This is a genomic window from Ensifer sp. B1-9 (genome assembly GCF_050474445.1).
Lineage (GTDB): Bacteria > Pseudomonadota > Alphaproteobacteria > Rhizobiales > Rhizobiaceae > Ensifer.
This window is the reverse complement of the sequence record NZ_JBCHVG010000017.1, coordinates 113,095-169,073: the sequence shown is the minus strand read 5'-3', so window position 1 is coordinate 169,073 and position 55,979 is coordinate 113,095. Positions and strand designations below refer to the sequence as shown.

The 55,979-nt window shown below is 62.7% G+C and carries 53 protein-coding genes (2 of these 53 only partly in view); 29 read left to right on the top strand and 24 right to left on the bottom strand.

What is annotated here, in order from left to right; translation table 11 throughout:
• On the bottom strand, positions 1–1,290 hold the 5' portion of the coding sequence (locus ACQ5BM_RS28825) for a helix-turn-helix domain-containing protein (RefSeq protein WP_429818667.1). The gene continues 129 nt to the left of window position 1, outside the view; the window shows 1,290 of its 1,419 coding nt (coding positions 1–1,290); the start codon lies at positions 1,288–1,290; its stop codon lies beyond the left edge, outside the window.
• Between the two features lie 159 nt (positions 1,291–1,449).
• Between ACQ5BM_RS28825 and ACQ5BM_RS28820 the strand changes: the two genes are divergently transcribed.
• The 6 genes from ACQ5BM_RS28820 (at position 1,450) to ACQ5BM_RS28795 (ending at position 9,204) form a co-directional block, all read left to right on the top strand.
• Entirely contained in the window at positions 1,450–2,982 is a 1,533-nt protein-coding gene (locus ACQ5BM_RS28820) for an acyl-CoA carboxylase subunit beta (RefSeq protein WP_429818665.1), read from the top strand.
• A gap of 11 nt (positions 2,983–2,993) precedes the next feature.
• Entirely contained in the window at positions 2,994–3,284 is a 291-nt protein-coding gene (locus ACQ5BM_RS28815) for a hypothetical protein (protein ID WP_429818663.1), read from the top strand.
• Positions 3,285–3,314: 30 nt separating this feature from the next.
• Positions 3,315–5,318: an acetyl-CoA carboxylase biotin carboxylase subunit gene (locus ACQ5BM_RS28810; protein ID WP_429818661.1), complete on the top strand. Its 2,004-nt coding sequence runs from the start codon at positions 3,315–3,317 to the stop codon at positions 5,316–5,318.
• A 40-nt stretch (positions 5,319–5,358) separates the two neighbouring features.
• Positions 5,359–7,497: a methylmalonyl-CoA mutase gene (scpA, locus tag ACQ5BM_RS28805; protein ID WP_429818659.1), complete on the top strand. Its 2,139-nt coding sequence runs from the start codon at positions 5,359–5,361 to the stop codon at positions 7,495–7,497.
• 337 nt (positions 7,498–7,834) lie between these two features.
• Complete coding sequence (locus tag ACQ5BM_RS28800; protein ID WP_429818657.1) at positions 7,835–8,425, top strand: VOC family protein; 591 nt, start codon at positions 7,835–7,837, stop codon at positions 8,423–8,425.
• Positions 8,426–8,514: 89 nt separating this feature from the next.
• Positions 8,515–9,204 (top strand): glutathione S-transferase family protein, encoded by a 690-nt coding sequence (locus tag ACQ5BM_RS28795; RefSeq protein ID WP_429818655.1) that lies wholly within the window; start codon positions 8,515–8,517, stop codon positions 9,202–9,204.
• Between the two features lie 36 nt (positions 9,205–9,240).
• Here ACQ5BM_RS28795 and ACQ5BM_RS28790 read toward each other — a convergent pair whose 3' ends face one another.
• The 3 genes from ACQ5BM_RS28790 to phnF all read right to left on the bottom strand — a co-directional run bounded on the left by ACQ5BM_RS28790 (position 9,241) and on the right by phnF (position 12,186).
• Positions 9,241–9,864, bottom strand: a complete 624-nt coding sequence (locus ACQ5BM_RS28790) for a hypothetical protein (protein ID WP_429818653.1) — start codon at positions 9,862–9,864, stop codon at positions 9,241–9,243.
• A gap of 33 nt (positions 9,865–9,897) precedes the next feature.
• Positions 9,898–11,292, bottom strand: coding sequence for a selenium-binding family protein (locus tag ACQ5BM_RS28785; protein WP_429818650.1), 1,395 nt, complete (start codon positions 11,290–11,292; stop codon positions 9,898–9,900).
• Positions 11,293–11,454: 162 nt separating this feature from the next.
• Positions 11,455–12,186: a phosphonate metabolism transcriptional regulator PhnF gene (gene phnF / locus ACQ5BM_RS28780; protein WP_429818689.1), complete on the bottom strand. Its 732-nt coding sequence runs from the start codon at positions 12,184–12,186 to the stop codon at positions 11,455–11,457.
• A gap of 90 nt (positions 12,187–12,276) precedes the next feature.
• Here phnF and phnG point away from each other — a divergent pair, with 90 nt between their 5' ends.
• Genes phnG through ACQ5BM_RS28740 form a run of 8 tightly spaced genes read left to right on the top strand, consistent with a single transcriptional unit; the run spans position 12,277 to position 17,724 of the window.
• Complete coding sequence (gene phnG / locus ACQ5BM_RS28775; RefSeq protein ID WP_429818648.1) at positions 12,277–12,744, top strand: phosphonate C-P lyase system protein PhnG; 468 nt, start codon at positions 12,277–12,279, stop codon at positions 12,742–12,744.
• Positions 12,744–13,352, top strand: coding sequence for a phosphonate C-P lyase system protein PhnH (gene phnH, locus ACQ5BM_RS28770; RefSeq protein WP_429818646.1), 609 nt, complete (start codon positions 12,744–12,746; stop codon positions 13,350–13,352). The genes phnG and phnH overlap by 1 nt, the downstream gene beginning before the upstream one ends.
• Positions 13,353–13,355: 3 nt before the next feature.
• Positions 13,356–14,465: a carbon-phosphorus lyase complex subunit PhnI gene (locus ACQ5BM_RS28765; protein ID WP_429818644.1), complete on the top strand. Its 1,110-nt coding sequence runs from the start codon at positions 13,356–13,358 to the stop codon at positions 14,463–14,465.
• Complete coding sequence (locus ACQ5BM_RS28760; protein ID WP_429818642.1) at positions 14,462–14,755, top strand: hypothetical protein; 294 nt, start codon at positions 14,462–14,464, stop codon at positions 14,753–14,755. Before ACQ5BM_RS28765 ends, ACQ5BM_RS28760 begins: the two co-directional genes overlap by 4 nt.
• Positions 14,752–15,630, top strand: coding sequence for an alpha-D-ribose 1-methylphosphonate 5-phosphate C-P-lyase PhnJ (locus ACQ5BM_RS28755; RefSeq protein WP_429818640.1), 879 nt, complete (start codon positions 14,752–14,754; stop codon positions 15,628–15,630). Before ACQ5BM_RS28760 ends, ACQ5BM_RS28755 begins: the two co-directional genes overlap by 4 nt.
• The gene (phnK, locus tag ACQ5BM_RS28750; protein WP_429818638.1) at positions 15,627–16,403 is read left to right on the top strand and encodes a phosphonate C-P lyase system protein PhnK; all 777 of its coding nucleotides are present in this window, start codon (positions 15,627–15,629) and stop codon (positions 16,401–16,403) included. The genes ACQ5BM_RS28755 and phnK overlap by 4 nt, the downstream gene beginning before the upstream one ends.
• A gap of 2 nt (positions 16,404–16,405) precedes the next feature.
• Entirely contained in the window at positions 16,406–17,113 is a 708-nt protein-coding gene (gene phnL / locus ACQ5BM_RS28745; protein ID WP_429818636.1) for a phosphonate C-P lyase system protein PhnL, read from the top strand.
• Positions 17,110–17,724 carry a DapH/DapD/GlmU-related protein gene (locus tag ACQ5BM_RS28740; RefSeq protein ID WP_429818634.1) on the top strand — a complete coding sequence of 205 codons (615 nt, stop codon included), beginning with the start codon at positions 17,110–17,112 and terminating at the stop codon, positions 17,722–17,724. Before phnL ends, ACQ5BM_RS28740 begins: the two co-directional genes overlap by 4 nt.
• Positions 17,725–17,790: 66 nt before the next feature.
• Here ACQ5BM_RS28740 and ACQ5BM_RS28735 read toward each other — a convergent pair whose 3' ends face one another.
• The 8 genes from ACQ5BM_RS28735 to ACQ5BM_RS28700 form a co-directional block, all read right to left on the bottom strand.
• Positions 17,791–18,387, bottom strand: coding sequence for a DUF922 domain-containing Zn-dependent protease (locus ACQ5BM_RS28735; RefSeq protein ID WP_429818632.1), 597 nt, complete (start codon positions 18,385–18,387; stop codon positions 17,791–17,793).
• Between the two features lie 177 nt (positions 18,388–18,564).
• Entirely contained in the window at positions 18,565–19,089 is a 525-nt protein-coding gene (locus tag ACQ5BM_RS28730; protein WP_429818630.1) for a DUF992 domain-containing protein, read from the bottom strand.
• A gap of 344 nt (positions 19,090–19,433) precedes the next feature.
• Positions 19,434–21,152 (bottom strand): dihydroxyacetone kinase family protein, encoded by a 1,719-nt coding sequence (locus ACQ5BM_RS28725; RefSeq protein ID WP_429818628.1) that lies wholly within the window; start codon positions 21,150–21,152, stop codon positions 19,434–19,436.
• 13 nt (positions 21,153–21,165) lie between these two features.
• Positions 21,166–22,101: a sugar phosphate isomerase/epimerase family protein gene (locus tag ACQ5BM_RS28720; protein WP_429818626.1), complete on the bottom strand. Its 936-nt coding sequence runs from the start codon at positions 22,099–22,101 to the stop codon at positions 21,166–21,168.
• A gap of 46 nt (positions 22,102–22,147) precedes the next feature.
• Complete coding sequence (locus tag ACQ5BM_RS28715; protein WP_429818624.1) at positions 22,148–23,686, bottom strand: tripartite tricarboxylate transporter permease; 1,539 nt, start codon at positions 23,684–23,686, stop codon at positions 22,148–22,150.
• 33 nt (positions 23,687–23,719) lie between these two features.
• Positions 23,720–24,220: a tripartite tricarboxylate transporter TctB family protein gene (locus tag ACQ5BM_RS28710; protein WP_429818622.1), complete on the bottom strand. Its 501-nt coding sequence runs from the start codon at positions 24,218–24,220 to the stop codon at positions 23,720–23,722.
• Positions 24,221–24,380: 160 nt separating this feature from the next.
• Positions 24,381–25,367, bottom strand: coding sequence for a tripartite tricarboxylate transporter substrate binding protein (locus ACQ5BM_RS28705; protein ID WP_429818620.1), 987 nt, complete (start codon positions 25,365–25,367; stop codon positions 24,381–24,383).
• A gap of 75 nt (positions 25,368–25,442) precedes the next feature.
• Entirely contained in the window at positions 25,443–26,486 is a 1,044-nt protein-coding gene (locus ACQ5BM_RS28700; RefSeq protein WP_429818618.1) for a 4-hydroxythreonine-4-phosphate dehydrogenase PdxA, read from the bottom strand.
• 203 nt (positions 26,487–26,689) lie between these two features.
• Between ACQ5BM_RS28700 and ACQ5BM_RS28695 the strand changes: the two genes are divergently transcribed.
• The 3 genes from ACQ5BM_RS28695 (at position 26,690) to ACQ5BM_RS28685 (ending at position 33,369) form a co-directional block, all read left to right on the top strand.
• Positions 26,690–27,376 carry a GntR family transcriptional regulator gene (locus ACQ5BM_RS28695; RefSeq protein WP_247960612.1) on the top strand — a complete coding sequence of 229 codons (687 nt, stop codon included), beginning with the start codon at positions 26,690–26,692 and terminating at the stop codon, positions 27,374–27,376.
• Positions 27,377–27,712: 336 nt separating this feature from the next.
• Entirely contained in the window at positions 27,713–31,363 is a 3,651-nt protein-coding gene (locus tag ACQ5BM_RS28690; RefSeq protein ID WP_429818616.1) for a FecR domain-containing protein, read from the top strand.
• Between the two features lie 17 nt (positions 31,364–31,380).
• Positions 31,381–33,369: a CHASE2 domain-containing protein gene (locus ACQ5BM_RS28685; RefSeq protein ID WP_429818614.1), complete on the top strand. Its 1,989-nt coding sequence runs from the start codon at positions 31,381–31,383 to the stop codon at positions 33,367–33,369.
• 8 nt (positions 33,370–33,377) lie between these two features.
• Here the strand turns inward: ACQ5BM_RS28685 and ACQ5BM_RS28680 are convergent, their stop codons facing one another.
• The 6 genes from ACQ5BM_RS28680 to ACQ5BM_RS28655 all read right to left on the bottom strand — a co-directional run bounded on the left by ACQ5BM_RS28680 (position 33,378) and on the right by ACQ5BM_RS28655 (position 39,775).
• On the bottom strand, positions 33,378–34,094 hold the full coding sequence (locus ACQ5BM_RS28680) for an ABC transporter ATP-binding protein (protein WP_429818613.1): 717 nt from the start codon (positions 34,092–34,094) through the stop codon (positions 33,378–33,380).
• Positions 34,075–34,839, bottom strand: coding sequence for an ABC transporter ATP-binding protein (locus ACQ5BM_RS28675; RefSeq protein ID WP_429818610.1), 765 nt, complete (start codon positions 34,837–34,839; stop codon positions 34,075–34,077). Before ACQ5BM_RS28675 ends, ACQ5BM_RS28680 begins: the two co-directional genes overlap by 20 nt.
• Positions 34,839–35,843, bottom strand: coding sequence for a branched-chain amino acid ABC transporter permease (locus ACQ5BM_RS28670; protein WP_429818608.1), 1,005 nt, complete (start codon positions 35,841–35,843; stop codon positions 34,839–34,841). Before ACQ5BM_RS28670 ends, ACQ5BM_RS28675 begins: the two co-directional genes overlap by 1 nt.
• Positions 35,840–36,706, bottom strand: a complete 867-nt coding sequence (locus tag ACQ5BM_RS28665) for a branched-chain amino acid ABC transporter permease (protein ID WP_429818606.1) — start codon at positions 36,704–36,706, stop codon at positions 35,840–35,842. Before ACQ5BM_RS28665 ends, ACQ5BM_RS28670 begins: the two co-directional genes overlap by 4 nt.
• 183 nt (positions 36,707–36,889) lie before the next feature.
• Positions 36,890–38,062 (bottom strand): ABC transporter substrate-binding protein, encoded by a 1,173-nt coding sequence (locus ACQ5BM_RS28660; RefSeq protein WP_429818604.1) that lies wholly within the window; start codon positions 38,060–38,062, stop codon positions 36,890–36,892.
• A 402-nt stretch (positions 38,063–38,464) separates the two neighbouring features.
• Positions 38,465–39,775, bottom strand: coding sequence for an aspartate aminotransferase family protein (locus ACQ5BM_RS28655; RefSeq protein WP_429818602.1), 1,311 nt, complete (start codon positions 39,773–39,775; stop codon positions 38,465–38,467).
• 97 nt (positions 39,776–39,872) lie between these two features.
• Here ACQ5BM_RS28655 and ACQ5BM_RS28650 point away from each other — a divergent pair, with 97 nt between their 5' ends.
• Together ACQ5BM_RS28650 and ACQ5BM_RS28645 are read left to right on the top strand one after the other, a co-directional pair.
• The gene (locus ACQ5BM_RS28650) at positions 39,873–40,721 is read left to right on the top strand and encodes a LysR family transcriptional regulator (RefSeq protein WP_429818687.1); all 849 of its coding nucleotides are present in this window, start codon (positions 39,873–39,875) and stop codon (positions 40,719–40,721) included.
• Positions 40,722–40,880: 159 nt separating this feature from the next.
• Positions 40,881–42,365, top strand: a complete 1,485-nt coding sequence (locus ACQ5BM_RS28645) for an MFS transporter (protein WP_429818600.1) — start codon at positions 40,881–40,883, stop codon at positions 42,363–42,365.
• 197 nt (positions 42,366–42,562) lie between these two features.
• Here ACQ5BM_RS28645 and ACQ5BM_RS28640 read toward each other — a convergent pair whose 3' ends face one another.
• On the bottom strand, positions 42,563–43,549 hold the full coding sequence (locus ACQ5BM_RS28640) for a cyclase family protein (RefSeq protein WP_429818598.1): 987 nt from the start codon (positions 43,547–43,549) through the stop codon (positions 42,563–42,565).
• A 115-nt stretch (positions 43,550–43,664) separates the two neighbouring features.
• On the opposite strand from ACQ5BM_RS28640, the gene ACQ5BM_RS28635 reads away from it, so the two are divergent.
• From ACQ5BM_RS28635 to ACQ5BM_RS28605, 7 genes are all read left to right on the top strand, one after another.
• Positions 43,665–44,561 (top strand): LysR family transcriptional regulator, encoded by an 897-nt coding sequence (locus ACQ5BM_RS28635; protein ID WP_429818596.1) that lies wholly within the window; start codon positions 43,665–43,667, stop codon positions 44,559–44,561.
• Positions 44,562–44,740: 179 nt separating this feature from the next.
• Positions 44,741–45,535: a DUF899 domain-containing protein gene (locus ACQ5BM_RS28630; RefSeq protein WP_429818594.1), complete on the top strand. Its 795-nt coding sequence runs from the start codon at positions 44,741–44,743 to the stop codon at positions 45,533–45,535.
• The gene (locus ACQ5BM_RS28625; RefSeq protein WP_429818592.1) at positions 45,532–45,801 is read left to right on the top strand and encodes a hypothetical protein; all 270 of its coding nucleotides are present in this window, start codon (positions 45,532–45,534) and stop codon (positions 45,799–45,801) included. Before ACQ5BM_RS28630 ends, ACQ5BM_RS28625 begins: the two co-directional genes overlap by 4 nt.
• A 297-nt stretch (positions 45,802–46,098) precedes the next feature.
• Complete coding sequence (locus ACQ5BM_RS28620) at positions 46,099–46,455, top strand: hypothetical protein (RefSeq protein ID WP_429818590.1); 357 nt, start codon at positions 46,099–46,101, stop codon at positions 46,453–46,455.
• A 155-nt stretch (positions 46,456–46,610) separates the two neighbouring features.
• The gene (locus tag ACQ5BM_RS28615; RefSeq protein ID WP_429818588.1) at positions 46,611–46,931 is read left to right on the top strand and encodes a FliM/FliN family flagellar motor switch protein; all 321 of its coding nucleotides are present in this window, start codon (positions 46,611–46,613) and stop codon (positions 46,929–46,931) included.
• Positions 46,932–47,193: 262 nt separating this feature from the next.
• Positions 47,194–48,960: a peptidoglycan D,D-transpeptidase FtsI family protein gene (locus ACQ5BM_RS28610; protein ID WP_429818586.1), complete on the top strand. Its 1,767-nt coding sequence runs from the start codon at positions 47,194–47,196 to the stop codon at positions 48,958–48,960.
• A 131-nt stretch (positions 48,961–49,091) separates the two neighbouring features.
• On the top strand, positions 49,092–49,859 hold the full coding sequence (locus ACQ5BM_RS28605; protein ID WP_429818584.1) for a 3-hydroxyacyl-CoA dehydrogenase: 768 nt from the start codon (positions 49,092–49,094) through the stop codon (positions 49,857–49,859).
• 59 nt (positions 49,860–49,918) lie between these two features.
• On the opposite strand, the gene ACQ5BM_RS28600 is transcribed toward ACQ5BM_RS28605, so the two are convergent.
• Positions 49,919–50,563 carry a helix-turn-helix transcriptional regulator gene (locus ACQ5BM_RS28600; protein WP_429818582.1) on the bottom strand — a complete coding sequence of 215 codons (645 nt, stop codon included), beginning with the start codon at positions 50,561–50,563 and terminating at the stop codon, positions 49,919–49,921.
• 134 nt (positions 50,564–50,697) lie between these two features.
• Here ACQ5BM_RS28600 and ACQ5BM_RS28595 point away from each other — a divergent pair, with 134 nt between their 5' ends.
• The 3 genes from ACQ5BM_RS28595 to ACQ5BM_RS28585 all read left to right on the top strand — a co-directional run bounded on the left by ACQ5BM_RS28595 (position 50,698) and on the right by ACQ5BM_RS28585 (position 52,515).
• Positions 50,698–51,306 carry a superoxide dismutase gene (locus ACQ5BM_RS28595; protein WP_429818580.1) on the top strand — a complete coding sequence of 203 codons (609 nt, stop codon included), beginning with the start codon at positions 50,698–50,700 and terminating at the stop codon, positions 51,304–51,306.
• Positions 51,307–51,555: 249 nt separating this feature from the next.
• Positions 51,556–52,152 carry a flavin reductase family protein gene (locus ACQ5BM_RS28590; protein ID WP_429818578.1) on the top strand — a complete coding sequence of 199 codons (597 nt, stop codon included), beginning with the start codon at positions 51,556–51,558 and terminating at the stop codon, positions 52,150–52,152.
• 30 nt (positions 52,153–52,182) lie between these two features.
• On the top strand, positions 52,183–52,515 hold the full coding sequence (locus ACQ5BM_RS28585) for a hypothetical protein (RefSeq protein WP_429818576.1): 333 nt from the start codon (positions 52,183–52,185) through the stop codon (positions 52,513–52,515).
• A 67-nt stretch (positions 52,516–52,582) separates the two neighbouring features.
• Here ACQ5BM_RS28585 and ACQ5BM_RS28580 read toward each other — a convergent pair whose 3' ends face one another.
• The 4 genes from ACQ5BM_RS28580 to ACQ5BM_RS28565 form a co-directional block, all read right to left on the bottom strand.
• The gene (locus ACQ5BM_RS28580; protein ID WP_429818574.1) at positions 52,583–53,863 is read right to left on the bottom strand and encodes a TRAP transporter large permease; all 1,281 of its coding nucleotides are present in this window, start codon (positions 53,861–53,863) and stop codon (positions 52,583–52,585) included.
• Entirely contained in the window at positions 53,864–54,385 is a 522-nt protein-coding gene (locus tag ACQ5BM_RS28575; RefSeq protein WP_429818572.1) for a TRAP transporter small permease, read from the bottom strand. It lies immediately after the preceding gene.
• Between the two features lie 83 nt (positions 54,386–54,468).
• A complete protein-coding gene (locus ACQ5BM_RS28570; RefSeq protein ID WP_429818570.1) occupies positions 54,469–55,446 on the bottom strand; it encodes a TRAP transporter substrate-binding protein in 978 nt (325 codons plus the stop codon).
• A 129-nt stretch (positions 55,447–55,575) separates the two neighbouring features.
• Positions 55,576–55,979: the final stretch of an amidohydrolase family protein gene (locus ACQ5BM_RS28565; RefSeq protein ID WP_429818568.1), read on the bottom strand. Its footprint extends 469 nt past the window's final position; only the last 404 of its 873 coding nucleotides appear in the window; the start codon falls outside the window, past its right edge; the stop codon is at positions 55,576–55,578.

Sequence of the window (55,979 nt, the reverse complement as noted above, 5' to 3'; positions counted from 1 at the left end):
CGGATCGAAAGCGGCGCGGTTACCGAGATCCATGTCGTCCGCATAGACGAAGGCATCGGCGTAAGAAATCTCGCAGCCGAGCGCCAGTGCATAGCGCGGCTGCGCAGCGCGGAAGCCGCCGCCCCCCTTGGTGATCTGGGTGGCGAGACAGAGGTAGCGAACGCCGTCAGGCGTCTCGGCCAGTTGCCGGATGATCCGGCCGGGCGTCTCGAACGCCTGGTGCACGTTCCAGAGCGGACAGGCAGCGCCGAAACGGGCAAATTGCAGCTTCGCGGCACTGTGGCGCTTGGTGATGTTGCCGGCCCGGTCGATGCGGGCAAAGAAGATCGGAATACCCTTCTGTCCCGGCCGCTGCAGGGTCGAGAGGCGGTGGCAGACCTGTTCCAGCGATGCGCCAAAGCGGGCGGCGAGCAGCTCGATGTCGTGCCTCAAGTCACGGGCAGCCTTTGAGAAGGCCTGATAGGGCAGGATCAGGGCGCCGGCGAAGTAGTTCTGCAGGCCGATGCGACAGATCTCATAGGCCTCTTCGGTGCGAAAGCCGGCACTGCCGGCCACCCGGTCGATCTCCTCGCGGGCATGAAGCTGAGCGATCTGCAACGCGATCTGGAAATCACGGGTCGCCGCCGGCGCATAGGGGTTGAGGGTGAGAAGCCGGGCACGCGGATCGAAGCGACGGATCGCCTCGTCGCCGGCGGCGCCGCGGACGACCCGGACGCCGTGGCGCTGCTCCAGATAGCTTGCAAGTGCGGCGTGATTGTCACCCTCACCGAGTCCGAGTTCCCCGGCAAGCCGCTCTGCAAGCATGTCGATCTCGTGAATGTAATTGTCGACGAAATGGAAGAAGTCGCGCACTTCCTCATAGGGCGTCGTTTCGACGAAGGGCCCGCCGCGGCCGATCGTGTCGTCGATGCTTGCAAGCTGTTCGCTGTTGCGGCGATAGGCCTGGTGACAGGTGATCAGTGCATGCGCTAGCCCCGGCGCGTTCTGCGCGACGAGCTTCAGCTCCTGCAGGCTTGCCGAATAGGTCTCGAACAAGGGATCGCTGAGAGCCTCCGAGAGCGCCGAGAGCAGGCGATCGCCCTCGCCGGTCGAAAGCTCGGCAATATCGATCTGAAACTTTTCGGCCAGCGCCAGAAGCACGGAGGCCGAGACCGGCCGCTGGTTGTTTTCGATCTGGTTGAGATAACTGGTGGAGATGCCGATGCGCTCGGCGAACTGACCTTGCGTCGCCTTGTTCGCTTCCCGCAGTTCCCTGACCTTGCGGCCGATATAGAGCTTGCCGATCGCCATGTTCGCAACTTTGCAATTTACGTTTCACAAATTTCTCTATTTCACATTTGCACATGAAGGGACGTTTTTCCATCCGACCTTCGACGCTATTGCGAAGCTCGAAACGCCTCTGCACAATCGTTGAAAAAAGCCGGGCAGTGAAAAAATCGGGAGGGCACCATGCGCGCCATACTAGAACAGGTCGAAGCCCGCAGGGCCGAAGCGAGAGCCGGGGGCGGCCAGCGGCGGATCGACGCCCAGCATGGCAAAGGCAAGCTGACGGCACGTGAACGCATCGAAGTGCTGCTCGATGAGGGCTCCTTCGAAGAATACGACATGTATGTCACGCACCGCTGCGTCGACTTCGGCATGGAGAGCCAAAAAGTCGCCGGTGATGGCGTCGTCACCGGCTGGGGCACGATCAACGGCCGTCAGGTCTATGTCTTCTCCCAGGATTTCACCGTGCTCGGCGGTTCGCTCTCCGAAACCCATGCGCAGAAGATCTGCAAGATCATGGATATGGCGGTCAGAAACGGCGCACCGGTCATCGGCCTCAATGATTCAGGCGGCGCCCGTATCCAGGAAGGCGTTGCCTCGCTTGCCGGCTATGCCGAGGTCTTTCGCCGCAATGCCGAAGCCTCCGGCGTCATTCCGCAGATTTCGGTGATCATGGGCCCCTGTGCCGGCGGCGCGGTCTATTCGCCCGCCATGACCGACTTTATCTTCATGGTCCGTGACTCGTCCTATATGTTCGTGACCGGCCCCGATGTCGTGAAGACGGTGACGAACGAGATCGTCACGGCGGAAGAACTCGGCGGCGCACGGACGCACACCTCAAAGTCTTCGGTCGCCGATGGTGCCTATGAGAACGACATCGAGGCACTGGAAGCGACCAGGCTGCTCTTCGACTTCCTGCCGCTCAACAATCGCGAGAAACCGCCGGTCCGTCCCTTCCACGACGATCCGTCGCGGCTCGAAATGCGTCTCGACAGCCTGATCCCCGATAGCGCCAGCAAGCCTTACGACATGAAGGAACTGATCCTGGCTCTTGCCGACGAGGGCGATTTCTTCGAACTCCAGCAGAGCTTCGCCAAGAACATCATCACCGGCTTCATCCGCATGGAAGGCCAGACGGTCGGCGTCGTCGCCAACCAGCCGATGGTGCTCGCCGGCTGCCTCGATATCGACAGTTCACGCAAGGCCGCCCGCTTCGTGCGCTTTTGCGATGCCTTCTCGATCCCGATCCTGACGCTCGTCGACGTGCCCGGCTTCCTGCCCGGCACGAGCCAGGAATATGGCGGCGTGATCAAGCACGGCGCCAAGCTGCTCTTCGCCTACAGCCAGGCAACCGTACCGATGGTGACGCTGATCACCCGCAAGGCCTATGGCGGCGCCTACGACGTTATGGCCTCGAAACATATCGGCGCCGATGTCAACTATGCCTGGCCAACCGCCGAGATCGCCGTCATGGGTGCCAAGGGCGCGACCGAGATCCTCTACCGTTCGGAACTCGGCGACGCCGAGAAGATCGCCGCGCGAACGAAGGGATATGAAGAGCGCTTCGCCAACCCGTTCGTGGCGGCCGAGCGCGGTTTCATCGACGAGGTGATCATGCCGCATTCGTCGCGCCGCCGCATCGCCCGCGCCTTCGCATCGCTGCGCAACAAGCAGGTCGATGTTCGTTGGCGTAAGCACGATACGATCCCGCTCTGATGGAGGCAACGATGGAACGGGAGCCGGAGCGCGCCATGACGCCGGAAGAGGCCCGGCGCGACCATTGGCAGATGCTGCGTTACATGAGCGTCAACGCGCTGATCGGCGTGGCGATCGGGGCGCTAACGGCCGGCGTGCTGATCTGGCTCAACATCGGCGCCGTCGGGACCCATATCGCTCGCTCCACTAGCCCAGTTCTCGCGACCCTAATGGTCGTCGTGCCCTTCGCTTTGCTATTCGGAGGTGCTGCCACGGCATCGTCGATCGCGCTTTTGCCCTATCGCCGCAAATTCAAACGCTGACGCGCCATGAAGGCTTTGAAAGAGAAACAAATGTTCAAGAAAATCCTCATCGCCAACCGTGGTGAAATCGCCTGCCGCGTCATCAAGACCGCGAAGAAGCTCGGCATTGCGACGGTCGCGGTCTACTCCGACGCCGACCGCGACGCGATGCATGTGCGCATTGCCGATGAAGCCGTGCATATCGGCCCCTCACCGTCGGCTCAGTCCTATATCGTCATCGACAAGATCATCGACGCAATCCGCAAGACCGGCGCCGATGCCGTCCATCCCGGCTACGGTTTTCTATCCGAAAACGCCAGCTTTGCCGAAGCTCTAGAAAAGGAAGGAGTCGCCTTCATTGGTCCGCCGGTTGGCGCGATCCAGGCCATGGGCGACAAGATCACGTCCAAGAAGCTGGCGGCAGAAGCCGGCGTCTCGACGGTCCCGGGCCATATGGGCCTTATCGAGGATGCCGACGAGGCCGTTAGGATCGCCGCGTCGATCGGCTATCCCGTGATGATCAAGGCGTCCGCCGGCGGCGGCGGCAAGGGCATGCGCATCGCCTGGAACGACCAGGAAGCGCGCGAAGGCTTCCAGTCCTCGAAGAACGAGGCAAAGAACGCCTTCGGCGACGACCGCATCTTCATTGAAAAGTTCGTGACCGAGCCGCGCCATATCGAGATCCAGGTGCTCGGCGACAAGCACGGCAACACGCTCTACCTCGGCGAGCGCGAGTGCTCGATCCAGCGGCGCAACCAGAAAGTCATCGAGGAGGCGCCCTCGCCCTTCCTCGATGCCGAGACCCGCAAGGCCATGGGCGAACAGGCTGTCGCGCTCGCCAGGGCCGTCGGTTACCACTCGGCCGGCACGGTGGAATTCATCGTTGACGGCAAGCGCAACTTCTACTTCCTGGAGATGAACACCCGCCTGCAGGTCGAGCATCCGGTGACCGAACTCATCACCGGGCTCGATCTCGTCGAGCAAATGATCCTTGTCGCCGCCGGCGAAAAGCTCGCTTTCGGCCAGGAAGAGGTGAAGCTCGACGGCTGGGCGATCGAAAGCCGGCTCTATGCCGAAGATCCCTATCGAAACTTCCTGCCGTCGATCGGCCGGCTGACGCGTTACCGTCCCCCGTTCGAGGGCACACGCGACAACGGCACGGTGACCCGCAACGACACCGGCGTCTTCGAGGGCGGTGAGATCTCGATGTTCTACGACCCGATGATCGCCAAGCTCTGCACCTGGGCCCCGGACCGGTCTATGGCGGTCGCGGCAATGGCCGACGCGCTCGACCAGTTCGAGGTGGAAGGCATCGGCCATAACCTGCCGTTCCTTGCGGCTGTCATGCAGCAGCAGCGTTTCCGCGACGGTCGGCTGACGACCGCCTATATCGCCGAGGAATTTGCCGAAGGCTTTCATGGCGTTACGGCCGACGAGCAGTCGCTGCGCAAGCTTGCTGCCGTCGCCGTCTCGATCAACCAGGTGCTGCAGGAACGCGCCAGCCAGATCTCCGGCACGATCGGCAATCATCGCCGCGTCGTCGGCCATGACTGGGTGGTGAGCCTCGCCGATCGCGATCTCGCCGTGACTGCCGGCGCATCCGCCGACGGATCCTATGTAAGCTTCGCCGATGGCACGTCGGTGACCATCGCCGGCGACTGGACGCCAGGTCGTACGCTTGCCACCTTCAACATCGACAATGAGCCCATGAGCGTCAAAGTCGATCTGGTCGGAACCGCCCTCCGGCTGCGCTGGCGCGGCATTGACGCCGTTACGCATGTCAGGAGCCCGCGCGTTGCGGAACTCGCGCGGCTGATGCCAAAGAAATTGCCGCCGGACACCTCGCGCATGTTGCTCTGCCCGATGCCCGGCGTCATCACCTCGGTCTCGGTCAAGGCGGGGGATACCGTCGAGGCCGGGCAGGCTCTCGCGGTCGTCGAGGCAATGAAGATGGAGAACATCCTGCGCGCCGAAAAGCGGGCCGTGGTCAAGCGCGTGGCGGTCGCAGCCGGCGCCAGCCTGGCCGTCGACGAACTGATCATGGAATTCGAATGATGGCGCCCGCCGTCGACGCCATCGTCCAGGAGAACATCCGATGACCGACAAGACCATCAAGGACTGGGAAGCGCTCGCCGAGCGTGAACTCAAGGCAGCGCCGGAAAGCCTCACCTGGCAGACGCCGGAGGGCATTGCGGTAAAGCCGCTCTATACGGCTGACGACCTGCAAGCGATCGACCATCTCGGATCGCTACCGGGCTTCGAGCCTTTCGTGCGCGGACCGCGCGCCACCATGTATGCCGGGCGCCCCTGGACTATCCGCCAATATGCGGGCTTCTCAACGGCGGAAGCCTCGAATGCCTTCTACCGCAAGAACCTCGCGGCCGGCCAGAAGGGTCTTTCGGTCGCCTTCGATCTTGCAACCCACCGCGGCTACGACAGCGATCATCCGCGCGTCGAGGGCGATGTCGGCAAGGCGGGCGTGGCGATCGACTCGGTCGAGGACATGAAGATCCTGTTCGACGGAATCCCGCTCGACGAAATGTCGGTGTCGATGACTATGAACGGCGCCGTCATCCCGATCCTCGCCTCCTTCATCGTCGCCGGCGAAGAACAGGGCGTTTCGCGCGACAAGCTTTCAGGCACGATCCAGAACGACATCCTGAAGGAGTTCATGGTCCGCAACACCTATATCTACCCCCCCGAACCCTCGATGCGCATCGTCGCCGATATCATCGAGTACACGGCCAAGGAGATGCCGAAGTTCAACTCGATCTCGATTTCCGGCTACCACATGCAGGAGGCCGGGGCGACGCTGGTGCAGGAGCTCGCCTTCACGCTCGCGGACGGACGTGAATATGTGCGCGCGGCGCTGGCAAAGGGTCTGAATGTCGACGACTTCGCCGGCCGGCTCTCCTTTTTCTTCGCAATCGGCATGAATTTTTTCATGGAGGCGGCGAAGCTCCGGGCCGCGCGTCTGCTCTGGACCCGGATCATGAAGGAGTTCGAGCCGAAGAAGCCGTCCTCGCTGATGCTGCGCACCCATTGCCAGACCTCCGGGGTCTCGCTGCAGGAGCAGGATCCCTACAATAATATCATCCGCACCGCCTTCGAGGCGATGTCGGCGGCCCTCGGCGGGACGCAATCGCTGCACACCAATTCCTTCGACGAGGCGATCGCGCTGCCGACGGAGTTTTCCGCCCGCATCGCCCGCAACACGCAGCTGATCCTGCAGCACGAGACCGGAGTCACGAAGGTGGTCGATCCGCTCGCCGGCTCCTATTACGTCGAAAGCCTGACCAACGAGCTCGCAGAAAAAGCGTGGTTACTGATCGAAGAGGTCGAGGCGATGGGCGGCATGACCCGCGCCGTCAATGCAGGCCTGCCGAAGCGGCTGATCGAAGAAGCGGCGACCCGTCGCCAGGCCGCCGTCGACAAGGGCGAGGAGATCATCGTCGGCGTCAACAAGTACCGGCTCGACAACGAGGAGCCGATCGACATCCTGGAAATCGACAACAGCGCCGTGCGGGCCGCGCAGATCCGCCGCATCGAGGAGACGAAGCGGCGACGCGACAGCATCAAGGTCGGGGAGACGCTGGACAGCCTTTCCGAGGTCGCACGGACCGGCGAAGGCAATCTGCTTGCCGCCGCCGTCGAGGCGGCTCGGGCGCGTGCGACCGTCGGCGAGATCTCTGACGCGATGCGCGGAGCTTTCGGCGACCACGCGGCAACGCCCAAGGTCGTCAGCAAGATCTACGGCAAGGCCTATGAGGGCGAGCCGGAACTCGACGTGCTCTCCGGACGTCTCGGCGAGGTTTCGGCAAAACTTGGCCGCAAGCCGAAGATCATGGTCGCCAAGCTCGGCCAGGACGGGCATGACCGCGGCGCCAAGGTGATCGCATCTGCCTTCGGCGACATCGGCTTCGACGTGCTTGCGGGCCCGCTGTTCCAGACGCCGGAAGAGGCCGCCGACATGGCGCTTGCCAGCAAGGTCAATGTCATCGGCGTCTCCTCGCTTGCGGCCGGCCACAAGACCCTAATGCCGCAACTCGCGGAAGCCCTGAAGAAGCGCGGCGGCGAAGATGTCATCATCATCTGCGGCGGTGTCATTCCGCGCCAGGACTATGACTACCTGATGGACAACGGCGTTTCGGCCGTCTTCGGCCCGGGCACCAACGTGCTCGACGCCGCGCGCGCCGTGCTCGACCTGATCGAGGGCAAGCGCCGCAACATCTGACGCGGAGGCGGAGGGTCCTGCTGTCTCGCGCGGTTGTCGTCGTCGGTGGATGCAACTATGTTGTGTCGATGACGTCGATCCACGCCTCAACTTCTTGATCGCGCCCAGCCGTCAGGCCGCTGGGCGCATTGCCGATACATTCACCGATTGCACACTACATACACAACAACCGGGAAGAATATAGCGGAAATACCGATACTTGCCGACGCATTCCTCGCAGCTTCCCCCTGCATTGGCGCTTGCCTTCTTATCTCGACGGACGACAATCGAGTGGAGCGGAAAGGGTGAAACCAGATAGCGTTTCGCCCCGGTCCTCCGCTTCATCGGGAGGCCATCGATGCGAAAACTGCAGTCGCAAGGGGTTCATCACATCACGCTCGTCGGCGCCGACCGGCAGACGTCGATCGATTTCTGGGAGGGGCTTCTCGGCATGCCCTTCATCTTCGAGCAGCCGAACCTCGACCGGGCAAGCGAAAGCCATCTCTATTTCGACCCGGGCGATGGCCGCCTGATCACCGTCTTCACCGACGAGAACCGCAAGTCCGACCCCGAGCGAACATCGACGGATATCGGCTGCGTGCACCACATCGCCTTCGCCGTCTCACGCGCAACGTTCAACCAGGCGGTGGAGCGGCTCGACGAGCGAAACATCCAGCATAGTGGCGTCAAGGATCGCGGCTTCATGGACTCGATCTACTTCGAGGATCCCTTGGGGCTGCTGATCGAACTCGCCTCTTATCGCTTCGAGCCGCCGCCGGGCCACAGCCATGCCGAGGTGCTGATGGAGGCACACAGGGTCAGGGTCGCACGCGGCGACTACAATATCGCCGAGGTGCACTTGGCCGATGCGATCGAGGCACTGACCGCGCGCGCCCGGCCGACGCTGTCGTCCGACCGGCAGCCGAAGGATCCATATCAGTCGCGATAGGTTCAGTCGCGCTCATCGCCTATCGTCCAACGCGCGCAACCGGCCGGCAAGGCAGCAATTGCGGTATCGCGACCAAAGGGAGGAGTGACATGTCTGCAATCAAGCTCAACGTGATCAAGCCCAGCGTCAACAACATGACGGCGCGCGTCTTCCTGCGGGCAGCCAAACTCGATTTCAGCGAGCAGGACGTCTTTGGCCAGACTCGGACGGCCGAATATCTGGCGAAGGCTCCGTCGCATCTGACACCGATGATGGAGACTGCGGAGCTGCCCAAGGGTGCCCTGTGGGAGAGCTGCGCGATCATGCAGTATCTTTGCAACAAGCACGGGCTCGACGACTTCTATCCCAAGGATCCCGAGGCCCGCGCCATGATCGATAGCGCCATGTTCTACCTGATCGGCACCTTCTATCCCTACCTCGCGCGGGCCACCTACCCAGCCCTGAACTTCCCGCTCTATGCGGGCGAAGTCGGTTGCAGCGACGCCGATGCGGAGACGAAGGAGAAGGCCCGGCGGGCAGCGGTAGAGGCGCTTGCCGAACCGCTCGACGTTTTTCGGGCGTTCTATATCGGCGACAAGCCCTTCATCGGCGGATCCAAGCCGTCGATCGCCGACATCCGGCTCGCAGCAACCCTCGAGTTCCTGGCGGCAATCGACTACGCGCTTCCGGACTGGGCGAAGACCTACGTCGGCAACATGGAGAAGACGCTCGGTAATGCCTACACCGAACCGGCCACCGACGTGCGCGGTTACATCAGCTATGTGAAGACCCAAGGTTAGGCGCATCCCGCCGCGATCGGCGGTCATGGCACAGGTTTACTGGACGAGAAGCACGATACCGGTCGCGCTCAGCGCCACCGTCCAGAGGCGGTCAAAATTGATCCAGGCCGAGCGAAGTGCTGCCAGGCCAAGCCATTCGAAGACGGCAATCGCCATCGCCGCGACGACGGCCAGCATTGCCGCGCCGTGAACGGCAACAGCGGCAAGCGCAACCGGCAGCGAACCTGCGACGGCGAGATCGCCAGGGCGTGTTGCGCAGAGGCTGAGGACCGCCGGAACCAGCATCAGGCCCGCCCCGTGGCTCGTCGCCATCAGGAAGGACCAGAAGCCAAGTCCGGCCATGCCGGCACGCATGCCGACCCTTACCCGGTGGCGGTGTCCGTAAAGCGCGCCGTACGCGGCGACGCTGAGAATGAGCAGTGCCGCGACGAGCCTGAAATGATGCGGTTCCAACACCGCGCCGAACGTGACGACCACCGCCAGCGTCAGCGCAGCGGAGACGGCATGACCGACAGCGATCGGAGCAAGCGACAACCACACGATCCGGCGGCTCTGGCGGTGAAGCCCTAGCGCGACCGCAAAGAGCCAGCCCATCGCCGGGTTGATGCCGTGAAAGGCGCCGAGACCGATAATCGAAAGCCATGGCCAGACGGTCGTCATTCGCCCTGAGAGGACCGCAAGGTCGCCCCCTCCCTATGGATAACAATAGGAATCGGACGAGCAGTCGCCGCCTTCGAGGCGAACCTGATGCGGGCGGTGGCCTTTCGGCCAGTCGACGAAAAAGTTCTCGTCGAAGGCGATGCCGCCACCGTCGGCGACATCGAGTTTGACCATCCATCCGTCTATACCATCAGGGTAGAATTGCGGATCGATGGCGCCATAGAGCGAATTGGTGAAATAGACCCGCTTGCCGTCGCGGCTGATCTCCACCATCTGTGGCCCACCGTTCAACGCTCCGTTCTTCGCCTTCGGATGGGAGGCACGCGAAACGATGCCGCCGATCCGCACCCGGCCCGTTTCCTTCGGCGCCAAGGGGTCGGAAACGTCGTATTGGATCATGTCGCCAGTGCCCCAGCAGGAGACGTAAAGGAAGTGGTCGTCCATCGAGAGATCGATGTCGGTGACGAGCGGCGCGACCGCGCTGAAACCTTTCAGCACCGGCGGCAACAGGTCCGGATCCGCCGGTTCTGCCGGAATCTCGATCACCTTCTTCACGGCCCATCGCTCGCCGTCACGATACCAGGTCCAGATCGAGGCCGAGAGGTCCTTGAGGCTGATGACGCAACCAACGAAGCCATAGGCCTTGGTCGGATCATGGGCCGGGCGCAGTTCGAAGACGAGCTGGTGCTCCTCGCCGAAATCGATCTCCTGCAGGTGCTTGCGCCTGTGCAGGTCCCAGAAATGTAAGCGGCGGCCATATTTCGAGCCGAGCAGCACCTCCGGAACCAGCCCGTTCTCGAACGTATCTGGCGTGCCCCATTCGCTGGTGATCATCGTGTCATGGCCGAGGTGCCACCAGAAATCATAGGCGAGCTTCTGCGGACCTCGATCCATTTCCCATTGCCCGAGCACATCGAAGCTCTGATGGTCGAGCAGGAAGATGCCGCCGGGCGCCTTGCCGTCGCGATCGGCAAGCGCATTGACGTAAATCCCCTCGGGTCCGCAGTGGGTCGTGTGCAACCGCGAATAATTCGCCTTCTCGGCGATCTCCGAAGGCTCGATTACCCGGACGATCGTCGGATTGCGCGGATCCGGCTTGGTGTCGATGATGTGCAGACGCGAGGATCGCAAACCCGGCACCACCAGATACCGCCGCTCGACATGCGGATGCGGCGCATTGGGGCACAGGCACGAGGAGCAGGCATTCCAGCCGAAATGGTGCAGTTCGTCGCCGACATTCGGCATCTCAACCTTTCCGACGATCTGCGAATAGCTTGAAGACGCCGGATCGACGTCGACGACTGCAATCGCATCCGGCCTTGTTCGCTCTGGATCGAACGCCGCCACATAGGCAAGCGTTTCCTTTGGAGCCTTGGCCGCCATGCGCGGTGATGGATAGAAGGAGGGATCGGGTCGCCACGTCGCCATTTCCATTCTCCCCTGCGAGAATTCCCAATGCGTGGATCCTGATGCAAGTATCGGTGATGCGGCAAAAACACGTCGGAAATGCGACCTATCCGCCTTATTTCTTCGATCGAACGCTTGACGCCGGGTATGGGGTCGTCGCCGTGGGGAGTTGGCGCCGCTATCCTATGTCTCGATCCGCAGCTTCATCCGGTCTGCCGCAAAGCGGCTGCGGGAAAACTCCACCGGTTTGCCGTCGAGATCGGCGTTAAGCGATTGCGCCTCGAGCACGATCGCGCCCGGCGAAAGCTTCAGCATCGAGAGTTCCTCGGCGTCGGCATGGCGGGCGACGATCTCGGTCGAGGCGCGCACATAGTCATCCAGGCCATGGGCGGCGAAGGCCTTGGTGACAGAGTGCAAGCGCTCGAACTCCTCGGCCATGCGAGGAAACCGATGCGCCGGATAGTAGCTCGACGACACCGAGAGCGGGCGGCCGTCACCGCTGCTGACGGTCCTGAGTTCGACCACCGGATCACCGGGCCTGATGCCAAGTGCTGTCGCAACTTCGCCGGTTGCCGGCACTTCGGCATGCGCAATCAGTCTGGCTCCGATCTCCTTCACCTGTTGGCCGAGGCCCTGTGAGAACCGCGTGCGCTTCGAGATCGGATAGCTCACCCTTTCCTTGCGCTCGATCATCGTGCCGCGTCCCTGGACGGCCCGCACCAGCCCTTCTTCGGCAAGGGCTGCCAGCGCGCTTCTGACCGTGTGCCGATTGACGCCGAACTCTCCGGCGAGCGCCGTTTCGGGCGGCACCATGCCGGTCGCGTCATAGTCGCCATTGCTGATGGCCAAGCGGATCCTGTCGGCGATCTGCCGCCAGAGAGCGACCCCGGTCTGGCGTTCCACCACTTTTCGCATTGCCATGTCACAAGCCTGTCATTTGCCGACGCTATGGAAAAGTATAAGATGTACAGTTGTCTAGATCAATAGACATTTGAGGTGATAATGATGGATGCGAAGCTGAAACAGGAAAGCCCGCCGGATCCGGCGCGCAAGAAAGCCATGGGGCTGCTCGCCCGCGCAACCCTCGACGAGCTCAATGCCGCCTGGGAAGCGCTGGCCGACAAGCCGGAGGTTCATCCGGTCCGCGGCCCGGAAACAGGTCTCGTCATGGTGCGCGGCCGGATCGGCGGCGGCGGAGATCCATTCAATCTTGGCGAGGCCACGGTCTCGCGCGCGACCATCCGGCTTTCGACCGGCGAGATCGGCCACGGGCAGATGCTCGGAACCGACAGGCAGCGCGCCCGCCTGGCGGCAATCTTCGACGCCCTTTCCCAGCGCGCTGGCAACAAGGCAGATGTCGACTCCCTGCTTCGCCGCGTGGCCGAGCGGCTCGCGCAGGAAGAACGCCGCAAGGCCGAAGAGACTGCGGCAACCCGTGTCGACTTTTTCACCATGGTCCGGGGGGATGACTGATGGCCAGCCAATCGCAGGTCTACGCCGGCGCTTTCGCAGATCCGGTCTTTGCCGCCCAATCCGTCTTCCGCTGCCTGATGGACGGGTTCGCTCGTCCGGGCACGATCAAGCACATCGAGACGACGAGCGCCCCACCCGCTCCGCTCGGCGTAGCTGCCGGCGCGGTGGCGCTCACACTTTGCGATCATGACACTCCCATCTGGCTCACTTCGGCGCTCGGAAAATCGGCCGTTCCGCAATGGATCGCCTTCCACACGGGTGCCTCGGCCACCGTCAGCAAGACGGATGCCCGCTTCGCCTTCATCGAAAAAGGCGCCGCCTTCCCCGGTTTCGACCAGTTCTCGCTCGGCACCCAGGAATACCCGGATCGTTCGACGACGCTCGTCATCGAAGTCGAGGCGCTGACCGGTGGCCAAGTGCTCACCGCCAAGGGCCCCGGGATCAAGGGCGAGACGGAAATTGCCGTGAAGGGCCTGCCCGACGTCTTCCTCGGATTCTGGACCGCCAATCGCGCGATCTTCCCGCGCGGTGTCGATCTCGTGCTGACGGCCGGAGACAGGCTCGTCTGCCTGCCGCGCACAACCCGTCTTTCGCTCAAGGAGGCGTGACCCATGTATGTAGCCGTCAAGGGCGGGGAAACCGCCATTGCCAATGCGCACCGCCTTCTCGCCGACCGCCGCCGCGGCGATCGCAACCTTCCTTCGATCACCATCGAGCAAGTGGTCGAGCAGCTTGGCCTCGCCGTCGACCGCGTCATGGCGGAGGCCTCGCTCTATGATCGCGCACTTGCGGCGCTCGCCGTGCGCCAGGCGCGTGGCGACATGATCGAGGCGATCTTCATCCTGCGCGCCTATCGCACGACGCTGCCGCGCTTCGGCTATTCCGAACCGGTCGATACCGCCAACATGAAGGTCGAACGCCGGGTATCTGCGACATACAAGGATCTGCCCGGGGGGCAGTTGCTCGGGCCGACCTTCGACTACACGCACCGCCTGCTCGACCCGTCGTTGATCTCCGACGAGACCGTCGAGGAGCCGGCGATCAAGGAGCCGGGCGAACATGTGATGCGCGTCTCCGATATTCTCGATGGTGAGGGCTTGATCGAAGGTGACGGTCAGATGCCCGAAGGCCATGTGATGGGTGACCTCACCCGAGAGCCGATGGAGTTTCCGATGGCCCGGGACCTGCGCCTGCAGGCACTCGCCCGCGGCGACGAAGGCTTCCTGCTGGCGCTCGCTTACTCCACCCAGCGCGGCTATGGCCGCACCCATCCCTTCGTCGGCGAAGTTCGCATCGGCGAAGTGGAGGTGGAACTCGATCTGCCTGAACTCGGTTTTGCCGTCTCGCTCGGAACGATCCGCGTGACTGAATGCCAGATGGTCAACCAGTTCAAGGGTTCGGCAAAGCAACCGCCGCAGTTCACCCGCGGCTACGGCCTCGTGTTCGGCCAGAGCGAACGCAAGGCAATGTCGATGTCGCTGGTCGACCGGGCGCTGAGGACCGACGAGTTCAGCGAGGACATCGTCGCCGCGGCGCAGGATCAGGAATTCGTCATCTCGCATGCCGACAACGTCCAGGCGACCGGCTTCGTCGAGCACCTGAAGCTGCCGCACTATGTCGACTTCCAGGCGGAACTCGACCTCGTCCGCCGCATGCGCCGCGACTATGAGACGGCCAACGCCGGCGAGACGCCGAAGGAACGACAGGAGGCCGCAGAATGATCGGGCAAGCCTTGGCACACGGCGATAATTCAGTCACCGCCGCCACCACCATCTCCGCCGCCTCCGTCACCGCAATCGCGACCGCTGTCACCGGCAAAGACGACGCCGGCATCGCCCCCGCCATCGTTCTTGCGCGCTCGACTATGCGGCTCGCGCGCCGGCCGGCGGGCAATACCGAACAGGCCGGCGACCGCGGAACACAGCACGAAGATCCCAACCATCCAGACAAAAATCTCGCTCAAATCCTGGCCCCATCCGCGGTCGACACACTCAAGGGTAATCAGCGATGAACGACCTTGCTACCTATAATTTCGCCTATCTGGACGAACAGACGAAGCGCATGATCCGCCGCGCGATCCTCAAGGCGATCGCCATTCCCGGTTATCAGGTGCCTTTCGCCTCGCGCGAAATGCCGATGCCTTATGGTTGGGGCACCGGCGGCGTCCAGGTCACCGCCTCGATCCTCGGTCCGCAGGACGTGCTGAAGGTCATCGACCAGGGCGCTGACGACACCACCAATGCGGTTTCGATCCGGGCCTTCTTCCAAAAGGTCGCCAATGTCGCGGTGACCACCCGCACGAAAGAGGCGACGATCATCCAGACGCGCCACCGCATTCCGGAGGAAAAGCTCTCGGAAGGCCAGACGCTCGTCTACCAGGTGCCGATCCCGGAACCTCTGCGCTTCCTCGAACCGCGCGAGACCGAAACGCGCAAGATGCATGCGCTCGAGGAATACGGGCTGATGCATGTGAAGCTCTACGAGGACATCGCTCGCAACGGCCATATCGCCACGACCTATGCCTATCCGGTCAAGGTCGAGGGGCGGTATGTCATGGACCCTTCGCCGACGCCGAAATTCGACAATCCGAAGATGCACATGTCGGAAGCGCTGCAGCTCTTCGGTGCCGGCCGCGAGAAGCGCATCTACGCCGTACCGCCCTATACCGACGTGGTCAGCCTCGACTTCGACGACCATCCCTTCGAGATTCAGAGCTTCGACAAGCCCTGCGCGCTCTGCGGCGCAGAAGACGTCTATCTCGACGAGGTGATCCTCGACGACAAGGGCGGACGCATGTTCGTCTGCTCCGACACCGACCATTGCGAAGACCGCCGCGCCTGCGGCCATCAAGGCCACATGCTCGCCCGCCAGGAGGCCGCAGAATGAGTACCCTCCCGCTTCTGAAAGTGAACGACGTCTCGAAGTTCTACGGAAGCCGCATCGGCTGCCGCAACGTCTCCTTCGAGCTTTATCCGGGTGAAGTGCTCGCCATCGTCGGCGAGTCCGGCTCGGGCAAGACGACGCTTCTGTCGTGTCTGTCGACCCGATTGATGCCGACGTCGGGTATCGTCGAATACCACATGCGCGATGGCCAGTACCGCGACCTCGCCCGCATGGGAGAAGCTGAACGCCGCTTCCTGATGCGCACTGATTGGGGCTTCGTGCACCAGAATCCGGCTGATGGCCTGCGCATGACGGTTTCGGCCGGCGCCAATGTCGGCGAACGGCTGATGGCCGTCGGTGACCGCCACTACGGCAACATCCGCGCCACCGCCAGCGACTGGCTGGAGCGAGTGGAAATCGGCGTCGACCGCATCGACGACCAGCCACGCGCCTTTTCCGGCGGCATGCGCCAGCGCCTGCAGATCGCCCGCAATCTCGTCACCTCCCCGCGCCTCGTCTTCATGGACGAGCCGACCGGCGGCCTCGACGTCTCGGTCCAGGCGCGCCTGCTCGATCTGGTGCGTGGCCTGGTGCACGACCTTGGCTTGGCAGCGATCATCGTCACCCACGACCTCGCCGTCGCCCGCCTTCTCTCGCACCGCATGATGGTGATGAAGGACGGCGCCGTCGTCGAGCAGGGGCTGACCGATCGCGTGCTCGACGATCCGCGCGAGCCCTATACCCAGCTCCTCGTTTCTTCCATCTTGCAGGTGTAACCATGGCAACCCCTCTCGTTGTTTCCGAAGTCGCGAAAAGCTTCACCATGCACTTACGTGACGGAGTCCGCCGGCCCGTGGTCGCCGACGTCTCCTTCTCGGTTAAGGCGGGCGAGTGCGTCGTTCTCGGCGGCCCGTCCGGCGTCGGCAAGAGCTCGATCCTGAAAATGCTCTACGGCAATTACGGCGTCGATGAAGGCCAGATCCTGATGGATCACGACGGCAAGCTCGTGAACCTCGCGACTGCCGAGCCGCGCACCGTGCTCGAAGTCCGGCGCACGACGCTCGGCTATGTCAGCCAGTTCCTGCGCGTCGTGCCGCGCGTCTCGGCGCTGGACATCGTCGCCGAACCGCTGCAGGCCCGTGGCACGGCGATCGAGGAGGCCCGCGCGCAGGCGGGCGAACTCTTGAGCAAGCTCAACCTGCCGCGTGAACTCTGGAGCCTGCCGCCCGCCACCTTCTCCGGCGGCGAGCAGCAGCGCGTCAACATCGCCCGCGGCTTCATCACGGACCACAGGATCCTGCTGCTCGACGAGCCGACAGCTTCGCTCGACGCGAAGAACCGGGCGGTCGTCGTCGAGCTGATTGCCGAGAAGAAGGCCAAGGGCACAGCACTGATTGGTATCTTCCATGACGAGGAAGTGCGCGACGCGGTTGCCGACCGCATCCTCGACGTCTCGATGTTCTCGCCGAGAAAGGCTGCCGCATGAGCCAGAAGCTTGGGCTCGAACCTTTCATCCATCCGACCGCAAGCGTCAGCAATTCGACGCTTGGTCGTTATACCGAGATCCAGGAACGCTCGCGGCTCGATGAGGTCGAGTTCGGTGACTATTCCTACATCATGCAGGACGGCTCGATCTGGTGCGCGACGATCGGCAAATTCGTCAACATCGCTGCTGCCGCCCGCATCAATGCCACCAATCACCCGACCTGGCGGGCGACGCTGCACCACTTCACCTATCGCGCGCCGAACTATTGGGACGATACTGAGCTTGACCATGACCTCTTCGCCTGGCGCAGATCCAACCGGGTGACGATCGGGCATGACGTGTGGATCGGCCATGGCGCCACCATCCTGCCCGGCGTCACCGTCGGTAACGGCGCGGTCATCGGCGCCGGCGCCGTCGTCTCGAAGGACGTCGCGCCCTACACCATCGTCGGCGGCGTGCCGGCGAAGCTCATCCGCACCCGCTTCAACGAGGGCATCGGCGAACGGATGGACGCGCTTGCCTGGTGGGACTGGGACCACCAGCGCCTCCGTCGCGCTCTCGACGATTTCCGCGAGCTGACGGCTGAAGAGTTCTTGGTGCGTTATGCTTGAGCGGATAGCCAATCCGGGCCCCGAGCACAGGTTCGGCGTCCTTGTCGGCCAGAGAGGATCAGCGATCTACGGCCCGTTCACCAACCTCAGGATGAGCTGGTGGATATTGCCGCCGTCCGTCAGCTCGACCTGATCGAAGTCGCGGCTGCGCTGGCGCTGGGCTTGCGAAAGCGCACCAAGGCGCATGGTCATTTCGCCCCTGATCTTCCGGCACTTGGGATCGTCAGGGACGGTGAGGCCCAAGGTCGCGCCTTCTATCGCGCGAACCATCTCCTTGATGAAATCACCGTGCACGCGTTCGTGCTTGCGCACGCCATCGATGAAAATGTCCCAATTCTCCCGCGTGCCCGCAGGCAACGGCTTTGCCGGCTTTGGTAGCGTATAAGTGATGATCAGCTTCGGCTTGGCGGTGGTCAGCACGCAGGCGCCGGCCTGTTCCTCGTATTTCCGCGTCCAGGTCAGCTTGAAATTGGTATGGGCGATCGCCCGGCCGAGGCCGGCTTTCGGACCGCGTTCGCCGATCGAGGCGTAGAGCTCGGCACCCGTCTGCCCGTTGACGGTGTAGAGCGCTTCCTTCTCGACCGCCTGCCATTCGGCAGCGGCGGTCCGCGGCGCGGTCGCGAGACAAATGGCAACGACGCCCAGGCAAAGGCTTTTGTTCAATCCGAACCCTCGACATTCGCTTTTACGGCGCAGAACGCCGGTCGGCCTTCCTTAAACGGGAATCGGCGGAGTTCAAATGAAAAGGCACCGCAACTCCGTTGAAGTGCGATGCCCTTGTCATTTGTCCGGGTCATGTCGGGCCTGTTGCGGGGGTGCAATCGGCCGACGATACCGACCTTAGTTGACCGCCGTCAGCGTCATCGAGGTACCGGTGGCCGCAAGGTTGAGGCCGATCTGGCCGGTCACGCTCACCGTCTGCAGATGGATCGAGCCGGAGGTTCCGCCAACGAGGATGTTGGCACCGATGCCGGCGCCGACCGTCGCCTCGGCGGTTGCCCCCTGATAAAGACCACCGAGCGAGCCGCGGTGATAGCCGGCAGTCGGTGCAAACACCGCCCAGATCAGGCGGCTTTGCGTCGTGAAGCCGACATCGACGCCCATCTTGCGGATGGCACCCGCGTAATGGTCGGATGCTTCGGCACCCATCGTCGAACGGAAGACACAATCCACTTCCTTTGCAGAACCGAGCACATAGCCGACGCCGCCGGCGATGTTGCAGTCGAGATAGCCGATCTTGACGCCGTTGCTGGCATCGGGCTCAGGCTGAGGTTGAACAGTCGCAAGATCGGCTGCGTTTGCGGCCATCGCGCCAGCGAGAACCAGAGACGCTGCGGATACCTTCACGGCAAAACTCTTTTTCATTCTTGTCTCCTTCTCGGAACGTCAGAAATGATTGGCAATGACCGGCGGCACACGAACTCGAGCACATAGCGCACGCTGCAGGAAATCAAAGCCATAGCCTGGCTTCGGGCAATTCCGTGGCAGGCTGTCGTCGGCCGCGAAAATTGATTGGGTTTCCCCAACAATGACCAGAGATTGTGTTGAAAAAGCCACGCCCCACGGCGGCCCGGCCTGGTTCACATCGGCCAGAGCGGAGGGCTGGGCGTGTCCAGGGATGAAGAGTCGGCCTCAAAATGGCGGCCACCACATGCCTGAGATTGCGATCGGACGGCATTGCCGCCGCCCGATCCCGGCACTTAAAAGCGTCAGGCCCTTGCGGCTCGCGCCAGGAACCCGTCGGCAACACGCGCCGTCAGCGCCAGCGACACGGCGCCCGCATCCGGATGACCGATGCTCTTTTCGGCAAGTGGGCGTGCGCGGCCAAGCTTCGGCGTCAGGCCGGAGGTTGCCTCGGCCGCTTCGGTCGCGGCCCTGGCAGCAGCCTTCCACGCCTCGGTCAGACGCTTGCCACTGGCAAATTCACGCTCCAGGGTCTCGACAAACGGCACCAGCGCATCGACGAGCGTCTTGTCGCCCACGCGCGCACGGCCGAGACGGGTGACGCCATCGAGCGCACGACGGCCACCATCGACGATGGCGGCGTCCGAAGGCGCCGTCTCGTCGTCGAAGGCATTGCTCCACGAACGCAACAACAGACCCCAGATCGCGCCCGAGGTGCCACCGGCGCGATCTGCCCAGGCATCACCGGCCACCGCCAGGACGCTCGCCGCTCCGGCGCCGGCCGCGACTGCCGTCTTTGCCGCCTCGTCGGCCGCCGCCGAACCTCGGCGCATGCCCTGGCCGTGGTCGCCATCGCCGGCGAAGGCGTCGATGCTGCCGAGTTCGTCTTCAGCCTGCTTCAACGCTTCGGCGATTTCACCAATCAGCCGGGCAATGCACTTGCCGCTTTCCCGGGATGCATCCGAGGCGGGTGCAAACGCAATCGCGCCGTCTTCGTCCTTGCGCTCGTCGGTCGCGGCCTCGGCGGCGATAATCGTGCCCTTGCGCAGCACCGGCGCATCGCAAGGAGCGCGCCAATAGGTCTCAAGCTCGTCGTTCAGCCACATCAGCGTCAGCGAGCAGCCCTGCATGTCCAGGCTGGTGACGAACTCGCCGCATTCGGGCTCGACGATTTCGAGACCGGCCGCCTTCAGTTCCTTCTCGATCGCCACCCAGAGGACGAAGAGTTCTTCGTACTTCGTCGCACCGAGACCGTTCAGCAGCGGTGCGACCTTGCGGGCATCAGCCGGCCGCTCGGCCAAAAGCTTGCCGACGAGAAGCTTGGCGAATTCGCTCGCCGAAACCGTCTTTTCTTCGCTGATGCCCGGCTCGCCGTGAATGCCAAGGCCAAGCGCCATTTCGCCCTTCGGCACGGTGAAGAGCGGCGCCTTGGCGCCCGGAAGTGTGCAGCCGCCAAAGGCGACCCCGAAGGAAACGGTGCGGTCATTGGCAAGGCGGGTGATGCGCTCGACCTCGTCGAGAGCGAGGCCCGCTTCGGCGGCCGCGCCGGCGATCTTGAAGACGACGAGGTCACCGGCGATCCCGCGGCGCTTGGCAGGCGTTTCGGCGGATGCGCTGGCGACGTCGTCCGTCACCGGTACGATGCGCACGTCGATGCCTTCGGCGCGCAGGCGTTCGGCTGCGACGCCGAAGTTCAGCACATCGCCAGCATAGTTGCCGAAGCCGAGCAGGATACCACCGCCCTGATCGGCCCGGCGGCAGACACGGGCCACGGCCGCGGTCGAGGGAGAAGCGAACACATCACCGGCAACGGCCGCATCCGCCATGCCCGGACCGACGTAGCCGGCAAAAGCGGGATAGTGCCCGGAGCCGCCGCCGATGACGACGGCGACCTTGCCCTTCGGCACCTTGGTCGAGCGAACGACGCCGCCCTTCACGAGACGGACGTTGCGGGCATAGATCGAACTGAAGCCGGCAAGCGCGGTCGTGGCGAACTCTTCCGGTGCGTCAAAGATGGTGGTCATCACGTCTCTTCCCTTAGTCGCGAGGCAGAATGCGCCTCAGATAGTCCCGATTGGCCGCGCTGACGGAGAGGCCGTCGCCGCCGTAGTGTTCGCAGAGGAACGGGCTGTTGAAGCCGTGGGCCAGCGCCAGGCGGATGGCAGCGCGGTAGTTGATCACACCGAACTCCAGCGGCGCCGGATGGGTGACGACCAGCCCCGATGTCTCGTCCTCAGTGCGGTAGTAGTTCTTGACGTGCCAGTATTTTGCGAATGGAGCGACCTTGGCCATCATCTGTTGCCAGTGCTCGACCGGGCGATGTAGGCGAACGAGGTTGCCAAGGTCGGCGTTGATGCCGACATTGGCCATCCCGACATCGGTGATGAAGCGCACGGCACTGTCGGCTGAGCCGATATAGGTGTCCTCGTACATCTCGAGCGCCAGCTCCATGCCGAGTTCCTCGGCATGTCGGCCGAGCTCGCGGATGCGCTGAACGGCCTTCCGCCAGATGGCCGGATCGTCGGGGTTCTTCACACCATCGACCGTCCAGAACCAGAGCGCTTTCTTCTGCGCCTCGGTCAACGGGCCGAAAAAGCCAAAGGATATGGAGCCCGCACCGATTGCCGCCGCGGTTTCGATGACGCGGTGGCCGTAGGCGAGGTATTCGTCGCCATGCTCGGGGTCGATCACGCTGCGCCGCGAGGTCGAGATCGCCGGCATGGTAAGGCCGAGGTCGCGGGTGAGCTTGACGAAGCTGTCGAGCCGTTCCGGCGAGAGATCGGCTAGGCGGATCCAGCTATCGGTCGGGTCGAGTTCGGTGAAGCCGGCGTCGACCACGTCGGCCAAGGTCTCGGCCCATTGCTCGACCGATTGTTCCTGCACCGAACTGCCGTCGGCGAGCACGTTCGGATACTGGATCATCGCCGCCGCGATCGGCCAGGTTTTACGGGTCCATTTGCGCGCGTCCGGCATGGCTCTCCTCACGGTTTACTGGACTTTCTGGGATACGGCGGCTCTGTCAAGCCGCCGCGCTGCCGTCACCATGCGATGGCTCGGCATCGGCCTTGCGCTTGCGAGCCAGGCCTATCAATCCGAAGACGAGCGGCGACAGCAAGAGCGCAAGGCCGAGCGCCATCAGAGAGGAGACCAGCGGGTTCGACCAGAAGATGTTCAGGCTGCCGCCGGAGAGCAGCATCGACTGGCGGAAGGCGTCTTCCGCCTTGTCGCCGAGCACCATGGCGAGAACCAGCGGCGCCAAGGGATAGTCGAGCTTCTTGAATACGTAGCCGAGCACGCCGAAGCCGATGACGAGGAAGATGTCGGAAACCGAGTTTGCCACCTGGTAGGCGCCGGAGAAGATCACTGCGACGATGACCGGGCCGATGATCGCGAAGGGCACGCGCAGGATCGAGGCGTAGAGCGGCACGGTGGCAATCACCAGGAACACCGCAACGACGTTTCCGAGATACATCGAGGCAATCAGGCCCCAGACGAAATCCGGCCGTTCGGTAAAGAGCATGGGACCGGGTGTCAGGCCCCAGATCATCAGGCCGCCCATCATCACCGCGGCCGTCGCCGAACCCGGTACGCCGAGCGCCAGCATCGGCAGCAGCGCCGAGGTACCGGCGGAATGATCGGCAGTTTCCGGGGCCACGACGCCGCGCGGATCGCCCTTGCCGAACTTCGACTTGTCGCGCGCCGAGCGGCGGGCAACGCCATAGCTCATGAACGAGGCGGCCGTCGGGCCGGCGGGCGTGATGCCCATCCAGATGCCGATGATCGTCGAACGCAGGATCGTGAACCAATAGCGGGGGATCTCGACCAGCGTGCGGCCGATCTCGACGAGCTTGACGCGCGCCTTGATACCCTCGAAGCGCAGTCCCTCCTCGGTCGTCAGCAAGAGCTCGCCGATGCCGAAGAGGCCCATGACTGCGATCAGGAAGCTAACGCCCTTGATCAGGGTCGGAATATCGAAGGTGAGCCTTAGATCGCCGGAAATCGTATCCATGCCGACGGAAGCAAGCGCAAAGCCGAGCATCATCGAGACGAGCGTCTTGAAGGGCGATTGCGCGCCCATGGAGATGAAGCTTGCGAAGGCGAGGAAATAGACGGCGAAATATTCGGGCGACGAGAAGCGCAACGCGAAGTTTGCCACCCAGCCGGAGAGCAGCGTGATCATGACGACGCCGGCGAGTGCGCCGATACCGGCGGACACGAAGGCAAGCGTCAGAGCCCGGCTCGCCTGCCCGGCTTTCGCCATCGGATAGCCATCGAAGGTCGTTGCCACCGACGAGGGCTCACCAGGAATGTTGAAGAGGATCGATGTGGTCGATCCGCCGAAGAGTGCGCCCCAATACATGCAGGAGAGCAGGATAATGGCAGAAATCGGATCCATCGAGAAGGTCAGCGGCAGCAACAGCGACACGCCGTTCGGCGCGCCGAGGCCCGGCAGCACGCCGACCAGAATGCCGAGCGTGACGCCGACCATCATCAGCAGGATGTGATTCCAGCTGAGGATGTGGCCGAAGCCATCGATCAGAAGACCGATATTTTCCATGTCATTCCTCCCGGGAAAGCTTAGGCGTCAGGATCAGTAGATCCCGAACCAGGCCTCGACCGGTCCCTTGAGCAGCGGAACCTTGAAGCCGATCTCGAATACGACGAAGAAGAACAGTGAAACGGCGACGCCTGAAGGCAACGCGATCCACCATTTGTAACGCCCCTGGAAGAGCATCGTGCCGGCGATGTAGAGCGCCGTGCCGAGATAGAGGCCGAGCCAGGCGGAAACGCCGGCAAAGGCAATCAGCGGCAACAGGAACGACGCGACCACCTTGGCGCGCTGACCCTCGATGAAGATCTCGCCAGTGCCGCGATGCTTGACGAAAGCGTGGATGATGTTGGCGACGCTTCCGAGAAGGATCAGCAGGCCGACATAGAAGGGAAAATAACCGGCTTCCGGCCCAAATTCGGTCCATCCGGCACCGACATCGAGGGATCCGTAGCAGACCGCCGCGCCAAAGGCGCCGGTCAGCGCAGCAACGCCAAGCTCAACCGCGAAGCGGGAGACCCCATTCGCACCGTTCTCGCTCATGATCGTGACCTTTCAAAGCGGATGACGGGCGCCTCCGCATGATTCCTGAATCGGGATCGATTTAAGGAACTATGCTGCAATTTTAAGTGCTACAGCGTCCATGGCGCGTCAGGCGTAACGCACGGCGCTGCAGAGGCACCCGTCCCGATAATCGCGTCTGTTAGTTGGCGAGCCAACCCTCGCGCTTCAGGACTTCGCCGACAGCCGCGCCATCCATCTCGATGGCGGCCTTGAAGTCATCGCCGGCTATATAGGACGGCGACTGCGAGGTGTCGGCGAGGTACTTCGCCCATTCCGGCGTTTCGGAAACCTTGCGCATCAGGTCCGCATAGAACTTGACCACATCCTGATCAACGCCGGCCGGCAGCCAGACGGTGCGCGGCATGGAGTAGTTGTCGATGGCGATGCCCGACTCCTTGCAGGTCGGGATATCGCTCCAGGCCTTATCACCGGCGACCTTGGCGTCGTTCGAAAGCTTGACGCTCTTGAAGACGCAGAGCGGCTTGACCATGCCGGCCTGCCACTGGCCGAGGTTTTCGCTCGGATTGTTGACGTTGGCGTCGAGGTGCTCGCCGGCGAGCTGGACGGCCGCTTCGCCGCCGCTCTTGAACGGGATGTAGTTGATCGTCGCACCGGTCGCCTCGTTGATCATCGAGGTCAGGATCTGGTCGACGTCCTTCGACTGGCTGCCGCCGATTTTCAGGCCGCCTTCCTTCGCCTTGGCGGCGAAGTCTGCTGCGGTGTTATAGGAGGCCTTGCCGTTGACCCAGAGAACGAACTCGTCGGAAGCAAGCGCCGCAACCGGCGTCAGGTCTTCGGTCTTGTAGGGAACCTTGGCGCGAACCGGCAGCAGGTAGGCGTTGTTGGTGCCGAATGCCAGCTTGTAGGCGTCGCCCTTGTTGGTGGCGGTATAGACGAAGCCTTCGGCGCCGCCGGCGCTGCCCTTGTTGGTGACGACGACCGGCGCCTTCATCAGCTCGTACTTGCCGATGATCGCCTGGATCGTGCGGGCGAAGATGTCGGTGCCGCCGCCCGGACCGGCGGTGACGACGAATTCAACCGGGCGATCGGGTTCGAAAGCGGCGGCTGGAGCGGCAACGCCGAAAGCGGCTGCGATGATGCATGCGATGGAAACGGATTTCTTCATGTCTGGTCCTCCCGTTATTTGAGTTGTGGCGCAAGACCTTCCTCCTGCGCCGTTATTGCGTGAAAGCGCGCGAAATCAGGCAGCCGCCTTGAGCGCAGCCTTTTTCTTCGCCATGCGCACGGCAAGCAGCAACGCTTCGCGGCTGGCGCCGACGTCGGCAATCCCCTTGCCGGCGATGTCATAGGCTGTGCCGTGAGCCGGCGTGCAGAGCGCGAAAGGCAGACCGCCCATCATGGTCACGCCCTTGTCGAAGCCCATCAGCTTCATCGCGATCTGGCCCTGGTCGTGATACATGGTGAGGACGGCGTTGTAGCCTTCCTTCAGCGCCCGGCCGAAAACGGTATCCGCCGGGAACGGGCCCTCGACGTTGAAACCGAGCGATTTCGCCTTCTCGACCGCGGGCTCGATGATGTCGATCTCTTCCATGCCGAAGCTGCCGCCGTCGCCGGCATGCGGGTTGAGACCCGCGACGGCAATCCTTGCTTCGTCGTAACCCGCCTCCTTCAGACAGGCCTGGGTCAGCTCGAGCTCGGCGATGATGCCATCGACCGAGAGATTGTCGGCCACATCCTTGAGCGGGATGTGCGAGGTGACGCGGGCGTTCCAGACCTTTTCGAGGACGTTGAACTCGCGAACCTTGCCTGTGAAGCCGAGAACATCGGCAACGAAGCGGATTTCGTCGTCATAGCCCGGATAGGCGAAGCGCATGGCCTTCTTGTTGAAGGGGGTGAAGCAGACGGCATCGGCCTTTCCCGCATCCGCCAACTCGAGCGCCGTGCGGAAGTTGCGGGTCGCAAAGGTGCCGCCAGCAAGCGTCGCCTCGCCGCGAACGACGTCGGAAGGATCGAGATGAGCGAGATCGACGAAAACGTGACGCGACGTTCCGGCCTTGTCGAGATCTGCGAGCGTCGACGACTCAAGATCGAGCGTCACGCCGGCCGCCTTGGCACCCTCATCGAGGATCCGGCGATCGCCGATGGTGATGATGTGCGCGGCTTCGCGGATGTCCGCAAGCGTCAGCAGCTTTGCGGTCAGTTCCGGGCTGATGCCCGCCGGATCGCCCATGGCGAGCGCAATGACAGGACGCGCGCCGTTACCGGCAGCACCGTTGGTCGTCATGTGAGATGTCCTCCGCTTCATTCTTTCGGCTGCCGTCATACGTTATTCAAAATTTTGCATCAAGTCTTTTGTATTCTGTATGCAGCATTTTCTGTTGACGATAGAAGAGACGATCTCCATGCTTTAATGAGACAGCACTGATTCAATCGGCGCGAACGGGAACAGAAGGCCGGCGCCCAGCCGCCAGACGCAGAAGCAAGACCATGAACGAAATCACATCTCTTGAGAGACGGCCGGATGGCGGCCCAGGCCCGATCCGACGCACGGCACTGCACGACACGCTGGTCAGCCATCTGCGCGACATGATCATCGAGGGCGACCTATCACCCGGTACCCGCCTGCACGAAGGCCAACTCGGCGAGCAGCTCGGGGTGTCTCGCACGCCGCTGCGCGAAGCCATAAAATATCTTGCAAGCGAGGGCCTGGTAGAGCTCGTTCCGAGCCGCGGTGCCGTCGTCAAGCGCTTCAGCGCCAAGGACGTGCACGACATGCTGACGGTTCTGCAGACGCTGGAGGAGCTTGCCGGCAAGCTCGCCTGCGAGGCTGCAAGCGATGCCGGTATTGCCGAAGTGCGCGCGCTCCATGACGAGATGGTCCGGCGCTACAAGGCCGGCGACCGGCTGCAATATTACAAGCTCAACCAACAGATCCATTCGGCCATCGTCCAGCTTGCCGCAAACGCCGCTTTGGCGGACATGCATGGCATTCTGCAGACGCGGCTGAAGCGCATCCGCTTCATCGGCCACGAGGGACCGGAGAAATGGGCAGCGGCCGTTGCCGAGCACGAGGAAATGATCGTCGCACTCGAAGCTCGCGACAAGGCAAAGCTCTCCGAGGTCCTCGGCCGCCACCTCATGAACGCCTGGGAGCGCGTGCGCGACGCGGTGTAAGCATCGCAGCGGGCCGGCGCAAACGAGCCCTCGGCGGGGGTTCGTCCAGGTACGCGCCTTCCATCAAAACTTCGAATAACCGTTTGTAACGGCCTTCGCGTTTCGCCCACGCGAAGGTTGCGTTTTAGACAAGTTCACAGTGCTACCTAGGCGGTCGCCGACGAAACTGCGCACCCTGCTGGCTTGCGCCTTCCCGAGCGTTACGCGCCGCACGGCTCAACCTGTTTCCGGAATAAGACACACAGCTTGGAAAACAATTGCGAATATTCGAACGCTATTGACTTTGACTCACTCGAAATTCACTGAATCCACTGTGGGGTGGAGACGGGAAATAAGATGGGGCGGCAAAGACTTCGAGTACTGCTTGCGACAGCGGCGATACTCTGTCCAAGCATGGTATTCGCGGAACCGGTTAAGCGAACGCCGCCCGTTGCCGGATCGGTAATCGCCCGCAAATCGGGCGAGGAAGTTCGTTTTGTCGACGTCTCGAACTGGCGCTTCGTCGACCTCGCCCAGGATCTGCTTTCTGGCGACGTGCTGCGCACCAATGCAACCGGGGCTCTCGCGGTTCTCTTCTCCGACCACACGCAAATCCGGCTCGGCCGCAACACGGCGCTGCGCGTCAAGCGCATGGGAGCGGGCGGCGACACGAACCTCGAACTGCAGTCGGGCACGATCTGGGCGCGCGCGGAACGCGGCGGCCAGGGTCTCGAAATCGACACGCCTGCGGCAACAGCCGCCATTCGCGGCACGGACTGGACGTTGACCGTCGCCGGCGACACGACCTCACTGACCGTTCTCGAAGGTGTCGTGGAGCTTAAGAACGCCTATGGTAGCGTGACGGTAAAGCAGGGCGAAGGTGCCGTGGCCGCTATCGGCAAAGCGCCAACCAAAATCGTGATCGTCACGCCGAAGGACCGCGAGCAGATGCTGTTCCATCTGTCGCTCCGTGATGCTTTCGCCTTGATGCCGCCGACGCCGCTCAAGGTGCGTGACATGCGCCGTGAGCGCGAGCGGATCGAAGCGCAGCCGGAATCCTCCCGCTCGACCGAAGACTGGCTGACGATCGCCGAAATATACCTGCGGTTCGACGGACGGACGAAGGCGTCAGCGGCACTGGAACAGGCACGGCGGCTCGGCCTCAATCGATCGCAAAACGCGCGCGCAGATCTCATCGAAGCGCTCATTGCCGGTTCCGAGAACCGATATAGCGATGCGGCGCGGCTCTTTGAAAAGGCGGCCCCTGGACTCGATGCCAAGCGCCGCTCGGTCGCCGCCTACGGCGGCTATTTCGCCCGCGCCCTGGCAGATCCGGATCGTATCGAGGAGCCGCCATCTCAGGCGGCGGGGGCCTATGGGGCTTTTGCCGCCGCCTGGACCGCGGGGTTCCGCACCGACATTCGCGCGGCGATTGAAACGATCAAGAAAGCGGAACGGCAATATCCGGACGACCCGTTCCTTCCGGCAGCGCGCGCGCAATTTGCCATGTTGCTCGACGATCGCGACGAAATCCGCGACGGCATCGAAAAGGCTCTTGCGAACGATCCCGACGATCCAACCGCGCTTGAGTCTCGCGCCAAGTATCGTTTGCTCATTGAAAATGATCGGCGCGGTGCGCTTGCGGATCTTGAGCGCGCTGTCGAAATCACGCCGGGCGACCCATCCATCTGGAACTGGATAGGCCTGGCCAAGAGCGATCGGGGCGACAATCGCGGCGCCGAAAGAGCGTTCAAGAAGGCAATCGAACTTGATCCGGCAGACCCACTCTACCACGCCAATCTCTCGATCCTCTACCTCGACGAAAACCGGATGACGGAGGCGAAGGCTGAGATCGACGCCGCGCTCGCCGCCGACCCGTCCTTTGACATCACCCTGGTCGCCCGCGGGCGCTACCACATGCAGACCGGCGAACTGGACAAGGCCTTGAACGACCTGCTCGCCGGCTCGACCGCCAATCCCGCCTATTCCAATGCCCAATTGCTGCTGGCAGGCGCCTACTACGAGAAAGGCGACCGCATCCCCGCCGCGCAGGCGCTCGACAATGCCGATCGCCTCGATCAGAACGATCCGGTCATCATGCAGATGCGAACCGCCATTGCGATCGACGAGTACGATTCCGATGCTGCAATCCGCTATGCGCAGGAACTGATGCGACGAACCCGGGCGCGCGGTGGCGAAAGTGCGCCGCTTGGCGCCAACCAGGACGCCGGCTCGACACTCAACGATGCCTTCCGCCTTCAGGGGCTGAATGCCTGGGGCCAATATTACGGCGATGTGGTCTTCGATCCATTCACGGGATCGAGCTATGTCGACCAGGCGGTGCGCGGCAGCGTCAATCCGCTGTTCAATGACTACGATTTCGACGGCAGCCCGGTCGTCAACACCGCCAACCCGCAAAGCTTCTCCGCCTTCTTTCAAGGCTTGCTGATCGAACCCCATATGCTGGCGAGCCGCGAGCGCACGGCGAACATCGTCCAACGACCGTTCTTCGAGGCAGCGCTTGGCGGCGGCATCATCACCGACGACGATCACACCGGCTGGATCGGCGAAGCGGAGGTGCGCGGGCTCACCTTCTCGCCGTTCCCGATCAGCGTCTTTGGCAACCTCCATTGGGAGGAGCCACGCGATACGGTGGACCTTGGTCAGGGCCTGGCGATCGAGCGCGAGACACGCCTTCTCGGCGGCAACGGCTACCTGACGGCATCGCCCACGCCGGACGACAGGGTTGTGGCCTACGCCAACTATGCCGATTTTGATGATGTCCGAAGCATTTTTGACTTTCCGGGTCCGCGCGCGGTACCTTTTGATGGGATCAATGACGACAGCTCGTCACGGCTGCTATCGGGCGTGGCCTGGAGCCATACGTTCGGCTACCGCAACATAGCCAACGCCGCTTTCTTCTTCTCAGACCGAAACATCGTCGAAAACGAGCGAGTTCGGTTCTCGGACGCGACTTTTCCCGACCTTGCCACCAGTCGAAGCGAGGACGAACAGCGGACCTATATCGCTGCCATCAATCACCTCTATGGTGATGGTGATTTCACCTGGCGGTACGGGATCGAAGGCGGTGTGGTCAGATCGTCGAGCACGCTCGGTATCTTCGATCCGCTCGGGATGAGTAGCGGCAACATCAACAATCCCCTGATCGCATCCGCCTCGACATCCGCGACGCAGACGGTCGGCAAGGCCTATCTCGACACGATCTACGAAATCACGCCGGACCTGAAGGCGGAAGGCGCGCTGTTTGCCCGCTACATCGAGGATGTCAACGACGGCGATATCCGCCTGGAGCCAAAACTCGGCATCGCCTGGGCGCCAGCAGAAGGCCATTGGCTGCGGGCGGCCGCGATGCGCGATGGCTTGAATTTCGATGTTGCTACCCTTGCCCCGATCGGCGTCGTGGCCCTGCAGCCAAACCAGCTTCGCTTCGGCGCGGAAGGCTACGCCGACACACTGGCATTCCGCTGGGACGCGGAATGGAACAACTGGCTGTTCACGGCGCTCGATTATCAGCATCAGGACGTGCGCGAACTCTCCCTCAATGTCCCGCTCTCCACAATCAACCTGGACTACACCAAGGTCGAGCTCGATCGGGTGGCTGCGACGGCAAACTTTGCGATCGGCCACGGCTTCGGTCTTTCCTTGACGGCGGCCCATACGGAGGCCGACGTCAAGGAGCACACCGCCAACCAATTGGACGAACTTCTCTTCGTGCCGGAAAACACCGGCCAGGTAGCGCTGACCTGGGTCAACACCGCCAACGTCAAGGCGACGATCGCTGCAAACTACATTGGCTCGCGGCCGGCAGGCGGGACGACGCTCGACGACTTCTGGACGCTCGACGCATCGCTGCAATGGGAACCATTCGACAAGCAGATCGAAGTCGACCTCGCGGCCTTCAATCTGCTTGACGAAGACTTCGAGCTCAGAAGCGGCATTCCCGGCTGGGGGCCGACGTTCAAGGGCACGGTCAAGGTACGGTTCTGATCAAGGAGCACGTCGCCGTGCAGGCATCGGGCGGCCGATACGGACAGTTGGATTCGCGTGGCTTCGCACTGCGACGGCTGAAGCTTCTGGGGCTTGCCGCCTTCGTCAGCATCGCGCTTTCGCTTGCGACCCTGACCAATGCCTGGCTGCTCAACGAATTGCGCAGCTTCGACTATCTGTCGACCGTCGGCACGCCGCCGCTGCCCGACAACAGCCCCGTCGTCGTTGCCATCGACGAGCCATCGATGGCCGAGATCGGCCGGCAGTGGCCATGGCCACGTGCCCTCCACGCCCGTCTCATCAAGGCGCTGCGCAAGGCCGGTGCCCGCGCGATCGGAATGGACGTCATTTTTGCCGAGCCGTCTGCCGATCCGGCGCATGATGATGAGCTGGAAAATGCGCTTGGTACCGACGTCGTCCTCGCTGGAGACCAGACGCTGGTGGAAGCACCACAGGCCGATCAGTTCGTGCGCACCGAGCCGCTTGCCCGCTTCACCGCCAAGGGTGCCATAACCGGCATTGCCTCGGTCAATCTTGGCGGCGACGGCACGCTACGCTCGATCCCCGATTATCCGGACGGTTTTGCCGCCGCTCTCGCCGGGATCGCCGGCACGCGCAGGCAACCTCCCCCGACGGATGCGCTCATCCAGGTCTTCGGACCGGCGCGGACCTATCCGACTGTTTCCTATTACCAGGCGCTCGATCCCGACAATTTCCTGCCCGAGGGCACCTTTCGCGATCGTGTCGTGCTCGTCGGCCTCAGCTTGCAGAATGCACCTTCGATTGCCGATGGAGGCGCGGATGCTTTTGCAACGTCCGATACCGTCCATTCGAACAAGCTCGTTTCCGGCGTCGAGATGCAGGCAACGATCTACGACAATCTTGCGCACGACCTCTTCATCCAGCGGGCTCCGCGACCCGTTGTGATTGCGGCGATCGCATTTGCGGCGATCCTGGCCGCTTTCGCCGTGCTCAGAACCACGGGGTGGCGCACGCTCGGTTACGCCACTGTCGCACTCAGTCTCATTGTTCTTTCAAGCTACGCGACGATGCGCCTCGGCCATGTCTTCCTCTCGCCTCTCGGCCCGGGGCTCGCCTTCCTTGCGGTGGCCGCCGGCCAGGCCGGGCTTGACTATGCCGACGAACGTCGACGGCGCCGCGAAATCACCCGGGCGTTTCAGCAGTACCTATCCCCTGCCCTTGTCGAACGACTGGCCAAGGACCCGTCGCATCTGAAGCTCGGCGGCGAGCGACGCACGCTTTCGATTCTCTTCTGCGACATCCGCGGCTTCACCACCATTGCCGAAGAAATGAAGGACGATCCGGAGCGATTGACGACGCTCGTCAACCGATTGCTGACGCCGCTGTCGGATGCGGTGCTGAAGCAGGGCGGTACTATCGATAAATATATCGGCGACTGCCTCATGGCCTTCTGGAATGCGCCGCTCGACGACCCCGACCATGCGGTTCATGCGGTGCGTGCAGCGCTCGACATGCTTGCGGCGCTTGCACGGGTCAACGAGGAGCTGGAGGCCGAGGCGAAGCGGGAGCGCGGGCCCGCGCAGACGCTGCGGATCGGCATCGGCATCAACACCGGCGAGTGCGTCGTCGGCAACATGGGCTCGCATCAGCGCTTCGACTACTCCGCCCTTGGCGATGCGGTCAATCTCGCCTCGCGTCTCGAAGGAGCATCCAAGAATTACGGTATCTCGCTGCTCCTTGGCGAGGAGACCGCACGTCTCGTGGAGAAGACCTTCCCGATCGCGGAACTGGACCGCATCACCGTCAAGGGACGCAGCACCGTATCGCCGGTCTTCACCGTCGCCGTCGGTGCCAAGAAGGAAGCGCTCGAGCGCCACCGGTCTTTCGTGCAAGCCAAGTATGACGGCGTGCTTCAGGCGCATGACGTGGTCTTCGACCAATTGCAAAAGGCCCTGCCGCCACTTGCGCGCTACTACGAGCGTGAGCGCAGCCGTCTCGATCCGACCCGGCACGAACCGGGTTGAACCCAGGCTCAATGCAAGCCGCCGACTCCCAGCAGCCGCTCGACTGCGCCGTGGTCCTTGATGAGCGCGTCAGGTGTTCCTGTCCAGGCGATGCGGCCGCGCTCGAGCACGATCACCTGATCGGCAAAGTCGAGCGCGCTCTGGATGCGTTGTTCGACCAGCAGGATGGTCATGTCGCCGGTCTTTGCCAGTTCGGCGAAGGCCTTCATCAGTTCCTCGCAGATAACCGGCGCCAGGCCCTCCAGCGGTTCGTCGAGAAGCAGGATCGAAGGTCGCCCGAGGATCGAGCGCGCCGTCGACAGCATCTGCTGCTCGCCGCCGGATAGCTGATTGCCGAGATTGCGTCGCCGTTCATGGAGACGCGGGAACATGTCGTAGGCTTCCTGGATTGCGCTCTTGGGACGGCTCTTGAGCCCGACGAAAAGGTTCTCCTCGACGGTCAGTGTCGGAAAGACGCAACGCGCCTGAGGCACGAAACCAAGCCCCTGCATGGCGCGCGCGGCACTCGGCAGCGGCGTCACGTCCGTGCCCCCCATGCGGATGCGCCCGTCATATCGCCGCGTCTGGCCGGCAAGAGTGGCAAGCAGTGTCGTCTTGCCCATGCCGTTGCGGCCAAGAACGGCGAGGCGGGCGCCTGCCGGAACGGCGAAGGAAACACCTTCGAGCACGCGCGTCGGGCCATAGCCCGCGGACAGGTTTTCGACCTCAAGCGGCGTGGCTGGCATTGGCATAGCTCCCCAGGTAGGCTTCCCGTACACGTGGATCCTTCGTCACTTCCGACGGCGACCCGTCGAAGATGATCGCTCCGGCGGCCAGCACGACGACGCGCTTGGCGAAGCGGAAGACGAGGTCCATGTCGTGCTCGATCATCAACACAGCGAGATCATCAGGCAGATCGGCCAGCGCCTGCTCGATGCGGCCGGTATCACTCTGCGGCACGCCGGCGGCGGGCTCATCGAGCAGCAGCACCTTCGGTTTCAGCGCCAGTGCGACGGCAATCTCCAACAGACGCTGCTGGCCATAGGCGATCTCGCTCACCTTGCGGTGCATCAACTCCTTGAGGCCGAGCTTGGCGAGCAGTTCCTGGACCTCGGTCATGACATCGGACATGCCCAGAAAATTGCCGAAGAGGCGGCCAGCGCGGCCGCTTCGTTGCAGCACGGCCAGAGCAACATGCTCGGCCGGCGTCATGTCGGCAAAGAGGCGGGTCACCTGGAACGAGCGGACGAGCCCCCGCCGCACGCGGCCGATCGCATCGACGCCGGTCACGGCTTCGCCACCGATGCGCACCTCGCCGGAGTCAGGCCGGAGGTTGCCGGAGACCAGGTTGACGAAGGTGGTCTTGCCGGCGCCGTTCGGGCCGATCAGCGCCACCCGGTCTCCCGGCACCATGCTGAGGCTGACATCGTTGGTGACCGCAAGCCCGCCAAAGGCGCGCTTCAAGTTGCGGACTTCAAAGATCGGCTGCATCACTTGGCCTCCCGGCGGCGGGTAACGAAACTGGCGACGCTACCGTAGATGCCCCTCGGCGCGAACAGCACGACGGCGATCAACAGCGCCCCGACCATCGTCAGCCAATGAAAGGGGTTTGCCGCCGACACGACGTCCTCGAAGAACATGAAGACGACCGTCCCCGTCAGCGCGCCGAAAAGCGAGCCAGTACCGCCGAGCACCAGCATGACAAGGCTTTCGGCCGACATCGTGAAGGAAAGGCTGTCGAGACCGACGACCTGGGTCGTGATCGCGTTCAGCGCGCCGCCGACGCCGGCAACGGCACCGGATATGACATACATCTTCATCAGCGCGATCTTCGGCGAGGCACCCATGGAGCGGATGCGGATCGGATCTTCCTTGATGCCGCGGCACAGCATGCCGAAAGGCGAGCGCACGATCAGCCGCAACAAAACGAAGACGATCGCGAGCAACGCAACGCCAAAGACGTAAGCTGTGCGTCCCCATAGGTCGAACTCGTAGAGACCGAGGAGCGCCGTCGGTGCGATCCCGGAAAGGCCGTCGCTGCCACCGGTCCAGGACGATGCCTTGTTGGCGAGCTCATGAAAGAGATGGATGAGCGCGATCGACAGCACCAGTTGTGGCAAACCGTGGGCGCGCAGGATGACGACACCGCAGACGAGCCCGGCCACCGCGCCAGCCACAATACCAAACGCCAGCATGGCGAGCGGATCGTTGATGCCGTAATGAGCCGAGGCGATGCCAGCGGCATAGGCGCCGGCGCCGAAGAGGGCGGCGTGACCGAGCGTCGCAACACCGCAATAGCCGGTGACGAGATCGAGCGACAGCACCAGAAGAGCTACCGCAATGATCCGGGTCAGAAGCGCCAGATTGTTGGGAAAGAGGAAATAGCCGATCACCGCGACCAGCAGGATGACGCCCAGGCCGATGAGGTCTCCACCGCCGAAGCGCCGGCGCACGGGCGATGCCGCAATCAGGTCGTTCGTCGTCGTCATGGTCATCCCTTGGCCCTCCCGGCGAGCCCGCGCGGAAAGACGCAGATGATCGCGATCACCGCCAGGTAGAAGAAGAACTCGCCGAATTCCGGCATAAGATAGCGGCCGGTCGTATCAATCGCGCCGAGCAGCAGGCAGGCGATGAGAGCACCGGGGATAGAGCCGGCACCGCCGACAGAGACGACGACGAGGAAGGTAACCATGTAGCGCAGCGCATAATAGGGTTCGACCGGAAGCAACTCGGCGCCAACGACGCCACCGAAAGCGGCGAGCCCAACGGCAACCGCAAAGCTCACGGCATAGACGATCTCCGTGCGCACCCCGAGTGCGGCGGCCATCGCCGCATTGTCGACCGAGGCGCGCAGCTTCACGCCAAAGGCAGTCTTTTCGATCGCGTACCAGAGACCGGCGGCGACCGCGAGGCCGCAAAGGATCGCGAAAATGCGGTGCGTGGCGATCGCTCGGAAGCCAAGGTCGACCGATCCCTGCAATTCGCTTGGCAGCGGCACGGTCTTCAGCGTCGGACCGAAAACGTAGTTGGCGATACCAATGATGCAGAAGGTGATGCCGATGGTCATCAGCACCTGCGTCAATTCCGGCGCGCCGTAAATCCGCCGGTAGAGCAGCCTTTCGATCGGAACTGCGATAGCGATGGTGCCAAAGATCGCAAGGAGGATGGCGAAGCCATAGGCAAGGCCGAGATCGCGCGCCGCATAGGAGGCGATGTAGCCGCCGATCATGGCAAAGGCGCCATGCGCCAGGTTGACCACCCGCATGAGGCCCATTGTGACCGAAAGACCGATGGAGATGACGAAGAGCACCATGCCATAGGCAAGGGCATCGATCGCAATGCTGAGGACGGTTTGCATGGGGCTATCCGTTGCCCTTTCTTCCAGGTTTTTGCCGTGCCGGATTCGGGACGCACTATATGCGCGCAGCGCCATTCCTGCACCAGCGCCTGTGACGTCGCGGTGTACGCGGCTCCGCTCACGGGCGCAGCCGATCGGCGCGTCATCGGTGTCGGCGGGCGCTAGGCGCCCGCCCCAACCTGCCTACTTCAGCGCAGCGAGACCGGGGTCGCCCTGCTTCTCGAAGGTCTGGATTTCCTTGTTATAGTAGGTGCCGTCATCGGCCTTGGCGACTTCGCGCAGATAGATGTTCTGGGTGATGTGGCGCGATTCCGGATCGATTGTGACCGGGCCGCGCGGGCTCGTCCAGGAGAGGCCCTTGACCGCCTCGACCGCCTTGGCCGCGTCCTGCTCGCCACCGGTCGCCTCGATCATCTTGTAGATCACGTGCATGCCGTCATAGGCGCCTACAGCCGGAAAGGAGAGCTCGGCTGGGTTGCCGATCGCCTTGCCGGCCGCTTCGACGAAGGCCTTGTTCTCCGGGGAGTCATGCGAGACCGCGTAGTGGAAGGTCGTCTGGATGCCGAGCGCTGCCTCGCCGAGGGCCGGCAGGTCGGATTCCTGCGTCAGATCGCCGGGGGCAAAGAACTTGATACCGCCGTCCTTCAGGCCGTTCTCCTTGAAGGCCTTGACGAAACCGAGCGTCGTCGGGCCGGACGGCAGGAAGGCGAAAACGCCCTCGGCACCGGAATCCTTGATGCGCTGCATGATCGGCGAGAAATCATTGGTCGCGAGCGGCATGCGGATCGCCTCGACCACCTGGCCGCCCGCCGCCTCGAACCCTGCCTTGAAGGCGTTCTCGGCATCGACGCCCGGGCCGTAATCGCTGACGACGGAGATCACCTTGGAAACACCGGCGTCCTTGGCGACCTTGGCGATCGGCGTGGAGGTCTGCCAGGTGGTGAAGGAGGTGCGCACGACGAGTGGGCTCTTGGTGACGATCGCGGAGGTCGCCGCATTCATGATGACGAGCGGCACGTTCGCCTGGGTAAGGAGCGGCGTTACCGCCATGGCATCCGGCGTGAAGTAGAAGCCGGCAAGATATTGCACGCCTTCCTTCACCACCAGTTCTTGCGCCAGCGCCTTGGACTGGGCGGGATCGGCTTGCGGCACGTCGCGATAGATGATCTCGATATCGTCGTCGCCGACCTTGCTGCCGTTCAGCGCCATATAGGCGTCGATGCCGGCCTTGAAATTCTTGCCCTGAAGCGCGAACGGACCGGAGAATGGCCCGACGACGCCGATCTTGATCGTGTCGGCATAGGCCGCGCCGCTCATAGCCAAAGCCGCGACCGCAGCCAGAATCATCCGTTTCATGTTTCCTCCCTGAGATGCCGATCGCTCCCGAACCGGCATCGTCCTCGCAAACCCCGTTGATTTGATAGGCATCAACTTGCCACGCCAAACGGTGATGTAAAAATGAAATATGGGGCCAAAATCATAATCGGGAAGTTATGCATCCGGAAGAATTGGACCCAACCATCGAAGCGTATTTAACGGCGATGCGCGCCGCGTCAACGACAACAGAATGACGGCGGGCAGCTCTCGATCGCGCGAGTCCAAGCGTCACGTCGCGCCATCGCGCAGCATGCCTCCGGGAAACGCGGCAAGCGGCCCTCAAGTTGATGGCAAAAGATCTTCGACATATCGGCTTGATCCGTCTGCCAACCTGTCGACGCGGATCGACGCTCGCCATGCGAGGCGAACGCGTAGGCGTCTTCAGCCGGCACGCATCGCAGCGTCGATCGAAGCAGACAGGATCTCCAGTCCGAGATCGATCTCGCGGTCTGCAACCGTCAGCGGCGGGGCAATGCGAAAGACGCCTCCCATTCCCGGAAGCTTGACGATGTTCATGCTGAGACCGCGCCGCATCGCCTCCTCCATGACCTTGGCACCCAGCTCGAAGCCCGGAGCCTTGGTCTGCCGATCGGCGACGACTTCGAGCCCGAGAAGAAGGCCGCGTCCCCTGATATCGCCGACACATTCGAACCTCTGTTGCAGCGACAGGAGACCGTCGCGCAGCCGCGCGCCGCGCTCGATCGCCTGTTCGACCAAGCCATCACGTTCGACCACGTCGAGCACGGTCACGCCGACCGCCGCCGGCAGGGGATCCGAGACATGGGTGGTATAGAAGAGGAAGCCCCTTTCATGGGCCTTTTGCTCGATTTCCGCCGTCGTCATGACGGCGGCAAGCGGCAGCCCAGCGCCCAAAGTCTTCGACAGCGTGAGAATATCCGGCCTCACCCCATCGCGCTGGAAGGCAAACATGTGCCCGGTCCGGCCGACCCCCGTCTGGGCTTCGTCGAGGATGAGAAGCATGCCCCGTTCCTCGCATTTGCGCTTGAGCGCGGCGAGGTAGCCCGGCGGAAGCTCAAGGATCCCCCCACTCGAAAGGATCGGTTCGGCGATGAACGCCGCGAGGCTGCCCGTCGACTGCCGGTCGATCAGCGAGAAGGCGTCGTCGAGTTCCGTCTTCCAATCATTGCTGCCATCCGGGTGGGTGAACCGCGGCCGATAGGCGTTGGGCGCCGGTATCACGAACGAGCCTGCGGCGGCCGGACCATAACCCTTTCGGCCGGCGCTGTAGGTGGCCGAGGCGGCGGCTCCCGTCATCCCGTGCCAGCTCTGCGCGAAGGCAACGACCTCGTGCCCGCCGGTCACCAGCTTCGCCATGCGAATGGCCGCCTCGTTCGATTCGGCGCCCGTCGTCAGAAGCTGAACCCGGTCGAGCCCCGGTGCAAGCGCGGCAAGGCGCGTGGCGAGTTCGACGACGGGCCTCGACAGCATGCCGCTGAAGAGATGGGCGACCGTCCGCATTTGCCGGTCGACGGTCGCAACGATGTCAGGGTGTGTGTGACCGAGGACACCGCTCATCTGACCGGAGGTGAAGTCCAGGACGGCACGACCGTCCGCATCATAGACGAAGCTTCCTTCCGCTCGCTCCACGATGATCGCCTCGAAGCCAGACCCGTAGCGCGTGAGGTGTTTGTTGGCGGAGGTCCAGAACGCAGGGTCGGAATTCAGGGACATCAGATTGCTCCTCATTGGCGGTTCTAAATGGCTAACGGGCGTTGCCGCTTCAGGCAAATTGATAGTGTTCCGTTCTGATATCGGATATTTTGATATCATGAGGAATCTCGACCTTGCCTTGCTTCGAAACTTCACCGTCATCGCGCGGACGGGGTCGATCAGCCTTGCCTCCCAGCAGGTCGGGCGGACCCAATCGACGCTCAGCATGCAGATGCAGCGGCTCGAGGATTTTCTCGAACAGGCCCTCTTCCATCGCACCGGATCGGGCGTGCGGCTGACCGTGGCCGGTGAAAAGTTGCTGGCGCATGCCGAACGTCTTCTCGCCAAACATGATGAGATCCTGGGGGAGATGGAAGGCAAGGGCCTCAAAGGCTCCGTCACCCTGGGCTGTCCGGAAGATTACTCGATCGCTTTTCTTCCAGGGATCATCGAGAGCTTTCTCGAGCGGCACCCGGACGTCGAATTGCGCATGATCTGCGCCCCAACCACGGAACTGCGTCCAATGTTGCTGCGGCGCCAAATCGACCTGGCGCTCGTCTCCATCGCCGACAGTTCAAACAGCGAAGTCATTCGAACGGAAGACTTCGTATGGGTCGGCAAGGCTGCGGAACCGGACATCCTGAACCGCGCGGCTCTTCCCCTGGCATTGTCTGCCCCGACGACGCTCGACTATCGGGCAGCCTGCGACGCCATGGAGGCGATCAATCGCCGGTACCGCGTCGCCTTTGCGAGCAACCGCCTTGCCGGCCTCATCGCGTTTGCCCGTTCCGGCCATGCGATCAGCGTCCTGACGAGAACCGCCGTCCCCTCCGATCTGCACATCATTTCAACCGGGCTGCCGAAGCTCCCTGCGATCGGCATCGCGCTCGAATTTGCCGAACCCCGCCCATCATCCGTGGTAAAAGCGCTCGCGGACCACGTACGGGTAGTATTGCCCGCCATTTGAACGTGCCGCGGTCGATAATCTTGGCCAGTTGATCGCACGCGGCATGAGAGCATCGCTGGTTCTTGCGCAGATACGATCGCTCGCACGGTTGACTATCGTGTGTCCAACCTCTCTGAATGCCTCCCGGCAAAGTGGAAATGATTGCATCGGATCGCCTGCATGAATGAGATACGTCACCCGAATGAAACGGCCGCGACGGTTTCCGCCCTCTCTGAGCCGGAGAAGAACGTCATCATCGGGGGCGTGCTTCTTGCGATGCTTCTCGCCGCGCTCGACCAGACGATCGTGGCGCCGGCGATGCCGACAATCGGCAAAGCACTTGGACACAGCGACTATCTGCCATGGGTCGTGACGGCATATTTGTTGACCGCGACGGCCATGGCTCCCCTTTACGGCAAGATCTCCGATATCCACGGGCGACGCCCGACGATCTTCGCCGCCGTGATCATCTTCCTTGCGGGGTCGCTGATCAGCGCGCTGGCGCCGAACATGCTGACGCTGATCATCGGCCGCGCGGTCCAGGGCCTGGGCGGCGGCGGTCTCTTCGCCCTCTCGCAAACGGTGATTGGCGACCTCGTTCCGCCACGCGAGCGCGCCCGCTACGCCGCCTGGATATCCGGAACATGGGCGGTCGCAAGCATCGCCGGGCCGCTGCTGGGCGGCACTTTCGCCGAGTATCTCCACTGGTCGCTGATTTTCTGGATCAACATTCCGCTCGGCCTTGCGGCCTTGGCGATCATCAACAATCCATTGACGAAGCTGCCGATCACAACCCGAGCGCACCGGATCGATGGGGCTGGCGCCACATTGCTCGTCGCGGCAACGGCGCTTTTGTTGCTGGCGCTGAATTGGGGCGGCAGCCGTTACGCATGGTTGTCGCCGGCCATAGTCGGCTTGCTTGGGTGTTCGGCACTCCTTTGGGGCGCGTTCGCCTTGCGCCTTCGGCGCGTGACCGAGCCGCTGATCTCGCTGGAAGTGCTCGGCAATCCGATCGTGCGCTACGGAACTCTGGCGATGTTTCTGGCGCAGGGCGCCAATGTCGGCGTCTCAGTCTATCTCCCGGTCTATGCGCAGTCGTTCCATGGCCTCTCCGCCGATGGCTCGGGACTGATCATGCTCGGCCTGTTGCTGGGCACCGTGTTCGGAGCAACGACCAGCGCGCGGACGATACCGCGCCTTGCCCACTACAAAATGATGGCACTCGTCGGCAGCACCCTCAGCTTTCTCTGCCTGGCTACGCTCGCGGCTCTGGCCGGGCGAACATCCTTGTCGCTGCTAGTCCTGCTGACCTCGGGCGCGGGCTTTGGCTCGGGCATGACCTTTCCGGTTGCGACCATTTCCGTGCAGAACGCCGTCGATCAGGCGCATCTCGGTGTCGCCACCGGAGTCCTGACCTTCCTGCGATCGCTTGGCGGCGCTCTTGGCGTCGCGATACTTGGCGCCATCGCCCTCGGCAATGGCCTGCCGCTCGGCGGTGAGGCCATCCAAGCGATCAGCGCCACGGCCACCTCGGCAATGCCGTTCGCCTATATTTTCGCCGCCTGCGCCGCGGCGATGGTGATCTCGCTGGTGATGTTCCATCTCATGCCGGAGAAGCCACTGCGGGGCCGTGCCGAAGCGGAGACGCCGGCCGCCATCGACTAGTCGTAGAGCGCCCTCGAATTGCCCTTCGCGCAACCGATGTCGGTTCGGGCCACCGCATTCCAAGTCGCTGCCGTCCTTCGGGGCAGGCCCCATCGCGATCAGGATGACAAGCGAATGCGCCGCAGAAATATCGCGGCGTATTCGTCGTTTGATCGTTCGGCTGCTCTGATTTCAGCCAAGGCCGCTGAGGAACAGGCTTAGCGCAGCGGGAAAGCGACAGGGCGGATCGGTGCTGCATCGGCCCCGCGAAACTTGAGCGACGCGCCGACAAAAGCAAACTCGTAGATCCGGTCCTTCGACAGTTCTTCGAGATTGATGAGCTCGATGATCGGAGCGCCCTGTTGGGCCAACAGATAGGTGTGAACCGGAATGTAGTTGTCTTCGGTTTCGGCTGGAAACGCTTCGAAGCTCAAATTGTCGGCACCGACGACCATGGCGCCACCGTCTTCGACCAGGAACTTCGCCGCGTCGATGCTCAGCCCGGGGGGATTGCTCATATAGGCGGACTTGTCTTCGTAGTCCTGCATCCGCCCCGTGCGGATCAGCGCCACGTCGCCTTCCTGGAGCTTGACGCCCTGGCTATCAAGCGCCTCCTGCAGATCCCTGCGGGTGATGCGATAATTCTCCGGCAGCATCCGCATGCCCTTGGCTGCCGCGACATCGATCAAGACACCACGTGCGATGATCGGCGGCAATTTCTCCGCGCCGGTGACGGTCCAGCCCTGGTCTCCGAGGTGGTCGGCCGCCGCATAACCGTTCCAGATCTTGCCGTTCAGGCCGAAGTGATTCAGCGCATCGATATGCGTGCCCATATGCGCGTACATCGAAACGGCCGAACCGGAGTAGCTGACGTGCTGGTTCATCTCCTTGCCGACCTTCATCGGGTCCGAAACCGTCGTGCCGTGCGGCGTGTGGGTCATCCACATCTGGTATGGCGGATCGCCGGCCGCCTCCCAGCTCGGCATGCCGATGAAATACTCCACGGCAAGGTCGTAGGACTTGGCGCCTTCGATGCGCGACAGGATCGCAGCACGAGAGGCGGGCGTGATCAGATTGAGACGTCCGATCTCGTCCTTCGCCCCCCAGGGGCTTTTGCCGACGTCCTGCGCGAAGGCCGCACTCCCCAGCAATCCGGAGACGAGAAAGACTGCCACCGTGCGGCTGAGCGTTGCGATTTTGAACATGATGAACTCCTTCTTCTGCATTGCCTGAACATCAGGAAGCTGAGTTCACCTTATTGCTGGCCGCGTCGCGAATAATTCGCGATAAGGAGAATAGATATTTTACTCTGGAGAAATTATGGATCTGTTGGCGTCCATGCGCGCGTTTCGGCGCGTCGTCGAGCTCCAAAGCTTCAACAGAGCGGCCGAAGAGCTCGGACAGTCGAACGCGTCGATCAGCAAGCAGGTCCGGCAACTGGAGAAACGCCTCGGCACCGTGCTCATTCTGCGCACCACCCGGCGCATGAGCCTCTCGGAGACCGGGCGCAGCTACTTCACCGAATGCTGCAGGCTTCTCGACGAACTCGACCATCTGGAGCGTGCGACGTCGGGCGAGGCCGGCGAGATCAATGGCCGGCTACGGATCAACGCGCCTCTTTCCTTCGGACTGACGGTCCTCGCGCCGATGCTGGCCCGCTTCATGGCGCTGCATCCGCAGTTGAAGGTCGACATGACGCTCGACGATCATGTGCTTGACGTCGTTTCGGAGGGGTTCGATGTCTCGATCCGCGTGCGCGCCGCGCTTGCAGATTCATCCCTGATCGCCAAGCGGCTCGGCGAGGTCGAACAGATCATCTGCGCCGCGCCCGCCTATCTGTCGGCGAGGGGCACGCCAACAAGCACCAGCGATCTCAAGAACCACGATTGCCTCAGCTACCGACTCGCCGACCAGCCGGGAAGCTGGATCGTGGAAGGCCCCGACGGCGCGACGAGCATCGAACTGCCGGCCCGCTTCGTCGTCGACAACAGCCTGATGCTGAGCGAGATGATCCAGGCCGGCATCGGTCTCGGCGCCTTGCCATCCTTCATCGCCAACCCGCTGCTTTCCCACGGCAAGCTCGTACGGATCCTGCCGCAGCATAGGCTCGCTGAGCGCGGCATCTATGTCGTCTATCCAACCAATCGATTGCTGCTGCCGAAGGTAAAGGCTTTCACCGATTTCTTCGCCAGCGAGATTCGGCAGGCCAGGCTCTAGGACGGAAAGGTCGCCGGCGCACACGCCTCCATCGCGTCGCCCGATTTAATACCGTCACAGTTGTTACTCCCGACATTTGATCCGCGGTGCCAAAATACCCTCGATGACGCGCGATGACCTGCATCCCGGCACTCTTGCCGCACGAAGCAGGTTCGTCTCAAACGAGGAGATTGAAAGCCATGATCAAGACAGTCGAGAATGGGCAGGGGGCCGACCAGCCGGCCATGCAAAAGCCGGAGGTAGTCTCTCCGCAGGCCTGGGAAGCGGCACGCCAGAACCTGCTCGTAAAGGAGAAGGCCCATACACGCGCTCGCGACGCGCTCGCCGCCGAGCGCCGGCGCATGCCGTGGATGGCGGTCACGAAGGAATATGTCTTCGAAGGCCCGGAAGGCAAGGCGAGCCTCCTCGATCTCTTCGCCGGTCGGCACCAGTTGATCGTCTACCGCGCCTTTTATGAGCCGGGTGTCTATGGCTGGCCCGAGCACGCCTGTCGCGGTTGTTCGATGGTCGCGGATCAGGTTGCCCACCTTTCCCATCTCAACGCCCGTGACACTACCCTGGTCTTCGTTTCTCGGGCGCCGCAGGCGGATATCGCCAGGCTGAAGGCGCGCATGGGCTGGACGATGCCCTGGTACACCATCACCGACAATTTCGACCTCGATTTCGGCGTCGACGAGTGGCACGGACACAACGTGTTCTTCCGCGACGGCGACCGACTGTTCCGGACCTATTTCATCAACAACCGCGGCGACGAACAGATGGGCGGCACCTGGAACTATCTCGACATCACGCCGCTCGGCCGACAGGAGGTCTGGGAGGACTCTCCCGAAGGCTATCCCCAGACACCGACCTACAAGTGGTGGAACTGGAACGACAGCTACGTCGAAGGCGCCGCGCCCGATCGGCGCTGGGTCGAGGTCTCGGACGCCGGCGAGGCAGCGATGCGAACCCAGGACGCGAGCTCGGTGCGATGAGTGCCAGCCTCTCTGCCGGCGCGCGAGAACTCCACCGGATGGCAGCGCGGAGGGCGGCCGATGGGCTTGCCCTTGCGGCGTCGCCGACCTTCGCGCTCATGGCGCTTTCGACCGGCGCATGGGGCCACGACGTCGGGCAGATGTTATGCGTCGGCGAGCCGGGGCTGCAGATCGGCGGGATGACCATCATGTATCTCTTGATGAGCATCTTTCACCTAGCCCCATGGCTGCGGCTCCTTCGCGCCACCAAGCCCGAAGCAGCCTAAATCCGTCCGTTTGTCCGCCTGGCAATACACCATACCGGCCCTACTTGCAGGCGAAGTGGGGCCGGTTTTCGCGACACCCAAAAGATGTGGAAACGACCGGAACCATATGTCCCTGATATCGGTGAATGGGCATGCTGTTGATTCTGGGAGGACGTCATCTTCTCGGATTGAAGCAGGGAACGGTTCCACGAAGCAGATCCGGCCATCGACCTAGCAGCGGTGTCTGCAATGGCTGTCCGCAGATGCTGTGTGTGAACGGTTCCGATGGAAGATTTTGAACGAATCGGGAAAACGAACTTGAGTGTTGCCACACCTCAGCCAACGCCAACACGTTTCAAGCTGCGCCTGACGCCGTCACTGGTCGGCGCTCTCCTCTGCGCCGCCGCCCTTGCGTCGTCGCTATACTATTTCGTTGGCCCGCAAAGCGTTCCCGCGGAAATCGCCGCGATCGATCCGTCGGGGATGCCGGCAGATGCAGGCGCTTCCCCGAACGAACCGCCAAGCTTCGAGATCCTCTACAGCAACGGTGATCAGGGGCTGATGGTTTACGAAGGCTACGTCTACGTCGTGCGACTCGGCGACAAGTTGCCGAATGGCCGGCGCATGATCGGTTTCCAAAAACGGGACGGAAACTGGAACGCAGTGACGCTTTGAGGGCATCGTCCGGCCAGGCGTTGTGGATGTTAACCGTTTGTTAACGCTCGCCTGCGACGCAAGGAGAACCCCCATTTAGCCACGGTTGCCACCCAGGGCGAACTGGCGCAACTCTTTCTTAAAGAGTCGTGAATCAGTGCTTTGGATGGTGCAGAATGATTAACAAGAAGCTACAGGATGAGCTGGTCGAGCTCGATGAGAGCCCTGCGCTTGAGAGCCGGTCGGTGATGAGCGAGCGTGCGGTCCAAGGGATTCCCCTGGCGATCGAAGCCGTCATCGGGCGCGCCAGGCTGACGGTTTCCCAGATTTCAAAACTCCATCCTGACGACACGATCCATCTCGACCGCAATTTTGGCGAACCGGTCGAACTCAAGGTCAACGGCATGGTCATCGGCCGAGGCGAGATCGTCTATGACGAATCCAGCAACGCCGTCGGCATCAAGATCATCGAGACAACACCGATCGCGCGACGCTAGATCCCGCATCACGCGGTCCGCGCTGATGAGCCGTGGCCGTCTTGCTGATTGTTGACCCGATTTCCGCACGGCTTCGTCGATTGCCTGTGGAACAGCAACCAGAACGCGCAACAGTTAAGGGGTTGTTAGGACATACCGAACGATTTTAGCTCTGCAGGCAAAGCCTATCCTCTTTTAATTCCCGCCCGAGAACCTTCTTCCGTCTGCCGGCCGGCTGACTGGTCCTATGGTTTCGGGCGGCTTAGATCTGGATGCGTTCGGAATGACATTGACCTCTCTCGCCGTCCGGCTGAAAAGCCGCGCGCATTTTTCCCTGAAACGGAACGTCAGCGGCAAAAGCGGAGCGGTCGTCGGCAGCACCCTCGGCCGGAGAGCTCAGGCAAGGCAACGGCTTGGCATTATCATCGCCGGCTTTGCCGCGATCTTTCTGGTCACGCTCGGTCGCCTGATCCAGTACGGACTGGAAAAACCGCTCGATACGGCTTGGATCAACTACGCCAATCATGCCGTAGCCTCCCGCCCTGACATCGTCGACCGGCACGGCGAACTACTCGCGACAGATGTCACCATGGTGTCGCTCTATGCCGAGCCGCGAAAGATCATCGACGCAGACGAGGTCGTCGAGAAACTCGCGACCGTCATTCCTAATCTCGATTGGCGCGATACGCACCGGAAGCTTCGGTCCGGCACGGCCTTCCAATGGTTGCGACGGCAGCTCACGCCGCGCCAGCAGGCGGACATACTGGCGCTTGGCATTCCCGGCATCGGCTTCCGACCGGAAAAGCGGCGGTTTTATCCCGGCGGCCCGACGGCGTCTCATATTCTCGGCCACGTCAATGTCGACAATCAGGGCCTGCAGGGCATGGAGCGCTACATCGATCAGCAAGGACTTGCCGATCTCAGGGCGGCAGGATTGACCGGCAGCACCCCGCTCGAGCCGGTCAAGCTCTCGATCGACCTTCGTGTTCAGAGCATCGTGCGAGAAACGGTAGCGCGCGCCATGAGCGACTATCAGGCGGAAGCCGCCGGCGCCGTGGTCCTGGATGTGGCGACCGGAGAAGTCATCGCGATGGCTTCGGTGCCCGACTACGATCCGAACCAGCCTTCGCGGACGCTGCCGGACGGCAATGTCGACAAGGAATACGAGAAGGGCTGGTTCAACCGGATGAGCAATGCGACATTCGAAATGGGCTCGACGTTCAAGAGCTTCACCCTGGCGATGGGGATCGACGCCGGCAAGATCAGCCTCAACTCCGTGGTCGATGCATCGCGCCCGATCCGCATGGGCGGTTTCACCATCAGGGATTTTCGCGGGAAGTACCGCCCTTTGACCATCCCCGAGGTTTTTCAATACTCCTCTAACATCGGAACTGCCGCCGTTGCCGACATGGTCGGCATCGAAGGACATCAGGCCTTTCTCACCAAGCTTGGACTTCTTTCCAGGATGGAGACCGAACTGCCGGGCGTGGCAACGCCCACGCAGCCGCGGAGCTGGAAGAAGATCAATTCGGTGACCATTTCCTTCGGACACGGCGTTGCGACCACGCCGCTGCAAACAGCCGTTGCCGCGGCGGCCCTCCTGAACGGCGGCAACCTGATCTCCCCGACATTTCTTCCGAGATCCCCCGAGACGGCGAAGGCACTGGCCCAGCAAGTCCTGCAGCCCACGACGAGCGCCGACATGCGCTACCTTTACCACCGGAACGGCCTGGTAGGCTCCGGTCGCCACGCGCAGGTGCCCGGCTTCCAAGTCGGAGGAAAGACTGGTACCGCCGACAAGGTCATCAACGGTCGATACACCACAAACCTCAATTTCAACGCCTTTCTCGCCGGCTTCCCCATGAATAATCCGCGCTATATCGTCCTCTCGATCGTCGATGCGCCGCTGACCGGCGAGAGAGGTGGCCGTCAGGCGGCGCACACGGCGGCGCCCGTCGTGCGGGAGATCATCAGTCGAGCCGGTTCCTTCCTCGGCGTCCAGCCCCGCTTCGGACCCGAACACGAACCGCATCTGGTGGCGGACTTCTAGGCACGGCTTGCGGAAGGCGGGGAACATAAACCGGGAACGGGCACATCGCCGCACCAACCGCCCTTGGCTTCATGCCGCCGCAAGGCTATGTCCAAGTCTATCGACACGATCCGGTACGGGAGGAGCCTCAGATGCTGATCGATGGAAAAGTCTTTATCGTGACCGGCGGCGGTTCGGGCCTTGGCGCAGCCGTCGCGCGGCGGCTGCATGGCGAAGGCGCCCGTGTGGTTCTTGCCGACGTGAACGCCGAGGCAGGCCAGCAAATGGCTGAAGAGCTCGGCAGCAACGCCCTCTTCCAGAAGACGGATGTCACCAACGAGACGGATGCCGCCGCCGCCGTTGCGGCGGCCTTGGACCGCTTTGGTCATCTCCATGGGCTGGTAAACTGTGCCGGCATTGCGCCCGGCGAAAAGGTGCTCGGCCGCGACGGACCGCATCGGCTGGAGAGCTTTTCGCGCGCGGTCACGATCAACCTGATCGGCACCTTCAACATGCTGCGGCTTGCCTCCGAGGCGATCGAGCGAGAAGAGCCGGGCGACGACGGCGAGCGGGGCGTGATCGTCAACACCGCGTCGGTCGCCGCCTTCGACGGCCAGATCGGTCAGGCGGCCTATGCTGCCTCCAAGGGAGGCGTCGTCTCGATGACGTTGCCGATCGCGCGCGAACTTGCGCGCCACGGCATTCGCGTCGTCGCCATCGCTCCGGGCATCTTTGAAACGCCGATGATGGCCGGCATGCCGCAGGAGGTACAGGATTCACTTGGCAAGAGCGTGCCCTTCCCGCAGCGCCTCGGCAAACCGGACGAGTTTGCCGCGCTCGTGCAGCATATCTGCGAGAACCGCATGCTGAACGGCGAAGTCATCCGCCTCGACGGCGCGCTGCGCATGGGCGCGCGCTGATAGGATCAGCTTCCGGCGCGGCGCCTGATTTCAGCCGGCGCGGCGCCAGCTCTTACCGATCAGGCGGCTCGATCCGCCATTTTGACGACGTAGGCGCAGCGCCGCGCGCCGGCGAGGATGTGCTCGGCGCGCTCGACCTCGACACCGGGGCCGAGCACCGCACGGAACACGCTCAATTCCGCCCGGCAGAAGCCCTGGCAGCTCGTTGCAGCAGCGCAGATCGGACAGTGGTTCTCGACGAAGAGCAGCGTGCCGTCGCCAGGATCCTCGCAAGCCGCCATATAGCCTTCCTGCGATCGCAGCCGCACCAATTCTTCCACCCGCTCGCGCAGGCTCTTCTTGTCCGCCATCGCTGCGCCATAGTTCTGTCGGGTCTCGTCCTCCCGCGCCGCGATCAGCCGCTCGATCGCCGCCTCGCCGAGCGTCTGGCGGATCGTCCTCAAGAGCTGGACGGTAAGCTCCGCATGGGTGTCGGGAAACTCGGCATGGCCGGCGGCGGTCAGCCCCCAGAACTGCGAAGGGCGGCCGACGCCTTTCGCTTCCGACCACGACAGAACCAAACCATCCTCGGCAAGACGGACTAGCTGCTGGCGCACGGCCTCGCCGGTAATCGTCAGACGCTTTCCGAGTGCCGCCGCCGTTTGCGGGCCATGCAGCTTGAGCGCCAGCATGATGCGCTCGCCCGGCGTGCGGCCGCTGCTCATCTCTGGATTTAAAAAGGGATCGCTTGACATATTCCTGCGCGCAGATTTACAAAGAACTCTCTTGCTAAATACACTCTCAACCAACCGCAGACAAGTGATCCATCGAGAGTGTCCCGCCCGCAAAGGATTTGATCATGGCTTTCGAACTTCCCGCCCTTCCCTATGCCCCCGGTGCGCTCGCTGAAAACGGCATGAGCGCCGAGACGATCGAGTTCCACCACGGAAAGCATCACCAGGCCTATGTCACGGCGCTGAACGGTTTCGTCGAGAAGGATGCATCGCTCGCCGGCCTGTCGCTCGAAGAGATCATACGCCACAGCCACGGCAAGGCGGAACTGGCGCCGGTCTTCAACAATGCCGGCCAGCATTGGAACCACATCCTGTTCTGGAAGAACCTTTCGCCCGAGGGCGGTCAGATCCCCGGGGCACTCGAAAAGAAGCTCATCGAAGACTTCGGCAGCGTTCAAGGCTTCAAGGACGCCTTCAAGGCGGCCGCCACCGGCCAGTTTGGCTCCGGCTGGGCCTGGCTCGTGCTCGGCCCGGACGGTAAGCTCAAGGTGACGAAGACCGCCAACGGCTCCAATCCGGTCGCGACCGACGAAGGCAAGGCCCTGCTTGGCCTCGATGTCTGGGAACACGCCTATTACATCGACTACCGCAACCGCCGGCCGGACTATGCGTCGAACTTCCTCGACAAACTTGCCAACTACGAATTTGCCGAAGCGGAATTGAAGTCCGCCTGACCGGCCGCGATTCGCCCGGAGCTGGAAGCAGCTTTTTTGCATGTCTCCTTTGATCGTAGCCGGTTAAAGGACAAGGATATGCAGCCATTCAAAGTGCCACAGCGACCTTTGCGCGTCGACGCGCGGCGCCGTAGGCAACAAGTCAGAGAATTTGCGGCAGCCCTCTCGCCCCCCGCCTGAACCTGGGCTTCCGTAAACCCCGTGGCGTCTCCCCGCCGCCACGGGCTATCCTCAGTTGGAACAAGACCCATGCGCCAGCAGCCTCCGCTTTCCGTCGACATCGACGCCCACACTGATCTGGCGGTGTCGAAACCGGAGTTCGCCGACACCCTGTCGCATCTCGCTGCGACCGTCTGCGTGGCAAGCGCCGGCAAAGGCGCCGAGAGTCTTGGCCGGACCGTGACCGCCACTTTTTCACTGTCCGCAAACCCGCCATCGATCGTCGTTTCGATCAAGGCTGACAGTCCACTTGCCGTGCGGATTGTCGCCGAGCAAGGTTTCTCGCTCGCCATGCTGGCCGAGGGGCAAGAATTGATCGCGGACGCCTTCGCTGGCAAGATCGAAGCGTCCAAGCGTTACCTCGTCGGCATCTGGGCCGATTGGCCGAGCGGTCGGCCGAGGCTTCTCGGAGCCGCCGCAGCACTCGACTGCGTGCTGAGCGCAGCGCTCGAGGTCGGCGACCACATGCTGTTCGTCGGAACAATTGTCGCAACCGAGACTTCCACCCATGCCGGCCCCTTGATCTGGAGCCGCCGGCGATATCAGTCTCTCGACAGGACGAGAGCGTTGCCGGCGCAGCCGAGCAACGGGCACGCGACCTTGCACCCAAGCAAGCCTGCGGCCTGAACCGGCGATCGCGTAGGAGGAATGCCAGCAATGCGGCAAGCACTCGAAAAGCTCTTAGAAGCCGGCAAGGACGACGCCATGCTGCGCTTCACGCTCGGAAGCATTTGCCTTCAGGAAGCGGACCTCGATACCGCACTTCTGCATGTCGAGCGCGCGATCGCCTTCGACCCGGACTATTCCGCTGCGTGGAAACTGCATGGCGCCATTCTACACAAGCTCGGCCGGTTCGAAGAGGCGCTCCAGGTTTGGCGCGAAGGTCGCGCCGTCGCCGAGCGGAAGGGCGATCTGCAGGCGGCGAAGGAGATCGGCGTTTTCCTCAAGCGCCTGGAACGCCAGTGCATCGCCGCCAACAGGAACGAATAGCCCTCACCCCGAAACTGGACCGAGCCCGGCATAAATGCCGAGCCCGGAAACATCGCGAACGGTCAGTTCACTTGAAGACCGACGGCAACCAGAGCGACAGCGCCGGGATGTAGGTGACGGCCATCAGCACCGCGATGCTGGCGCCGAAGAACGGCCAGATCGTGCGCATCGCCTCGCGAATGGTAATTCCGCCGACGGCGCAGCCGACGAAGAGCACCGTGCCCACCGGCGGCGTGTTGAGCCCGATGCCGGCGTTCAGGATCATCACCACCCCGAAATGCACCGGGTCGATGCCGAAGGCCTTGACGACCGGAAGCAGCACCGGCGTGCAGATGATCACCATCGGCGCCATGTCCATGAAGGTGCCGAGGAGCAAGAGGATAATGTTGATGACGAGCAGCACGATGATCGGGTTCTCCGAAATCGCACCGATCGCGCCGATCATCAGCGCCTGCACCTGCAGGAAGGCCATCAGCCAGCCGAAGGATGCCGCCATACCGATGACGAGGAGAACCAAGGCGGTGGTGCGCACCGCCCCCATGACCGCTTCGACGAAGCCTGTCCAATCCAGTTCGCGATAGACCAGCATCGCGACGAGGAAGGCATAGAGCACGGCGATGCAGGAGCTTTCGGTGGCGGTGAACACGCCGGAGCGCACGCCGCCGAAAATGATGCCGATCAGTACGATGCCCGGAAATGAGGCGAGCAGGTAGTAGAAGAGCCTGGAAAAGCCCGGGAACGGCTCGGCCGGATAGCCTCTACGCCTTGCGACGACATAGGCGGTCACCATCAGCGAAAGCGCGAGCAGCAGGCCGGGAATGATGCCGGCGGTGAAGAGATCGGCGACCGAGACATTGCCGCCGGCGGCGATCGAATAAAGGATCATGTTGTGCGACGGCGGGACCATCAGCGCGATGATGGCTGCGTTGACGGTCACGTTGACGGCGTAGTCACGGTCATAGCCGCGCCTTGCCATTTGCGGGATCATCAGGCCGCCGACGGCCGAAGCATCCGCGACCGCCGAGCCGGAGATGCCGCCGAAGAGCGTCGAGGCCACGATGTTGACCTGGCCGAGGCCGCCACGCAGATGCCCGACGAGACCGGCGGCGAACTGGATCAGCCTGTTGGCGATGCCGCCGCGCACCATCAGGTCGCCGGCAAAGATGAAAAACGGGATCGCCATCATGGCAAAGACGTTCATGCCGGAATTCAACTGCTGGAACACCACCACCGGCGGCAGGCCGAGATAGAGCACGGTGGCGAAGGAAGCAATGCCGAGGCAAAACGCGATCGGCGTGCCGATGAACATCAGCAGGGTGAACACCCCGAAGAGAATAGTGTAAGCCATTCAGGCCATCTCCTGCACGACGATATCGGCGGCGACGTCGACACCCAGAACCAGATCGATGAAACGCTCGGCAGCGAAGAGGGCAATCATCACGCCGCCGACGATGAGCGGAAAAAAGTCGACCCCTCCCGGCCATCCAAGGACCGGAATGGTGGCGCTCCATGTGCCGATGCAAAGAAGCAATCCGTAATAGGCCATGGATGCCCCGAAGATGACGGTCAGGCCAAGGCTCGTCAGATCCATGGCAAGCTGGAGCGAAGGCTTCATCACGTGGCGGATGACATCGAGGCCGAGATGGACGCTCTCGCGCACGCCGACCGCCGCGCCAAGCATGATGAACCAGGCCATCAGGTGGAGAGACAAGGGCTCAGACCAGCTTGGCGAGTCGTTCAGAACATAGCGGGCAAACACCTGCCAGCCGACGATCAGTGTCATGGCGACCATGCCGGTGCCGGCGATATAGAGCGACGCGCGGCTTAGCGCCCCGAGAAGCGGGCGTATCGCCCGCATGAAACGACGCATCTTTCTTCCTCCTCCGCAAAAAGCGATCCTATGGACAGTTGCGAAGGCCGGTTCCTTTCCCGGACCCGGCCTTTCATCTGCCGTCACTTGACCGCCTTCACCCGCTCGAGAAGGTCCTTGAGTTTCGGGTCGCTGACGAACTGGTCGTAGACCGGCGCCATCGCGGCTGCGAACTCCTCCTTGTTGACCTTGATGACGTTTGCGCCGGCGGCACGAACCTTCTCTTCCGAGACCTTCTCGCGCGCGCTCCAGAGTTCACGCATCTTGCCAACGGAATCCTTGGCCGCCTGACGAACCAGGACCTGATCCTCGGAGGAAAGCTTGTCCCAGGTGATCTTGGAAATGACCAGGATTTCTGGATTGAGGGAATGTTCGGTGAGCGAATAGTTCTTGGCGACCTCGAAATGACGGGCGGATTCGTAGGACGGCCAATTGTTCTCGGCGCCATCGACGACACCGGTCTCGAGCGACGAATAGACCTCGCCCATCGGCATCGGCGTCGGGTTGGCACCGAAGGCCTGCATCATGGCGATCCAGAGATCGGACTGCTGCACCCGGATTTTCAGGCCCTTGAGGTCCGCCAGTTTCTCGATCGGCTTTTTGGTGGTGTAGAAGGAACGCGCGCCGGAATCATAAAAGGCGAGACCGATCAGGCCGTGCGGTTCGAAGGCCGCCAGCACCTCGTCGCCGATCGGGCCGTCGACCGTCTGGTGCATGTGCTCGGTCGAGCGGAACAGGAACGGCATGCCAAGCACCATCGTCTCCTTGACGAGGTTGTTGAAGGGCGCCGCGTTGACGCGGTTCATGTCGATGACACCGAAGCGCGTCTGCTCGATCGTGTCCTTCTCGCCGCCGAGCACGCCATTGTTCATGACCTCGACCTTGATCCGCCCGTTGCTGCGCTCGGAAAGCAGTTGCCCCATGTATTTGACGGCCTCGACCGTCGGGTAGCCGTCCGGGTGGATATCCGCCGAACGCAGGGTGATTTCCTGCGCCTGCGCCGCTGTGCCGGCAAACGCCAGCCCCATGGCGACGCAAAGCATGCCTGCAATTTTCTTCATGTTTTCTCCTCCTCTGATCGTGCTTCGGCCTCTCCCAAGGCCGGGTTGCTGCCCGTCCGGGCCGGCATGCGAAATCCTCTTGTCGTTAGGCCCGGCAGGGAGCCTCCTAGCTCCCATTGCGGACTGACGTCACGCCACGGCGAAGGCCGGCAGCTTGAACAGGTGTTCCGGGTTCTCGACGAGGGCCAGATGCCGCGCCCGGTCGTCGGCAAGCCAGCCGAGCACCAGTTCCGCGAGCCGCGCGTCATCGGGATAGTCTTCCGTCCTGCGGATCATGTTATGCGGCCAGTTCGAGCCCCAGACGATGCGTTCCGGAGCATGTTTGGCGATCCGGCGCGAAAAGGCGGCCACGTCTTCGTATGGCCATCCCTCCCGCGAACTTTCGTAGACGCCAGCGAATTTGAACCAGACATTGCCGCGGTCGATCAACTTCAGCAGCGCCGCGATCTCCGGTCCATCAGGATCGACGCCGGCAAAGAACTTGCCGTGGTGATCCAACACCCAGCGCGACCTGATGCGCTCCAGCCGCGGCA

Excerpts from the sequence above, each read along its gene's own strand:
- ACQ5BM_RS28665 (WP_429818606.1), bottom strand. The coding sequence starts at position 36,706 with ATGCAAACCGTCCTCAGCATTGCGATCGATGCCCTTGCCTATGGCATG.
- ACQ5BM_RS28720 (WP_429818626.1), bottom strand. The coding sequence starts at position 22,101 with ATGCCGGACGCGCGCAAATGGACCCGTAAAACCTGGCCGATCGCGGCG.
- ACQ5BM_RS28690 (WP_429818616.1), top strand. The coding sequence starts at position 27,713 with ATGGGGCGGCAAAGACTTCGAGTACTGCTTGCGACAGCGGCGATACTC.
- ACQ5BM_RS28660 (WP_429818604.1), bottom strand. The coding sequence starts at position 38,062 with ATGAAACGGATGATTCTGGCTGCGGTCGCGGCTTTGGCTATGAGCGGC.
- ACQ5BM_RS28710 (WP_429818622.1), bottom strand. The coding sequence starts at position 24,220 with ATGAGCGAGAACGGTGCGAATGGGGTCTCCCGCTTCGCGGTTGAGCTT.
- ACQ5BM_RS28615 (WP_429818588.1), top strand. The coding sequence starts at position 46,611 with ATGATTAACAAGAAGCTACAGGATGAGCTGGTCGAGCTCGATGAGAGC.
- ACQ5BM_RS28670 (WP_429818608.1), bottom strand. The coding sequence starts at position 35,843 with ATGACCATGACGACGACGAACGACCTGATTGCGGCATCGCCCGTGCGC.
- ACQ5BM_RS28760 (WP_429818642.1), top strand. The coding sequence starts at position 14,462 with ATGATCGGGCAAGCCTTGGCACACGGCGATAATTCAGTCACCGCCGCC.
- ACQ5BM_RS28680 (WP_429818613.1), bottom strand. The coding sequence starts at position 34,094 with ATGCCAGCCACGCCGCTTGAGGTCGAAAACCTGTCCGCGGGCTATGGC.
- phnK (WP_429818638.1), top strand. The coding sequence starts at position 15,627 with ATGAGTACCCTCCCGCTTCTGAAAGTGAACGACGTCTCGAAGTTCTAC.
- ACQ5BM_RS28675 (WP_429818610.1), bottom strand. The coding sequence starts at position 34,839 with ATGCAGCCGATCTTTGAAGTCCGCAACTTGAAGCGCGCCTTTGGCGGG.
- ACQ5BM_RS28800 (WP_429818657.1), top strand. The coding sequence starts at position 7,835 with ATGCGAAAACTGCAGTCGCAAGGGGTTCATCACATCACGCTCGTCGGC.
- ACQ5BM_RS28640 (WP_429818598.1), bottom strand. The coding sequence starts at position 43,549 with ATGTTCAAAATCGCAACGCTCAGCCGCACGGTGGCAGTCTTTCTCGTC.
- ACQ5BM_RS28790 (WP_429818653.1), bottom strand. The coding sequence starts at position 9,864 with ATGACGACCGTCTGGCCATGGCTTTCGATTATCGGTCTCGGCGCCTTT.
- ACQ5BM_RS28795 (WP_429818655.1), top strand. The coding sequence starts at position 8,515 with ATGTCTGCAATCAAGCTCAACGTGATCAAGCCCAGCGTCAACAACATG.
- ACQ5BM_RS28725 (WP_429818628.1), bottom strand. The coding sequence starts at position 21,152 with ATGACCACCATCTTTGACGCACCGGAAGAGTTCGCCACGACCGCGCTT.
- ACQ5BM_RS28630 (WP_429818594.1), top strand. The coding sequence starts at position 44,741 with ATGATCAAGACAGTCGAGAATGGGCAGGGGGCCGACCAGCCGGCCATG.
- ACQ5BM_RS28715 (WP_429818624.1), bottom strand. The coding sequence starts at position 23,686 with ATGGAAAATATCGGTCTTCTGATCGATGGCTTCGGCCACATCCTCAGC.
- ACQ5BM_RS28600 (WP_429818582.1), bottom strand. The coding sequence starts at position 50,563 with ATGAGCAGCGGCCGCACGCCGGGCGAGCGCATCATGCTGGCGCTCAAG.
- ACQ5BM_RS28740 (WP_429818634.1), top strand. The coding sequence starts at position 17,110 with ATGAGCCAGAAGCTTGGGCTCGAACCTTTCATCCATCCGACCGCAAGC.
- ACQ5BM_RS28650 (WP_429818687.1), top strand. The coding sequence starts at position 39,873 with ATGAGGAATCTCGACCTTGCCTTGCTTCGAAACTTCACCGTCATCGCG.
- scpA (WP_429818659.1), top strand. The coding sequence starts at position 5,359 with ATGACCGACAAGACCATCAAGGACTGGGAAGCGCTCGCCGAGCGTGAA.
- ACQ5BM_RS28625 (WP_429818592.1), top strand. The coding sequence starts at position 45,532 with ATGAGTGCCAGCCTCTCTGCCGGCGCGCGAGAACTCCACCGGATGGCA.
- ACQ5BM_RS28610 (WP_429818586.1), top strand. The coding sequence starts at position 47,194 with ATGACATTGACCTCTCTCGCCGTCCGGCTGAAAAGCCGCGCGCATTTT.
- ACQ5BM_RS28585 (WP_429818576.1), top strand. The coding sequence starts at position 52,183 with ATGCGGCAAGCACTCGAAAAGCTCTTAGAAGCCGGCAAGGACGACGCC.
- phnF (WP_429818689.1), bottom strand. The coding sequence starts at position 12,186 with ATGCGAAAAGTGGTGGAACGCCAGACCGGGGTCGCTCTCTGGCGGCAG.
- phnH (WP_429818646.1), top strand. The coding sequence starts at position 12,744 with ATGGCCAGCCAATCGCAGGTCTACGCCGGCGCTTTCGCAGATCCGGTC.
- ACQ5BM_RS28820 (WP_429818665.1), top strand. The coding sequence starts at position 1,450 with ATGCGCGCCATACTAGAACAGGTCGAAGCCCGCAGGGCCGAAGCGAGA.
- phnG (WP_429818648.1), top strand. The coding sequence starts at position 12,277 with ATGGATGCGAAGCTGAAACAGGAAAGCCCGCCGGATCCGGCGCGCAAG.
- ACQ5BM_RS28730 (WP_429818630.1), bottom strand. The coding sequence starts at position 19,089 with ATGAAAAAGAGTTTTGCCGTGAAGGTATCCGCAGCGTCTCTGGTTCTC.
- ACQ5BM_RS28700 (WP_429818618.1), bottom strand. The coding sequence starts at position 26,486 with ATGACGACCAACGGTGCTGCCGGTAACGGCGCGCGTCCTGTCATTGCG.
- ACQ5BM_RS28695 (WP_247960612.1), top strand. The coding sequence starts at position 26,690 with ATGAACGAAATCACATCTCTTGAGAGACGGCCGGATGGCGGCCCAGGC.
- ACQ5BM_RS28570 (WP_429818570.1), bottom strand. The coding sequence starts at position 55,446 with ATGAAGAAAATTGCAGGCATGCTTTGCGTCGCCATGGGGCTGGCGTTT.
- ACQ5BM_RS28810 (WP_429818661.1), top strand. The coding sequence starts at position 3,315 with ATGTTCAAGAAAATCCTCATCGCCAACCGTGGTGAAATCGCCTGCCGC.
- ACQ5BM_RS28705 (WP_429818620.1), bottom strand. The coding sequence starts at position 25,367 with ATGAAGAAATCCGTTTCCATCGCATGCATCATCGCAGCCGCTTTCGGC.
- ACQ5BM_RS28765 (WP_429818644.1), top strand. The coding sequence starts at position 13,356 with ATGTATGTAGCCGTCAAGGGCGGGGAAACCGCCATTGCCAATGCGCAC.
- ACQ5BM_RS28815 (WP_429818663.1), top strand. The coding sequence starts at position 2,994 with ATGGAACGGGAGCCGGAGCGCGCCATGACGCCGGAAGAGGCCCGGCGC.
- ACQ5BM_RS28590 (WP_429818578.1), top strand. The coding sequence starts at position 51,556 with ATGCGCCAGCAGCCTCCGCTTTCCGTCGACATCGACGCCCACACTGAT.
- phnL (WP_429818636.1), top strand. The coding sequence starts at position 16,406 with ATGGCAACCCCTCTCGTTGTTTCCGAAGTCGCGAAAAGCTTCACCATG.
- ACQ5BM_RS28605 (WP_429818584.1), top strand. The coding sequence starts at position 49,092 with ATGCTGATCGATGGAAAAGTCTTTATCGTGACCGGCGGCGGTTCGGGC.
- ACQ5BM_RS28595 (WP_429818580.1), top strand. The coding sequence starts at position 50,698 with ATGGCTTTCGAACTTCCCGCCCTTCCCTATGCCCCCGGTGCGCTCGCT.
- ACQ5BM_RS28580 (WP_429818574.1), bottom strand. The coding sequence starts at position 53,863 with ATGGCTTACACTATTCTCTTCGGGGTGTTCACCCTGCTGATGTTCATC.
- ACQ5BM_RS28655 (WP_429818602.1), bottom strand. The coding sequence starts at position 39,775 with ATGTCCCTGAATTCCGACCCTGCGTTCTGGACCTCCGCCAACAAACAC.
- ACQ5BM_RS28785 (WP_429818650.1), bottom strand. The coding sequence starts at position 11,292 with ATGGCGACGTGGCGACCCGATCCCTCCTTCTATCCATCACCGCGCATG.
- ACQ5BM_RS28635 (WP_429818596.1), top strand. The coding sequence starts at position 43,665 with ATGGATCTGTTGGCGTCCATGCGCGCGTTTCGGCGCGTCGTCGAGCTC.
- ACQ5BM_RS28755 (WP_429818640.1), top strand. The coding sequence starts at position 14,752 with ATGAACGACCTTGCTACCTATAATTTCGCCTATCTGGACGAACAGACG.
- ACQ5BM_RS28645 (WP_429818600.1), top strand. The coding sequence starts at position 40,881 with ATGAATGAGATACGTCACCCGAATGAAACGGCCGCGACGGTTTCCGCC.
- ACQ5BM_RS28575 (WP_429818572.1), bottom strand. The coding sequence starts at position 54,385 with ATGCGTCGTTTCATGCGGGCGATACGCCCGCTTCTCGGGGCGCTAAGC.